Source organism: Caldinitratiruptor microaerophilus (assembly GCF_025999835.1).
Classification (GTDB): domain Bacteria; phylum Bacillota; class Sulfobacillia; order Symbiobacteriales; family ZC4RG38; genus Caldinitratiruptor; species Caldinitratiruptor microaerophilus.
Window position 1 is genome coordinate 2,176,232 of sequence record NZ_AP025628.1, and the last position, 57,671, is coordinate 2,233,902.

The following is a 57,671-nucleotide window of genomic DNA, read 5'->3' on the forward strand; positions in this document are numbered from 1 at the left end:
GCGATGCCCAGGCGCACCCGGGCGGCGGCGCCCTGGCCGGTCACGTCCCGGCCCTCCAGGAGCACCTGCCCGCGGGTCGGGCGCAGGAGCCCCGAGATCAGGTTCAAGGTCGTGGACTTGCCCGAGCCGTTGGGGCCGATGAGGCCGTGGACCTCGCCGGGCCGGACCGCCATGTCGAGGCCGTCGACCGCGACGAGGCCGCCGAACGCCTTCGTGAGCCCGCGGAGGGCGAGGGCCGGGGTGGTCATGCGGGTCGCCCCCTTCGCACCCGCACGCGGGCCGCGGCGCCGGCCAGTCCGCCGGGCAGGAAGACCAGGATCGCCAGGAGGCCCCCGCCGTAGATCGCCATGTACCAGTCCTGCAGGCCGCGCAGCGCCTCGGGCAGGTAGGTGAGCAGCACGGCGCCCGCGATGGCCCCGCCCAGGGAACGGCGCCCGCCCACCATGAGCATGGCGAGCATCTGCATCGTGTGGTCGAGAGTGAAGGCGTCGGGGCTCACGTACCGCTGCAGGTGGGCGTAGAGCGCCCCCGCCAGGCCGCTGAGGAGGGCCGACACGGAGAAGGCCAGCACCTTGAGGCGGGCCGCGGGGATGCCGCTCGACTCGGCCGCCAGTTCGTCGTCCCGCACGGCCTCGAGCCCCCGCCCCAGGCGGGACCGGCGCAGCCGCTCCACGGCCACCGCCACCAGGACGAGCAGGGCGAGACCGAGGTAGTAGTAGAGGCGGTAAGGCGCCAGGCTGAGCCCCCCGAGCGACGGCGCGGGGATGCCCGAGATCCCGGACGGCCCCCGGGTGACCGGTTCCCAGTTCACCAGCACCAGCCGGGTCACCTCGGCGAAGCCGATGGTGGCGATCGTGAGGTAATGGGACCGGAGCCCGAGGGTCGGCAGGGCCAGGGCGGCGCCGGCCAGGCCAGCGGCCGCCGGCGCGGCGACGAAGCCGAGCCACACGGGGAGATGCCCGTCCACGGTGAGGATCGCCGACGTGTAAGCGCCGATCGCCCAGAAGGCCGCCTGGGCCACGGAGAGGATCCCGGTCAGGCCGAAGAGGACGTAGAGTGCCACCGTGTTGATCGCGTTGATGACCGCCATGTTGAGCAGGACCTGGCTGTACGGCGCCCAGGCGAGCGCGGGGACGACGAGCGCCCCGGCGAGGGCGACCAGCCAGAGCGCCTCAGGCCTTGTCGGCGATGCGCTCACCGAAGATCCCCCTGGGCAGCAGGATCAGGAACAGCACGAGGATGAGGAACGCGAAGGCGTCCTTGTACTGCGACGACAGGTACGTCGCGGCGAGCACCTCCACCACGCCGACCACCAGCCCGCCGGCGATGGCCCCCGGCACGCTCCCCCATCCGCCGATGATGCTGGCCACGAAGGCCTTGAGCCCCATGACGAAGCCCATGTCGAGGTTGACGAAGAACACGGGGGCCACCAGGACTCCGGCCAGCGCCCCCAGCGCGGCGGCGAGGGTGAAGGTGAGCGCCCCCAGGCGGGTGACCGGGATCCCGAGGAGCTGGGCCGCCTGCCGGTCCTGGGAGGCGGCGCGCAGCATCTTCCCCGTGCGGGTGTGGAAGAAGAAGACATAGAGGAGCCCCACGAGCAGCGCGGTGACCCCCAGGATGAGCACGTGCTGGGGCAGGATCACCACGCCGCCCACCTTCCAGACCCGATCCCCGAACGGCTCCGTGAACGAGTACGGGACCGGGCCCCAGATCTGCTGGGCCAGGTTGCGGAGGAGCACGGACGCGGCCAGGGTCGCGACCAGGTGGGTGACGAGGTCCTCCCGGCGCAGGGGCCGGTACGCCAGCCGCTCGAACACCAGCCCGATCCCCGCCCCGAGTACCAGGACGGCAGGCAAGGCCGCCCAGAAGGGCAGCCCCGCGCCGGTCGCCACCGAGTAGATCAGGAACGCTCCGAGCATCGCGAACTCGCCCTGGGCGAAGTTCACGATGTTCACCGAGTTCACCAGGAGCACGAACCCCAGGGCGACCAGCCCGTAGATCGAGCCCATGGCCAGCCCGGTGACCAGGAGCTGGAGCAGGTACCCGTCCACGCGCTCACCTCAGATCCGGCCGGCGCCGTCCGTCAGTCCGGCACGTTCACCGTCTTGAGGGGCACCAGCTTGCGGCCCTCCCACCGGGCGAGGACCCCCTGGTGGAGCCCGTTGCCGTCGGCGTCAAAGCTGTACGGGCCGCTCACCCCGGCGTAGCCCTTGACCTCGTGCAGCGCCCGGCGGATGGCCGCCGGGTCGGTACCGGCCTTCTCGATCGCCTGGAGTAGCATGTTGGCGCCGTCGTAGTTCGTGCTGACCACGAAGGAGACGGGGACGTCGGGGAAGTTCTTCTTCACGGCCTCGACGAAGGGCCTGGTCTTCTCGTCGAGGCCGACGGCGGCGTCGAGCAGCACGTGGATGCCGTCCGTCGCCTCCCCGGCGAGTTCGAGGTACTCCTCGGTCCCGAAGCCGGGCCCACCGAGGATCGGGATCCCGAGGTCGAGCTGGCGGGCCTGCTTGGCCACCAGGCCCGAGTCGGCCGGCACGGTCCAGGCGATGAGGAGGTCCGCGCCGGCCCGCTTGATCTTGAGGAGCTGCGCGGAGACGTCCTTGTCGGTCTGCGTGAACGTCTCGGCCGCCACCGGCGGGGCGCCCAGCTCCTCCAGCGTGGTCTTGATCACCTGGTAGCCGCCCTTGCCGTAGTCGTTGTTGGGGTACAGGATCCCGGGCCGCTTGGCCTTGAGCTCCTGCACCGCGTACTGGGCGATGATGCGGCCGGCCTTCTCGTCGTTCGTGCGCAGGCGGAAGAAGAGCTTCTCCGGCTGCTTCGTAATGGGAACCCCCGTCGCCGAGGTGAAGACAGGGAGGCCCGCCTGCTTGATGCCCTCGTACATCGCCATGACGAGCGGGGTGAAGGTGGGGGCGAACATCGCGACCGGCTTCCGGCCGAGGATCTTGTTGAACGCGTTCACCGCGGTGGACGGGTTGCCGGCGTCGTCCTCCACGACGACCTCGACCTGCCGCCCCTTCACACCGCCCTTCTCGTTCCACTCCTTGGCCGCCAGGCGGACGCCCGCAGCCACCTGAACGCCGGTCGCCGCCAGCGGGCCGGTCAGGGACGTGACCACCCCGATGACGATCGGCTCGCCGCCCGATGCGGCCTGCCCTGTGGTCTGGGCGGCGCCCGGTCCCTTCTGGGTGCCCGCGCCGCCTGACTGCGGCCCGCCACCGCACCCGGCCACGAACGAGAGCGCGGCCAGCAGGAGCGCGGCGGTCATCCTTCTTGCGTGCACGCACTTGCCCCCCTGCCACAACACAGGTTGTTTCTTGTGTATACGGCGCGGGCGGCGACATTCCTGTCCGGTGTGGATTGCCTCGCAGCGCGTAGCCGGGGCGCGCGCCAACCACACTAGCGCCGGAAAGCCACCCTTCGAGCACGAGGAGGTCAGTGCGGTGTCCGGCGGCGACTACATCGGCTCGGTGCTGCGGGCGGCGGTGCTGTTCGGCGTCCTGCTCGTGGCCACACGGATCATGGGCAAGAAGCAGCTGCGGGCGGTGACGGTCTTCGACTACATCGTGGGGATCACCATCGGATCGATCGCCGGCGACCTCACCACCAACCTGGAGCAGCCCCTGCTTCCCCGCCTGGCCGCGCTGGGTACCTGGGTGGGGCTGTCGCTCCTCATGCACCTGGTGGGGCTCAAGTCCCGGTGGTTCGCCAAGCTCACCCACGGCGAGCCGCTGATCCTCATCCACAACGGCAAGATCCTCGAGGACAAGCTCGCCCTCACCACCCTCACCACCGACGACCTCATGGGCATGCTGCGGGAGAGGGGGTACTTCGACCTGAACGAGATCGAGTTCGCGCTCCTCGAGACGAACGGGCAGCTGAGCGTGCTGCCGCGCTCGCAGGCCCGGCCCGTGACCCGGCAGGACCTCGGCCTGTCCACCCAGTACGAAGGGGTGGCAACGGAGGTGGTGTACGACGGGCGGATCCTGGCCTCGAACCTCAAGCGCTTCGGCCTGGACGAGCAGTGGCTCCTGGACAAGCTCAAGCAGAACGGCGTCGAGGACCCGAAGGAGGTCTTCTACGCCGCCCTGGACACGCGCGGGAACCTGTACATCGACCGGTACAGGGACCACATCAAGGTGGTGACCGACGTCAGCGACTACCCCGGCCCGAACTAGAAGGCCCGGCCGGGCAGGCCGGGCTCAGAGGGTCTGGCGGCTCACCCGCTCGCCCTCGCACGTGAGCACGACGGTCCGGCCGCTGACCACGGTCTCCAGGTGCACGGGGCGCTGCCAGATGTGGTACACGTGCTGCAGGGTCTTCTCCGCGTACGGGACGTCGAGTTCGCGCCCGTCGAAGTGGTGCCGCAGGTACAGCTCCCGCCGCCCCCGGTAGTCGCCGTCGTCGACGGTGATGAGCGGGCGGCCGAAGTTGGTGAACGAGTCGACGATGGCGTCCCGTACCCGCTCCCACGTCTTGTCGGTGACCTTCCACTCGTCCCCTTCCAGCTTGAACAGGAAGAGATCGAGGTCCTTCACGAGCTCTTCGGTGAGGTACAGGCGCAGGAACGAGGCGTCGTTCTCCAGTTCCCGCACCTCGAACAGGCGGTCCCGGCCGAACCGCTTCTCGATGTCCTCCCAGATTCGCAGGCCCACGTGATAGGGATTGATGCGGGTTCCCCCCGGGGTGCAGACGGCCGCGTGCATCCGGGCGAAGTCCGTGAACTCCTCGTTCGTGAGCCCGATCTCCCGCAGGATCCGGCTGTGCCAGTAGCTGGCCCAGCCCTCGTTCATGATCTTGGTCATCATCTGGGGGACGAAGTACAGGGTCTCCTCCCGGACGATGGCGAGGATGTCCCGCTGCCACTCCTCCAGGTGGTCGCCGTACTCGAGGAAGAAGCGGAGCAGGTCCTGATCCGGCTCGGGCGGGACCCGCTTCCGGTCGGGCTTCCGGGGCTCGGCCCCGGCCCTGGCCGGGGGGAAGAGGTCGCTCCACGGGTCCCCGGCGGCCGGCGGCTCCTTCTCCTCCTCCGGAGGCTCCCGGCGCGGGAACGGGTCCACGTGCTCGGCCACCGACAGCACCGCGTCCAGGAAGCGCTCGACCTCGACGAAGCCCTCGTCCTGCGAGTACGCCCGGATGCGCCGGGCGTGCTCGGAGACGACGTCCACCATCTCCCGGTTCGTCCCGCGGAACCAGATGTTGTTGCGGAAGAAGTCGCTGTGCCCGAACACGTGCGCCACCACGAACTTGTTCTGCAGGAGGGTGTTCGAGTCGAGCAGGAAGGCGAAGCAGGGGTTCGAGTTGATGACCAGCTCGTAGATCTTCGAGAGGCCGTAGTCATACTGGGTCTTCAGCTGGTAATAGGCCTTCCCGTGCGACCAGTGGCTGAACCGCCCGGGCAGGAGGTAAGCGCCGAACTCGTACATGATCGCCGGGGGGACGATCTCGAAGTGCACGGGGAACGGCTCGAGCCCGAACTCCCTGGCCTTGTCCCAGATCCGCTCGATGGCCGCCTCCAGGAGGGGAATCTCACGCTCTTCCATGCCGCATCCCTCCAGCCGCGGGACAGCGCCACCATCGGGGTGTGACTTCAGTGCCATGATATGCCGCGACGGGAGCGCGGCTTGCGGCCACGGCCCGTCCCTGCCCGGTCACGCGTGGGGCAGCGGCAGGGCCACCGTGAAGCGGCTGCCGCCCTCGGGCCGGTTCTCGGCCCAGATCCGCCCGCCGTGCAGCTGCACCAGCGACCGGGCGATGGCCAGGCCCAGCCCCGTGCCGCCGCCGGCGCTCCGGGTCCGGGCCGGGTCGGCGCGGTAAAACCGCTCGAACACGTGGGGCAGGTCGGCGGGGTCGATGCCGGGGCCGGTGTCGGCCACCTCGATGCGCACCTCGCTCCCCTGCTGCCAGGCGCGCAGGGTCACGCGCCCCCCTTCGGGCGTGTAGCGGAGCGCGTTGCTGAGAAGGTTCACGAGCACCTGGCGGATCCGATCCGGGTCGACCTCCAGGACCGGCAACCCGGGCGCGATGTCCCGCTCCAGGGCGATCCGGCGCCCTGCGGCCACGGGCTCCAGGTTCGCCAGGAGGGGATCGACGACCTCCTCCAGGCGGACCGGCCGGAGCCGGAGGGACAGCGCGCCGGCATCGGCCAGGCTCAGGTCGCGCAGGTCGCCGATGAGCCGGCTCATCCGGACGACCTCGTCCTGCAGGGTGACGAGGGCTTCGGGGGTGGGCGCCTGGATGCCGTCCTGCATGAGCTCGAGCCGCCCGCGCAGCACGGAGAGCGGGTGCCCGAGCTCGTGGGCCACGTCGGCCAGGAGCTGCCGCCGGGCCCGGTCCTCGGCCTCGAGGCGCTCCGCCATCCGGTTGAAGGCGGCCGCCAGCTCAGCGACCTCGGTGTCGCCCTCCACCGGCACCCGGAGCGACAGGTCCCGCAGGCCGAGCTGCCGGGCCGCGTCGCGCAGCCGCCCCAGGGGACGGGTGATCCGCTCGGCCGCCCACACCCCGGCGCCGGCGGCGAGCACGAGCCCCGCCGCCCCGGACCACAGGCTCCAGCGGATGAGGCCCCCGGCCATGTCGACGGCGCCGGAGGCCTCCGGTGCGGGCACGACGCTGGCGCCCCATCCCATCCCCATGCCGTGGCCCATGCCCCACATGTGGCCCATGCCCATGCGGCGCATGGTGACCGCCATCCCGACGTTCACACCGGTCAGGGTCAGCACCATCACGGCCAGGGCCATGCCGGCGAAGGCCCAGGCGAGGCGGACGCGCATGGACACCGGCCTCACCTCCCCGGCGGCACCAGCTTGTAGCCGACGCCCTGGACCGTCTGGATGAGGCTGGTCCCGCGGCCGTCCGGGTCGAGCTTGCGGCGCAGGTGGCTGATGTGGCTGTCGATGGTCCGGTCGTAGCCCTCGTAGTAGTCGCCGAGGGCCGCTTCCATGAGCTGGAGTCGCGAGAAGACGCGGCCGGGCGACCGGGCGAGAACCGAGAGCAGCTTGAACTCGGTCGGGGTGAGGGCGACCTCGCGGCCCCCGACGCTCACCACGTGCCCGCTGAAGTCGATCACCACGTCGCCGAACTCGGCCACGTCCGGCTCCTCGCCGCGGCGCCCCCGCCGCAGGACGGCCCGGATGCGGGCCGCGACCTCCCGGAGGCTGAAAGGCTTGGTGACGTAGTCGTCGGCGCCCAGCTCGAGGCCGAGCAGCTTGTCCGGCTCCTCGCCCCGGGCCGTGAGCATGACGATGAACACGCCCCGGTCCGTCTGCCGGATCTCCCGGCACACGTCCAGGCCGCTCGTGCCGGGGAGCATCCAGTCGAGCAGGATGAGGTCCGGACGGGCCTCCCGCCAGGTCTTGAGCGCCTGCGGGCCGTCGTGGGCGGCGAGGACCCTGTAGCCCTCGCTGCGCAGGTAGTCCGTCAGAACCTGCACCAGCTCGCGGTCGTCGTCGACGATGAGAACCGTTTCTCCGGCCACCCGCGTTTCCTCCCCGGTCATTACCATACCACGGGCGTGTGGTGACGCGGTGACGGGCGTGTGGAGAAGCGGTGGAGTCTCGCCCGCGCGCCGGCCGGCCCGGCAGCACCGGGCCGGCCGTGAGGTCGCCACCGCCGGGCGTGCGCCGGCGGCCGGCTCATACCTTCCCGAACTGCTCCCCGCGGCTGAACCACTTCTGCAGGGCCGGGTACACGTCCTTCTTGTCGGTGATGACCACGGCGACGAAGCGAGGGTCGTCGATCTGCCGGAACGCCTGCATGAGCGACGACGACGGGCCGGGCTCCCGCACCTCGCCGTAGCCGAAGAGGTTGGCGACCTGCAGGATCTGCTTCACGAGGTCGACCGATAGCCGGTTGTCCGCGTCCGACCAGTTGTCCCCGTCGGAGAAGTGGAACGGGTAGATGTTCCACCGGGCCGGGTCGTACCGCTCCTGGATGATCTGCCAGCAGAGGCTGTAGGCGGAGGAGACCCGGGTCCCGCCGGACTCGCCCAGCCGGAAGAACGTCTCCTCGTCCACCTCCCTCGCCTCGGCGTGGTGGACGATGAAGGCGATCTCCACGTCCTGGTACTTCGTGCGCAGGAACCGGACCATCCAGAAGAACAGGCTCCGGGTGAGGTACTTCTTGAACTCGCCCATGCTGCCCGAGGCATCGCGCATGGCGATGACCACGGCCGCCGACTGCCGGCGCATCTCCTGCTCCCACACCCGGAAGCGCAGGTCGTCCTGGTTCAGGCCGCGGAACTGCGCCTCGCCCTCCTCGCGGGCAACCCGCTTCATGCTCTCCAGGATGCTCCGCCGCTTGTCCAGGCTGGCGAAAGGCCCCTTGCGGCGGATGTCCGTGAAACGGTGCGCCTCGTCGGGGATCTCCTGCTCTGCCTTCGGGCGGAGGTTGGGCAGGCCGAGGTCCTCGAAGATGAGCTCCGCCAGCTCGTCGATGGTGATCTCCGCCTCGTAGTAGTCGATCCCGGGCCGGTCCCCGGCCTGACGCCCCTGGCCCGGGCCTTGCCCCTGCCCCGGCCGGCGGGCGATCACGTCGCCCACCTTCGTGTCGCCCGGACCCTGACCGACCTTCTCCCCCTGGTAGGGGTCGAAGCGGAAACGGTATTCTTCGAGACTCCGGATCGGCACCTTGACGAGGCGCTTCCCGTCGGAGGTGATGATGTTCTCCTCTGCGATGATCTCGGGGAGGTTCTTCTTGATGGCCTCCCGGATCTTCTCCATGTGGCGGGCCTGGTCGGCGGGACCCTTGCGGTGGAGCGACCAGTCGCCCCGGTACGGGGTGAACATGCGGGTCCCCCCTCGGGACACGTTCCCTACTCTAACGATATGCACGCCCGGGGGAGACTCGCCGGGCCGTTCACCTCAGGGCCGGTGGGAATGGGCGATCCGCGACGCGGCGGCCGCGGCGATGGCGGCGATCAGGTCGTCGAGGAAGGTGTGGCACTGGCCGTTCTTGCGAGAGTTCAGCTCGCCGATGATGAGCGGCTTGGTCTTGTCCAGGTAGCCGAAGTTCGTGAGCCCGATGCTGCCGTAGACGTTGGTGATGGCCAGCGCCAGGATCTCGTCCACGCCGTACAGGAAATCGTCGCGGGAGACGATCGACTGCAGGGGCTCGGGCAACTGCTTGCGCTCCGCGAGAACGTCCAGCGTGATGCCGGTGATCACCGCGTGCTGGACCTCGCGCTTCTGCAGCACCGCCTCCACGGCCCCCAGGCACTCCTCCAGGGTGAGGTCGGAGAAGTACCCCTTCTGGATCTCGAGCACCACCCGGGCGATCTCGATCGGGGGAACCCCCCGCTCGTTCAAGAGCGACACGGCTGCTTCAAGCACTCGCGATTCCCTCCCGGTGATCTCACGCGTGGGGCTCCCGCCAGCGTATGGGCCGGAGCTACCGGTTGCGCACGGCCACCCCGTCCGGCCCCAGGACCTCCCGCAGCGCCGCCACGAGTTCCGGGGTGGTGCGGACCCGGTAGCGCGGCGCGAGCTCGAGCCAGCGCCCGCTCAGATCCAGTTTCACCCGAACGCGATCGGGACCCGGATGCCGGCCCAGCAGGGCCAGCACCGGTGCCAGCGCCGGGTCCTGCGGGTCGCGGGCGGCCACCCGGAGGTAGAGCACCTGCGCCGCTCCCGGACCGGCAGCCCGACCCGGGGCCGGCTCGCTGAGGACGAAGCCCAGCGCCTCCCGCTCCATCTCGCGCAGGGCAGCGGGATCGTCCCGGGCCGGCGCCGCCGGCGCCTGCCGGAGGCCCGGCGGGACGGCCACCGGTCCGGCCGGGTCTCCGGCCAGGTCGAAGAGGGTGGGCTGGCCCATGGGGGTTCGCCGCGGGTTCGACCCCGCGCTGCCGAGGGCGTCGTCCAGGCGCTGCAGGAGCGCGGACCGGGGCTCGCCGAGGGAGTCCAGCGCGCCCGCCTTGATCAGGAACTCGACCGACCGCCGGCCTGCCTCCCGGGCGCCCACTCGGGCCAGGAAGTCCTCGAACGAGCGGAAGGGGCCTCCGGCCGCCCGGGCGTCGACGACCCGGCCGGCCAGGCCCCGGCCGACGTTCTTGATGGCCGCCAGGCCGAACCGGATGGCCGGCGACCGTTCCGGCCCCGGCGCCACGGCGAAGTCGGCGAGGCTCGTCTGCACGTCCGGGGGCAGGACGTGCACCCCGAGGCGCCGGGCCTCGCTCACGTAGAGTCGAACCTTCTCCTCGTCCCCGCTCACGCTGGAAAGGAGCGCCGCCAGAAACTCCGCCGGGTAGTGTCGCTTCAGGTACGCGGTCTGGTAGGCGATCACCGCGTAGGCGGCGGCGTGGGCGGCGTTGAAGCCGTAGCCGGCGAACCGGAGGATGTCCTCCCAGAGCTCTTCGGCCAGCTCCTGGCTGTAACCCCGCTCCCGCGCCCCGGCCAGGAAGCGGTCCCGATAGCGCTGCATGGCCTCCGGCTGCTTCTTCGACACCGCCCGGCGGAGGAGGTCGGCCTCGCCCAGGGAGAACCCCGCCACCGTGGCCGCGACCTGCATGATCTGCTCCTGGTAGATCATCACCCCGTAGGTGTCCCGCAGGATCGGCTCCAGGTCCGGGTGGCGGTAGTGCGGGGTGCCGTGGCGCGCCGCCAGGAAGTCGGGGATGTGCTCCATCGGCCCCGGCCGGCACAGCGAGATGCTCGCCACGATGTCGCCGAACCGCTCTGGCCGCAGCCGGCGCAGCACGTCGGCCACCCAGCCGGCCTCGAGCTGGAAGACGCCGGCCGTCTCGCCGGCGGCCAGAAGCGCGAAGGTGGCGGGATCGTCGGCAGGGATGGCGTGGAGATCGAAATCGGGCTCGCGCCGGCGGACGGCCTCGACCGTCTTGTGGATCACGGTCAGGGTGCGGAGCCCGAGGAAGTCCATCTTGAGCAGGCCCAGCTCCTTCAGCTGGTCCATGTCGAACTGGGTCACGGTCACGCCCTCGGCGGTGCGGTACAGGGGCACGTAGTCGGTGAGGGGTCCGGGGGCGATCACGACCCCCGCCGCGTGGACCGAGGGGTGCCGGGGCAGCCCCTCCACCGCCCGGGCCAGGCCCAGCAACTCGGCCAGCCGGGGCGAGCGCTCCCGGATCCGGGCGACCTCGGGCAGGCGGGTGGCCTCCTCCAGGCTGGTGCCGTGGGGGATGGCCCGGGCGAGGCGGTCGACCTCCGGAAGCGGCAGCCCCAGCGCCCGGCCCACGTCCCGCACGGCGGCCCGGGCCCCGAGCGTACCGAACGTGATGATCTGGGCCACCCGGTCCGCGCCGTACCGCTGCACCACGTAGTCGATGACCTCGCCCCGGCGCTCGTAGCAGAAGTCGATGTCGAGATCGGGCATGTCCACCCGCTCGGGGTTGAGGAAGCGCTCGAAGAGGAGGCCGTGCCGCAGGGGGTCGACCCCGGTGATCCCCAGGACGTAGGCCACCAGGCTGCCGGCCCCGCTGCCCCGGCCGGGCCCGACGGGGATCCCGCGGCGGCGCGCGTGCTCGATGAAGTCCCAGACGATGAGGAAGTAGCTGGCGTAGCCCATCCGCGCGATGACACCCAGCTCGTGTTCGAGCCGGGCACGAACCGTCCCGTCGGGCGAGGGGTACCGGAGGGGCAGCCGCTCCTCGCAGAGCCGGCGGAGGTAGGCGTCCGCGTCCGGTTCCCCCGGCGGCAGCGGGAATCGGGGCAGCAGGCTCTGCCCCGTCGGGAGGGCCGCCGAACAGCGCTCCGCGATCTCGGCGGTGGTGCGGACCGCTTCGGGCAGTTCGCGGAAGCGGGCCTCCATCTCGGCCCCGGGGCGCAGGTGGTACTGGTGGTTGGGGAGCCGGGGCAGTGCCGGGTCGTCCACCGTCCGGCCCTCCCGGATGGCCACCAGCAGGTCGTGCAGGCGGGCCTCGCCGGGGTGCAGGTAGTGCACGTCGTTGGTCGCCACCAGGGATATCCCCAGCCGGCGAGCGAGGGCCACGAGCTGCCGGTTGGCCTGCGCCTCCGCCGCCAAGCCGTGGTCTTGCAGCTCCAGGAAGAAACTCTCCGGCCCGTAGATGTCCCGAAGCTCGCCCGCCACACGCTCGGCCTCGGCCGGCTGCTGCCGCAGGAGTGCGGCGGCCACGGGACCGCCGGGTCCGCCGCTGAGGCACAGGAGGCCTCTGGCGTGGGCGGCGAGGACCTCGGGGGTGGCAGCGGGCTCCGGCCCGCCCGCCCCGAGGTGGAGGGCCGAGAGGAGCCGGGAAAGGCTGCGGTATCCGTCCGCATCCGCGGCAAGGAGGATGACGGAATTCGGCGCCTGCGACCCGGAAGCGGCACCGCCCGCCCGGGCGGCAGGGCGGGAGTCCGTCACCGGCACCTCCGCGCCGAGGATTGGACGGATGCCCTCGGCCTCGCAAGCGCGCACGAAGGGAACCGCGCCGAAGAGAACGGCCCGGTCGGTCATCGCCAGGGAGCGGAATCCAGCCGCCCGCGCGGCCCGGGCGAGGTCCTCCACGCGGCAGGTGCTGTCGAGGAGGCTGTACTCCGTGTGTACGTGCAGGTGGACGAACTCGGGCAACAGCCGTCCCCCCTCCTGCCTCAGTTCTTTCTGCAACCCGCTTCACAGGCCCTCCCGCCCTGCCCGGGCCGGCGCGCAGGGAATGCTGCGCCCGGGGACGAATACATTGCCGCACGAGCCGGAAGGGGATGAGTCCCGTGGACCAGCGACTCTATGAGGGCATGTCCCTCCGGGAGGTCACGGAGTTCCTCTTTCTGGAGGACACGCCGCAACCGGCTGACCTCATCCTCGTATTTGGCGGCAAACACAATGAGCGCGCCGAGAAGGCCGCGGAACTGTACCACCAGGGGCTGGCCCCCCGCGTCCTCATCGTGGGGGGTGACGCGCGGGCGACGCAGGTGCCGGAGGCGGAGGCGCTCCGGCAACACTGCGTCGCGCTCGGAGTGCCCGACGAAGCCATCTGGACCGAGACGCGATCGGTTCGCACCCTGGAGCACGTCCTGGCAGCCACCCGGATCATCGCGGAACGCCTCGGCTGGGACCGGGTCCGGCGGATCCTGTGCGTCTCCGCACCTGCCCACATGCGGCGGGTCAAGCAGGTCCTGACCCGCCACATCCCCGAAGGGGTTGAGGTCCTGTGCTGCCCGGACCGGCGTGAGGACGTGAACCGGGACAACTGGTGGACCACCGAGAAGGGGCGACGGGAAGTCTTGCGGGAGCTGGAGAAGGTTCGCACGTACGCACTCCAGGGAGAGCTCTAGGTCGGGCCGCCACGGCCGGGGCCACGTGGCCTCCGGAGGCACGCGAAGGGCGGAGGAAAAGCCCCCGCCCTGTTCCCGTTCCGGGCTTACTCGGCCCCGGTCCGCCTCACGGCCGTTCCGGCCGGCGCCCCCGGCGACGCAGGGGGAGTCCAGCGCTGTGCCGTGGTCCGGTGACCAAACCACCGCGCCCAGGCGAGGCGCGCCGGGCGAAGCACGTACCAGCGCAAGAGTGCCAGCCACCGGGTGGACCAGCGCCGGCCCTTGCGGGCACGTGGCGCGGGAGCCCGGGGCAAGGCGGCGGTGGAAAACCCCCGCAGCGTCATCGGCCTCGTACTCCGCCTCCGCCCCGCCGCGCCGCCGGGCCAGGGCGGCATGTTCCCGTTGCCAGACGTCCGCCGCCCACCCATCGACCTCACCCCCGCGACCCGCTATCGCACGGCAAGTGTCTCCACGGGGGGCTGCACCCATGCGCCCCGCAGGGGAGAACCAACTCCCGCGCGTAGTATTCGTCCGTTGTCCCGCCGCTTCCTGGCATGACTTGTGCAGGGAACGGGTGGACTCGCCCCCATGCCCGGTTCCCGAACCGGAAGGAGGGGCAACCCCTGCGATTCTCGACCATGGCCGCCACGGCGCTGGCAGCGGCGTCCCTCCTTCTTGCGTTCGCAGGCTGCTCGGGCCGGAAGGCCTCATCCCCTCCCCCTGTCGGGGAACCGCCGCCCCCGTCCGGCACCGCCCCGACGTCGCCTCCGCCAGCCCCCCGGTCCGCTGCGCCGTCTCCGCCGGCACCGGCCGCCCAGGCGCTCCCGGGGGCGCTGTGGGTGATCGTCGAGAACGGCCCCGGCTCCCGCCCCCAGGCAGGGATCGAACGCGCCCGGGTGGTGTACGAGCTGGAGGCGGAGGGCGGCATCACGCGGTTTCTGGCGGCGTTCACCGAGGGCCCGGTCGAACGGATCGGCCCGGTCCGGAGCGTCCGGTACTACTTTCTCCACATCGTCAAGCCGTACGGGGGTCCCATCGCGCACGCCGGCGGCAGCACCGACGCGCTCGAGTGGCTCGCCCGCGATCCCTCGTATCAGGACATGGACGAGATCTACAACAGCGGCGCCTACTTCTGGCGGAGCAAGGAACGGAAGATGCCGCACAACCTGTACACGAGCACGGACCTGCTCCTGAAGGGCGCCCGGGCCCGGAAGTTCGCCCTGCGCCCGCTGCCGGACTGGCCCCGCGGCGAGATGCCCGGGGGTGAACCGTACACGCAGGTCCGCCTCCGCTTCCCTCTGGACTTCACCCGGGTCGAGTACCGGTGGGAGCAGGACCGCTGGCTCCGCTACCAGGACGGCGACCCACACCGCGTCGAGGGCGGCACCCAGCTCGGAGCAGACAACCTGCTCGTCCTCTTCCCGACCGAGTACCGCGTCCAGGTCGCCGGCAAGCAGGAGAGCCGGCGGATCGGTATCATCGGCGAGGGGGACGGCATGCTCTTCGCGCGCGGGAAGGGCTGGGCCATCCGGTGGGAGAAGCCCAGCCCCGACAAACCCTTTGCATTCACGGCCGCCGGCAAGCCTGCGTTGCTGGCCCCGGGGAACACCTGGGTCGTGGTGGTACCCGGGCCCCGGTGGCTCACTGCTTCCAGCACCGGTGCCGCACCGGCGGGCTCGTAGGGGCCGACCGCACGTTCCTGGATGAACGGCGCTAGGCTCCGATGAACGGCGTCAGGCCCGGACCGAGGCGGCTCGCCCGGCGGGTCCCCTTGCGGTGGTAGAGGAAGCGGTCCGCCTGGCCGACGAGCTCCCGCGGGGTCCCGCCGTCCTCCGGAAAGACGGCGAGGCCCACCGAGGCGTGTGGCAGCCGGACGTTACGCTTGCCGACACGAAAAGTCCGCCTGGCTGCCCGGTCGATGCGCTCCATGAGGTCGGCTGCCTCCTCCCGGCCCATGCCCGGGAGGATGAGGGCGAACTCGTCCCCGCCGTACCGGGCGACTTGTCCCCCCGGGGGCACGTGGGTCCGCAGGAGCTCGGCCCACTGCCGAAGGGCCTCGTCGCCCGCCAGGTGGCCCTGGGCGTCGTTCACCGCCTTGAGCCCGTCCACGTCCAGGAGGACGACGGCGACCGGCTCGCCGGTGCGGCGCGCGCTCTCCAGGGTCGTACCCAGCCGGTCGTAGAAGGCAGAATGGTTGAGAAGGCCGGTCAACCCGTCGTGAGAGGCAGCATGCGCCAGCTGCTCCTGGTGGCGGCCGAGCCACACCGCGATCCCCAGCACGTGCCGGACGGAATCCAGGAGGTACATCTCGTCCGCCCCGATGCCGCCCAAAAGCGGCGACTCGACGGCCAGCACCCCTGATGTTGACCCTCCGTACCGGATGGGGATCGCGCAGGCAGCGTGAGAGGTCGGCAGGACCGGTGCCGGCCCCGGGGGACTCTCCTGTCCGGACACCACGAGGGGCTGGTCGGTGCGGGCCACGTGTTCCGGCACCGTCACGCCGTACTCCAGGCGTTCGGGCACGACTGCCTGCCCGCCGGGGCCGTCGGCCGCAGCGAGCCGCAGGGCACCCGTCCCGTCGTCCCACAGATAGACCATGTAGGTGTACTCGCCGATGATCTCCGCGCAGATCCTGAGGATGCCGTGCAACACCTGAGGGAACGGGGTTCGCACGTCGGTTTCGTGGATGATCCGGTAGAGGAGCGCGACCTCCTTGTGGTGCACGGGCTGGATCACGCCGGGGGCCAGTGCGGGGGCGACCTGCGGCACCGGTACCGCTTCCTCGGACGGCGGCGCCGGAACCGGCGGCGCGACCCGCGCCGCGGCTTCGATCTCGCCCACTTCGAAGGCGCGGGCGAACGCCTCCACCACAATCGGGTCGAACTGGACCCCCTGGCCCTCCTGTAGCTGCGCGAGCGCCTGCGCCGGACTCAGCGCCGGGCGGTAAGGCCGGTCGGACGTCATGGCGTCGAACGCGTCCGCCACCCCGATGATGCGGGCGTCCAGCGGGATCGCCTCGCCCGCCAGCCCATCCGGGTAGCCGCCGCCGTTGTACCACTCGTGGTGGTGTCGCACACCCGCCATGACTTCCTCGAAAACGCCAGCCTTCTCCAGCAGCTGGGCACCGATGACCGGGTGCTCCATCATCGCCGCCCGCTCCGCGGCGTTCAGCGGGCCGCGCTTGCGCAGTACCCGGTCATCGACGCCCAGCTTGCCGATGTCGTGCAGGAGCGCCGCGTACCGCAGACGCTCGATGTCCTGCGGGGAGAGGCCCATCTGGCGTGCAATCGCCACCGTGTACTCGGCGACCCGGTTGGAGTGGCCGTGCGTGTACGGGTCTCTCGCGTCGATCGCGGCGGTCAGCGTGTGCAGCACCGCCCGGTGAGCCCTGCGGAGCTCCTCCTCGGCCTCCTTGAGGAGTGTGGCGTCCGTCAAAACGTACACCGTCGCGCCCGACGGCGCCTCGGGATAGCGGAATGCACCCCGGTAGAATTCTACGTACCGTACGCGGTTGTGGCCAAACGGCACAACGCTGCGCGCTGTGCCGCTTCTGGGAACGTGGGTGTCCGACTCCACCAAGGCCAGCAGCTTGTCTCCACCAGGGTACCCTACTAAGTCCTTTAGGTGTTTTCCCAGATGCTGGTTAACAGCCTCACCGATCTCAACGAATCGAGAAACCTCCTTGTTCATGTGCAAGATCCGTCCGTGATCATCCGTGACGATCAGAGCGCTTCCGACGGAATTGAGCACAGCCTCCAGTTCTTGGCCTCGCAGTTCACTATTCTCGTAGAGAACCATGTATTCCTTATATGACCAGCGAAGTAGCAACAGCATCATAACCACAACTAATAGCCAGGCCAGTGAGCCCTTAATTATCGTAAACGCACCGAGCAGGGCCACCAGTTGGCCAACGATAAACGTTGTACCAGAGTTTTTGCCAACTACGTCTCTGATCACGTCAAGAACTGGCTTACGTCTGAGCAACGAGAACAGGTAAGAGACAAGCAGAGTGCTGACTCCAAAGTAAGTAAGCGCCGCAACCAACCCGGGCAGTGGGGAATCGAGTTGCCTCAGATGCGACCAACCTGTGAGTCGTAGGGCAAGATACGCCGAAAACGTGGCCAGAACCGAATGAGCCGTGTTGTACGATACCTGCATATACGACAACGCTCGAAGGAGACTGGCAGCCGATGTACCTATCGCAACAGCCCATACCGCGGACGGAAACCCACTGACGAGAACAGCTATGAGATTGACCGCAGCCTTGAGGCTCATCGAGCGATCGCGGCCAATACGGATGGTTAGTTTCTCAAATACCACCGCCAACACGGAAAAGACCAGTACATTTTTCCAGTCTTCGTGCTTAACAAACTGGCCGTATCGAAGCAAAATGAGGGCAGCCAAAGCGGAAAGGAGCGTTACGTACGCTGCGATCGGCCTGCGCAGGTGGATCTCCCCCTGTGGCTGCGCGCAGACTTCGAAAGGAATTGGATAAACGGTCGACGAGAAAATGGGATGGGGCGGGGAGGTAACAAAAACGTCACAACAATACTCTAAAGTCGCTTCATCTTCAGATGACTCACACGTCAGTTCAGTTCCTTAACCCCAGCTGTAATCCCCCAAACTTGCAAGCGCTAGGGTCAGAACGAAGAGAAGCGTCCACACCCACGGCCGCATGAGCCTTCCCTCCTTCCCCTCTAAGGCGGGATGGCCAGTCTAGTGGGACACAAAAGCGAGCCTACCCCCCAGGCCCCAAATCGATCTCGAGGCGTCTGCCCATGAGATCCTGAATCAGCAGAAACAGCCCCAGCGAAATCGCGATGTCACCGACGCTGATGACCCTGCGGACCAGTGGCACCGGAATCACGTCCCCGAGGAAAGAGAGGCGCGTTTCCGGGCCGGCCACGACGTGTTTGGCCTCCGCACCCGCAAGAACAGACTCGATGTTGACCCCGGACGCTTGCGCGGCTCTTGGATCCACCGGCATGCGGCCGCCGTTGGCGGCGATGACCAGCATGTTCAGGATGACCCCGAGAAGCACCAGCCGAAGGCTCTGAAGATGGCTGTTCCGGACAAGTCCGTACACGAGCAGGGAATAGGAGGTGAGGATGAGGACGGCATTTAGCAGCGTGCCGGGGGCCACAAAAGAAAACAGTTGCAGCGCGAGGGCGGCAGGAGCCACCCACATCGCGCGCAACCCCACATCCTCGATCCGGAGCTTTCCCCCGCGCAGAAGCGCCACGACTATGCCAGTCCCCACGACAAGCCAGAGCACTGGCTCGCTCCTCCTCCCCCGCGACCCAGAGCGAGCACGTTTGCACGGCGTCTCTGCGTATGACGCCTCTGCAACCGTGCAACACCGCGAAATTACGGTGGGTTGAGCGTAGCTCCTCCGCGCCGATCGGAAAAAACTTCCCGTGATCCGGCGTTTTCCAGGAGAATACACCTCGCGTTGTCGTTCGGTAGTGAACACCACCCCGCCGGCGACTGTGGACACCGCCCTGTCCCCTACTGACCGCGTACGCGGCACGGCACTGGTCGCACCGGCCGGCGATCAGCGGTCATGAACCCGGAAGCCCGCCGGAGTTCCCGGCGGGCTCCCGATCGTCTTCCCTCACAACATCCGTGCGGGAACGGGGTTCGGAGCGCCGATGGCGGCGAGGAAGCGGGCAACGGCGGAATGCAGTCGCTCCGGCTCCTCGAGCAGCGCCACGTGCCCGGCCCCGGGGACGACCTCGAGAATGCTGTTCCCGAGCCCGCGACAGAGGTTACGGGCTCCCTCGGGCGGGGTGATCCGATCCTCCGTTCCCGACAGCACCAGGGCGGGGGCCCGTACCCGCCGCGGCAGGCCGCTGGCGCGGAAGTTTGCGCAGGCCAACATGTCGGCGTAGCGGACCTCGGGCCGGGTCTGCAACCAGCAGATCTGGTTGAGGCGTACCACCTCTTCCCTGGCGTGGGGACCCAGCTGGCCCTGCCAGAACGCCTCGGACCAGAGACCGGCCCGGGCCATCGCCAGGGCGTCTTCGTCGACCGCGAAACGGTCCGCGATGCCGCTCAGCACGAGACCGGCCACGCGGTCAGGCCAGCGTGCGGCGAACTCGAGCGCAACGGCGGCTCCCAGGCACATGCCCGCCAGCACCACGGGCTGACGCACGCCAAGGGCATCCAGGAACCGATCCAGAAACACCGCGTACTCCCGGGCGTCCGCGTAGCCCTCGCCCTCCGACCGGCCATGCCCCGGCAGGTCCACCGCCACGGTGTAGGCGAGCCGGCCTACCGCCGCGATCTGCTCCCGCCAGCATGCGGACGAGGATGCCATCCCGTGCAGGAAGACCACGGTGTGGTGCTCGACTTCGCAGGAACCGGTGGTCTGGTAGTACGTGCTGCTGCCATCGACCTGTACGGTACCGGCGAGAAGGAACTCCCCTGGCAGCGACCTGTACTCTCGCCAGCGTGAGGATCGGACCACAGTGCGGGATGCCATCCGCTCCAAGTCCTCCCGCTCCGGATTTCCTGCGGTCCCGGCCAGCAGGCACCGGCACCCTTTACGGTCACCCGCCGCCCCCCGTGCCGGACCCGGCTTCACTTACCCTCGTAGTCGTAGAACCCCTTGCCGGTCTTCCGCCCGAGCCGGCCCGCTCGGACGAGCGTCCGCAGCAGCTGGGGTGGCGCGTACTGCGGCTGGTTGAACTCCTGCCAGAAGTACTGCATGACGTTGTGGCACACGTCGATCCCCGTGAAGTCGATGAGCTCCAGCGGCCCCATCGGGTGGTTGAGGCCGAGCTTCACGGCCTTGTCGACGTCCTCCGGGCTGGCGATCCCCTCCTCCACCACCCGGACGGCCTCGATGAGAAGCGGCATCAGGATCCGGTTGACGATGAAGCCCGGGCTGTCCTTCTTCACCTCCACGACCGTCTTCCCCATCGCCTCGGCCACGGCCCGGGCCGTCGCCACCGTCTCGCTGCTGGTGCTGTACCCACGGATCACCTCCACCAGCTTCATGACCGGTACCGGATTGAAGAAGTGCATGCCGCAGACCCGAGACGGCCGCGAAGTGGCGGCCCCGAGATCCGTGATGGAGATTGACGAGGTGTTGGACGCCAGGATGACTTCCGGGCGGCAGATCCGGTCGAGCTCCCTGAAGATCGCCCGCTTGGCCTCGGGGTCCTCGAAGATCGCCTCGATGACGAAGTCGACACCCGCGAACCCGTCCAGGTCCGTCGTGGTCTCGACCCGGGCGAGGGTGGCGCGGCGGTCCTCGTCCGTCAGGCGGCCCTTGGCCACCGACCGTTGAAGTATCTGGTCCATGTTTCGCAGCGAGCTGTCCAGCCGCCCTTGTTCGATGTCCCGCAGGAGCACGTCGTAACCGCTCTGTGCGGCCACCAGCGCGATGCCGGTTCCCATCGCCCCGGCCCCGACCACGCCGATCTTGCGGATCTCGCTCACCGCGGTCGCCCGCTCCCTTCGTGTTCTCTGCAATTTAGAAAAGAGCCAATATTAAGTGGAACGGAGGCTAGACGTCCTTCCGGCGCGACACCGTGCGGGTCCCCCAGCAGCCCCGGGGCGGGGGTGTCCAGTACGTATACTAACGCCGCTCTGCTGCCCCGTTCCAGTCCCGAACAGTGTTCGGATCGGGTCCGAAAGTCGTAAGACCCCGGTCCCGGGACCGGGGTCTGCGGGATCACGGACGCCGCGACAGGCACCCGGGCACCTCACGTGCCGGGAATCTGACCCTCCACGCGCGCGATGGCCTCCCGGATGACGGGTGGGATGGGTCGGGACCGGCGGGTGCGGGCGTCATAGTTCACGTACGTCAACTGTGCCTCCAGGATGACGGTGCCTTCGGGCTCGTCGTCCCGCCAGATGCAGTACCGCACGTCGAACGAGCTGTTCCCGAGGCGGGTCGCCTGAACCCCCACGTAAAGCACGTCGTCCAGGAGGGCCGGCGCCCGGAAGTCGAGCACCGCCCGTACCACCGCCACGTCGAACTCGTACTTCTCCATCTCCCGCCAGGGGAACCCGAGGTACCGGAAGTACTCGGTGAAGCCGTAATCGATGTAGGCCATGTAGTTGGCGTTGAAGACCTGACCCTGCTGGTCGATGTCCCGGTAGGGCACCCGGAAGGCGTGGCAGAACCGGTACCCGCGCTCGGCGAGGCCCCGGGGGAGCGGCGCATCCGGTCGGATCCCCACCATGGCTACCGGCCCACCCACCGCGGCGCCCGCTTCTCCAGGAACGCCTGCACGCCCTCCCGGGCGTCCGCCGTGGCGAAGACCTCCGCGAAGAGGCGCGCCTCCAGCGCGGTCCCCTCCGCCAGGGTCGTGGCCAGCCCCCCGTACACGGCCCGCTTGATGAGCCGGGCCGCTACCGGCGCCTTGCCGGCGAGCTTGGCGGCCAGCTCTCTGGCGCGGGGTAGAAGCTCGGCGTCCGGGACGACCAGGTCCACCAGACCGATCCGAAGCGCCTCCGCCGCGCTCACCGGATCGCCGGTCAGACACATGAGCAGGGCCCGGGACGGGCCGACGAGGCGCGGCAACCGCTGCGTGCCGCCGTAGCCGGGGAGGATGCCGAGGTTGATCTCCGGCTGGCCCAGCCGGGCGGACTCGGCGGCGATGCGGATGTCGCACGCCATGGCCAGCTCGCACCCGCCCCCCAGGGCGTAGCCGTGGACGGCAGCGATCACGGGCTTGGGCAGGGCCGAAAGGCGGTCGAAGATCGCCTGCCCGCGGCGGGAGAGCGATTCCGCCTGGTCCGGAGACAGGCGCGGAAACTCGGTGATGTCCGCTCCGGCCGCGAACGCCTTCTCGCCGGCTCCGTGGATGATGACGGCACGGACGGACTCATCCCCCTCGAGCTCTGCCACGACCGCTTCCAGCTCGGTCAGAAGCGGCGCGTTCAGCGCGTTCACCGGCGGGTGGTCCAGGGTGACGACCGCGTACCCGTCCTCGCGCGCCAGCTTCACAAGCTGTCCCACGCACCCCACTCCCTTGACGGCACCGGATGGATCTTCGCTCACAGGCCGAGGAGGCTGCGGGCGATGACCAGCCGCTGGATCTGGTTGGTACCCTCGTAGATCTGCGTGATCTTCGCGTCGCGCATCATCCGCTCGACCGGGTAGTCGCGGATGTAGCCATACCCGCCGAGCACCTGCACCGCGTCGGTGGTGACAGCCATGGCGCTGTCCGAGCAGAAGGCCTTGGCCATGGCCGAGAACCGGTTGATCTCGGCCGGGAGCCGCTCCCGGCCCCGCTCCTCGATGCCGAGCTCGTCGATCATCGAGGCCGCCCGGTACAGGAGGTAGCGCCCGGCCTCCACCTTCATGGCCATGTCGGCGAGCATGAACTGGATCCCCTGGAACTCGGCGATGGGACGGCCGAACTGGCGGCGCTCCCTGGCGTACTGCACCGCGAAGTCCAGCGCACCCTGGGCGATGCCGAGCGCCTGAGCCGCGATGGTCGTCCGGCTCTGGTCGAGGGTCATCATCGCGTATTTGAAGCCCTCGCCTTCCTTCCCCACGAGGTTCTCCGCCGGCACCCGGCAGTCCTCGAAGAGCAGTTCGGCGGTGGGCGAGCCCCGGATGCCCATCTTCTCCTCGTGGCGGCCGATGGAGAAACCGGGCGTGCCCTTCTCCACCAGGAAGCACGAGATCCCCCTCGCGCCTTTCTCCGGGTCGGTGACCGCGAAGACCGTATACCAGTCGGAGACCCCGGCGCCGGTGATGAACCGCTTGGTCCCGTTCAGGACGTAGTGGTCGCCCTCGCGGCGCGCCGTGGTCTTGATGCTCGCCGCGTCCGAACCGGCCTCGGGTTCGGTGAGCCCGAAGGAGATCAGCTTCTCTCCCCGGGCGATGGGCGGGAGCCACTTCTGCTTCTGCTCTTCGGTGCCGCCGACGAGGATCGGCAGAAGGCCGAGCTCCTGCACCGCGAGGATGAGCGACGAGCTGGCGCAGACCCGGGCCACTTCCTCGACCGCCAGGCACAGGGAGAGCACGCCGGCTCCGGCGCCGCCGTACTTCTCCGGAACCCCGAGGCCCAGCAGCTCCTGCTCGCGGAAGACCTGCAGGACGTCCCACGGGAACTCGCCCGTACGGTCGATCTCCGCCGCACGGGGGGCGACGGCCTTCTCCGCCACTTCCCGGACCATCTGGCGCAGCGCCTCTTGCTCCGCCGTCAGCGCGAACGGCATGTGGAAATCCCTCCGGCAGGAGTTTTCGCCGACGACACCGAACCAGTCCTCGTGTTACCGAACGTTTGGTAGAATGTTCGCCACCGCCGGCCGGCGTCCTGCTTCCCGGCCCGCGATCCGCCCTGCGCCGGCAAAGGAATTCCGGCGGTCCCGCTCGAACCAGTCCTGCAGCAGAGACCCCTGCCTGGTCTCCCGGGTGCGGCCCCGGGGTCTGCGCGCAAGTGAAAATGGTGTCAAGATAGGGGGAGAGCGCCCTGAAGATCGTCGTCTGCCTGAAGCAGGTCCTGGACCCGGAGATCCCGCCGAAGGACTTCCGGATCGACCCGGCCACCCGCAGGCCGGTCCAGGGCAGCGCCAAGATGGTCATGGACTCCTACGCGGAGTACGCCCTGGAGGTCGCCATCCAGCTCAAGGAGAAGCACCCCGGCACCGAGGTGACCGCCCTCTGCGTGGGCGACAAGCCCGCCGACGAGGTGCTGCGCCGCGCCCTGGCCCTCACCGCCGACCAGGCGGTGCGGGTGTGGGACGCGGGCTGGGCCGACCTGGACGCCCCGGCCGTCGCCCACGTGCTCGCCGCGGCGATCCGCAAGCTCGGCGGCGCCGACCTGGTGCTCGTCGGGCGGCAGGGCAGCGACGTCGAGCGGGGCCTGGTGGGCCCCATGCTCGCCGAGGAACTGGGGGCCGCCTGCACCACCCTGGTGGCCCGGGTGGAGGTGCAGGGGGACCGCCTGCGGCTGCGCCGGGAAGCCGACGGCGGCTTCGCCGTGGTGGAGAGCCGCCTGCCGGCCGTCCTGAGCATCACGAACGACGAGACGAACGTGCCGCGCCTGCCCAAGGTCAAGGACCTCATGATGGCCACCCGCAAGCCCATCCAGGTCCTGGGCCCCGCCGACCTCGACCTGGACCCGGCCCGCCTGGCGCCCGGCGTCGAGCTGCGGGACCTCTACATCCCGACCCAGGAGGGCGCCTGCGAGATCATCGAGGGCGACGACGGCCCCAGCCGGGCGGCGGCCCTGGCCCAGCGGCTGCGCGAGCTGAAGGTCCTCTGACCGACGAGCAGGAGGGAACGGACGTTGCGCGAGATCCTCGTCTACGCCGCCAGCCAGGGCGGCGAACTCACCAAGCCCGCGCTGGAAGCCCTCGGCACCGGCCGCCGCCTGGCCGGCGAGGCCGGGGTGCCCCTTTCCGCCGTCGTGCTGGGGGCGGACACCGACGGTCCCGCCCGGGCGGCCATCGCCTGCGGGGCCGGGAAGGTCTACGCCGCCCGGAACCCGATCCTCGCCAACTTCCAGCCGGACCTCTACCTGCGGGGGCTCGAGGCCGCCGCGGCCGCCTCGGGCGCCGACGTGCTCCTCTTCCCCGGCGACGGGCCCGGCCGCGAGCTGGCCGGCCGCCTGGCACACCGGCTCGGGGCGGGCGCCGTCACCGAGGTCGTGGGCTACCGGTTGGACGGCGGCGTGCCCCTCTGGGTGCGGCCGGTGTACGGCGGCAAGGCGATGGCGGTCTACGCCCCGGCCCGGGAGCGGGTGGTGGTGGCGCTGCGGCCCAAGACCCAGGACCCGGCGGTGCCCGACCCGTCCCGGCAGGGCGAGGTCGTGCCCCTCGCCTTCGAGGTGAGCGAGGCGGAGGCCGTCACCCGGGTGGTGGAGAAGATCCAGGAAGCCCTGAGCGGGGTGCGGCTCGAAGACGCCCGGGTGGTCGTGGCCGGCGGCCGGGGCCTGGGCGGGCCGGAGCCGTTCAAGGACCTGGAGGAGCTGGCCCGGATCCTGGGCGGGGCGGTGGGGGCATCCCGGGCGGCGTGCGACGCCGGCTGGGTGCCGCCGACCCTGCAGGTCGGCCAGACGGGCGCGATCGTGGCGCCGGACCTGTACATCGCCATCGGCATCTCGGGGGCCAGCCAGCACCTGGCGGGGATCAGCGGCGCCAAGACGGTGATCGCCATCAACAAGGACCCGGAGGCGCCGATCTTCAAGCGGGCGAACCTGGGCATCGTGGCGGACTACAAGACCGTCCTGCCCGCCCTCACCGCCGAGCTGAAGAAGCTGGTGGGCGCGTGATCCAGGGGCCGCTGCACCCCGTGACAGCCGGGGGACGGCGGCCCTCGTGTCTCATCTCCTGGAGGTGACGGGGCGTGCCCGAAGCGACGCGGCCCATCTACTGGCACATCACCGGCGTCTGGGTCATGTACGCCCTGCTGGTGCCCACCCTCGCCGTCTTCGCGTACGGGCTTAAGCGCCGGTACCGGCTGTGGCGGCTGGGCGGGGCGGAGGCGCGCCTGGACCGCATCCCGGAGCGGCTCCGGCTCGTCTGGACGTATGTCCTGGGGCACCGCCGGCTCCTCCGGGAGGCCGTCGCCGGCTGGATGCACGCCGCCCTGTTCTGGTCGATGGTCCTGCTCTTCCTGGGCACCGTGGTGGTCATGATCCACCAGGACCTGCGGCTGCCCATCATGAACGGCTGGTTCTACCTCGTCTTCCAGAGCCTCGTGCTCGACGTCGTCGGTGCCTTCGGCGTGGCCGCCTTCGCCGTCGCCCTCATCCGGCGCTACGTGGTGCGGGTGCGCCGGCTGCAGCACAACCGGGAAGGCGTTCCGCCCGACCGGAGCGACGGGATCAGCCTGGTCGCGCTCCTCCTCATCTTCCTGCAGGGCTTCGCCCTGGAGGGCATCCGGATCGCCGCCAACCCGCAGCCCTGGGATGGGTGGTCGCCGGTGGGGTACGCCCTGGGGCTGGCGCTCCGTGGCCTGGGTGAGCCGGCGCTCATCGGCGCCTACCAGTTCACCTGGTGGTTCCACCTGGTGACCGTCTTCGCCTGGATCGCCTACCTGCCGTACTCGAAGATGCTCCACGTCTTCACCGGGGCGCTGAACGTCTTCTTCTCCGACCTGGGACCCCGGGCGGCGCTCCTTCAGCCGATCGACTTCGAGAAGGCGGAGCGGCTCGGCGCCAGCGCCATCACCGACTTCTCCTGGAAGGACCTCCTGGACCTCGACGCCTGCACGAACTGCGGCCGCTGCCAGGAGGCCTGCCCGGCGTACAATAGCGGGCAGCCGCTCTCGCCCAAGAACCTCATCCTCGACCTGCGGGACTACCTGCACCGGTACGGCCCGGCCCTCGTGCTGGCCGGGGCCGGCGGCGGCCGGCTGCCGGACCCGGAGACGCTGGCCGCCCGGGGGCTGGAGCTGCCGGCCCTGGTGGGCGAGACCATCCGGGACGAGACCCTCTGGGCCTGCACCACCTGCCGGGCGTGCATGGAGGAGTGCCCGGTGCACATCGAGCACGTGCCGAAGATCCTGGAGATGCGCCGGCACCTGACCATGGAGGAGGCCCGGGTGCCGGAGACGCTCCAGGACGCGCTCCGCAGCCTCGAGGACCGCTTCCACCCCTACAAGGGCACCAGCGCCTCCCGCACCGACTGGTGCGAGGGGCTGGACGTGCCGGTCGCCGCCGAGGCCGGCGAGTTCGACGTGCTCTACTGGGTGGGCTGCGCGGCGGCCTTCGACCCACGGGGGCAGAAGATCGCCCGGGCCTTCGCCCGGCTCCTGCAGATCGCCGGGGTGAAGTTCGCCATCCTCGGCAACGAGGAGAGCTGCAGCGGCGACCCGGCCCGGCGGATGGGGAACGAGTTCCTGTTCGAGCAGATCGCCCGGGCGAACATCGAGGTGCTGAACCGGTACCGGCCCAAGGTGATCGTGACGACCTGCCCGCACTGCCTGAACACGATCGGCACGGAGTACCGGCAGTTCGGCGGCGAGTTCACGGTCAAGCACCACACGCAATTCCTGCAGGAACTGGTCGACTCCGGCCGGCTACGGGTGAAGCCGGGCCGGCTCCGCACGGAACGGGGCGGGGCGCCCCTCGTCACCTACCACGACCCCTGCTACCTGGGCCGCTACGCCGGCGAGTACGAAGCGCCGCGCGCGCTCATCCACGGGACCGGGGTGGGCCTGGCCGAGATGGCGCGCTCCCGCTCGAAGAGCTTCTGCTGCGGCGCCGGCGGCGCCCACGCCTGGATGGAGGAGAGCGGCCCCGGACCGCGGGTGAACCAGATCCGGGCCCGGGAGGCCGTGGAGACGGGGGCGAACGTGATCGCCACCGCCTGCCCGTTCTGCATGCAGATGATGGAAGACGGCGTGAAGACCACCGCCGGCGAGGACGGGCCGGCGGTCCGGGACGTCGCCGAACTGCTCCTGGAGGCGGTCGAGAGCACGGCGCCGTCGCCGCGCTGACGCCGGGGGCCGTGGCCCTACACGGCGCGGCCCGCTCGCCCGTTCCAGGCGCCGGTGAGGCCGCGCAGGTACCGCCCCTCCAGAACCACCGGGAATTCGGGGCCGGCAGCCTTGGGCTGCACCTTCAGGACCAGCCACGGCCCGGCGCCGACCCAGTCGAGGATCCAGCCCTCGACCTCGGGGTCGACCGGCCGGGCCTCCGGGTCGCCGGGGCGGAAGCGGTAGAGGCGGTTGTCCGCGCCCTGACCCACCACCCACGGGCCGATGCGCATGAAGGGGACGGGGAAGTCCCGGCCCCGCAGGGCTTCGGGCACCGCCTCCGGCACCGCACCCGCCGCCGCCTTCAGGAGGAGGGGCGCACGGGGACTGGCGTCGGCCCCTGAACCCTGGTCGTACAGGACGAGCCAGTCGGGGCCCAGCCAGTTCACCGTCACCACCCGGCGGCCGGGGTTCTCCCACAGCACGCCGACCTTCCCTTCGGGGGTTCCCAGGTAGATCGGCCCGCCGGCCAGCTCCCAGTCGCGCTCGTCCCGGGAGGGTCCGCGGTACGCGGCCCCCACGAGGACGAGCCGCTTGCCGTCGGGCGACCAGGCGACTTCGCGGAGCAGCCCGCCGTCGGGCGGCGCCAGCCGGGCCAGGCGGGTGCCCCGCTCGTCCAGGATGTAGACCGCGTTGGACAGCACGAAGTCGCCGTCCTCGCCCTCGATGCGGACGTAGGGGCGGTCGGGCTCCGCCGCGAGGTAGGCGAACCGCCGGCCGTCCGGAGCCGCCACGGGGGCGTGGAAGATCGGGAGCACCACGCCCTCGGGCGTGAGGACGGCTACCCCGCCGGTCTTGAGATCCAGGAGGCGCACCGGACCGGAGGCCTGCTGGCCGAAGAGGAGCCGCCAGCCGTCGCCGACCGGCTCGACCTCCGGCACCCCGCTGAACTTCCCCGGGGGCAGGCTGACGCGGGGACGGTGCACCGTCCCGGTTTGCAGGTCGACCCGGACCAGGCCGGTCCCCTGCACGAGGAAGAGGGCCTGCCGGTCGCGGGTGAGCCATACACGGCCCAGCACGTCGCCGAAGGAGTCCAGCGGCACCCAGGCGATCTGCCGGTCGGCGCTCCGGACGACGTCCACCTCGACCACGGCAAGCCCCGGCGCCTCGTAGAAGCTGCCGCCGGCGGCGGGCGCCGGGGCGGTGGCCGCCAGGAGGCCCGGGCGCGCGCGGCCGGCCGAGGCGATGACCGTGTGCGGCGGCCACGGGTAGACGGGCTGCTGGTCGCCGGGCCCCGCTCCGGGCTGGGGGGTCGCGTCGGGCTCGCCCTCGCCGGGCGCAGGGGCACGGGTCGCGGCGCCCCCGACGGGAGCCAGGACCACCAGCCGGTCCTCGTCCAGCCACCCGGCCGGGGTCAGCGTCAGGGCGGGAGCCGCCTCGCCGGGCGCGGTCGGGCCGTAGCCGTACGCGACGGCGGCCAGGAGGGGCCGCAGCGGGCCCGGCGCGGGGCCCGCCTCGCCCAGGTCGAGGACGGCGAGTCCCACGGCCCGGACGTCCGCCCCACCCGGTACCGCGACGGGCGCCTCGTAGGTCACGGCCAGACGCGTCCCGCCCGGCGAGGGCCACCAGCCCAGCACGCTGTCGGCGGGCCCCAGCCGCCAGGCCGCCGCATCCGCGCGCTCGACCGCGGGCGCCGCCAGGGCGAGGGCCTCCAGCAGGGCCGCGTCCCGGTACTCCGGCGGGGGCTGCGCCGGGCCTTCTCCGGGCTGGGACGGACCGGCGGGCCCGGGCGGTGGGGTGGACCCGCCCGCCGCGCTGGGCGTGCCGGGACCCGGGGCGGGCAGCGGTGGGGAGCTGTCCGACGTTCCGCCGGCGGCGCCATCTTGGGGTGGCGCCGGGGGCGGCTTCGCGGCAGTTCCGGGCGGCGGGGTGGAAGGCGCAACGCTACCTGCCCCGCCGGCTGCGGGAGGCGGGCTCAGTTCGGACGACGGCTGCGGGCCCCCGGCCGTCTCGGGGCCGGGCCGGGCGGGCTCGCTCTCGGAAGGCGCGGCCGGGGCCGGCGGCGCCGGCCGGCCTTTGCCGGGCTCCCGGGCGCAGCCCGCGGACATCGCCAGGGCGGCGGTGAGGCTCACCGAGGCGATGCGCCGCAGGGACAGGAGCGTTCTGTGACGGAGCACGCTCTCCCTCCTCGGGCCGTCCGATCAAAAGAAAGACGGCCCGGGAGGCGGCGGGGTTCCGTCGTTGCCGCCGCCAGCGATCGCTGCAAGAAGTTCTGCCCGGGTCTCGCAGGCCCGGCACAGCGCGCCCTCCCCGGGCCACAGCGGTCGCCCGCAGCGCCGGCAAGCCGCCGCAGCTCCCCGCGCCAGTTCGCGCCGCGCCGGCGTCCTCCCGGCGGCAGGCGGGCGGAGGTCGCAGGCGACGGCCATCACCCCCTCCGGGCAGCGCATCGCGCAGAGGCCGCACCCGGTGCAGGCGCCCTCGTCGACCTCCAGCCTGATCGCCTGACCGGTCCGCACGACCAGGGCCCCGGTGGGGCAGGCCGCGGCGCACACCCCGCAGAACGTGCACCGGTCGGGTGGTGCGAGGAGGGGAAGCCCGGAGTCCGCCACGTGCGGGACGACCGGCCGGCCGGCCGCCTCCAGGGCGGCGAGGAGGGCACGACGCCAGGGCGGAGGTTGCCGGGCGCTGCGGACCGCCGGGGCGGAGGCCGGCGAACCGCCCGAAGCCACACCTGCCTGCGGGGGAAGAAGCGCCGCGGCGGCCTGCGCCGCACCCCGCGCCCACCGGGCGAGGAGGTCGCGCCGTGAGAGGGGCGCGGGCCGGCGCGGGGAAGAGGCCGCAGGAAGGTCCAGGCGGCTCAGGCGGGCCCGGACCTCCTCCACCACCTCCCGGGCCCGCGCCCCGGCCCCGACCGGACACGTCCCGCAGTCACCGGCGTGGAGCGCCAGGGTACCGGGTCCGTCCGGGTGGACGGCCACCGCCACGGCCGTCTCCGGGTGGAGCGCGGCGAGGCAGGGGAGGCGCACGGCTCCCGGCGGAACCGCATCGGCAGGCGCCGCCGCACAGGCGATCGACTCCGTCCCGGCCGCCTGCAGGCTCCCGAGGAGCTCGCCCGGCCCGGCTCCGGGCAGGGAGATGGCGCCGGCGGGGCAGGCGGGGACGCACGCGCCGCAGCCGCGGCAGCGATCGGGGTCGACCCGGGGCGGGGCGCCGGGGCCGGCCTCCGCCGCCACCGCAATCGCCCCGGCCGGGCACGCGCCCGAGCACGCGTCGCACCCCTCGCCGGCCGGCCCGGCGCGCAGGCAGCGCTCCGGGTCTGCGGCCGCCGCCGGCGCCAGGAACCGGGCCACGAGCCCCACCATGCCGGGCACCTCCCCCGCTCAGACGATCCGCTCGACCTCGACCCGCGTGTCCAGCTGCGAGGCCCCGCCGCCGATCGGGTCGGTGAGGCCGCCGCCGCCCGTGACGACATCGTCCCGGAGGAGGCTGTTCACCAGGAATCCGGTCCCCCGACCCCCGGCCAGGCCGGCCTCTTCGTGGAGCGGCGGGGCGAGGTCGTAGGGCGTGTGGCCGTAGCCGCGCACGGGCTCGTGGCGCTTCCCGTCGATCTCCACCGCCTCTGCGCCGTAGCCGACGTGCCCGTAGCTGAAGTCGGCCCCCACCACCCCGGGGCGGATGCCCTCCGTCACCCACACCCGAGCCTCGACGGCCGCCGAGGCCGACCGCACCCGCACGCGGTCGCCCGTCCGGATGCCCCGGGCGGCGGCGTCGGCGGGGTTCATCCACAGGTGGTTCTCCGGCCGGACCTCCCGCAGCCACGCGGCGGCGACGGTCCGGTGGGTGCCGTGCTGGCGGGCCTTCCAGTTGATGAGGACGAGGGGCAGGGCGTCGTCCACGGGGCGGCCGTCGGCGAAGCGGACGGGCTCCACCCGGGGCAGGCCGTCCCAGAACTCGCCGGTGATCGAGTCCCGGACAGCCGCCGCGCCCTCGTCGTACAAGGAGCACTGGGCGCCGAAGCGGTAGCGGATCCACTCGCCCTCGTACTCCCGTCCGGGCCCTTCGAAGCGGCCCCCGCGGTTCAGCACGTAGACGACCTTCCGCCACTCCTCCGGCTTGACCGCCCGCCGCCAGGCCGCCTCGTCCCAGGAAGGCCCGAGGGCGCGCCGGCGGGCCTCGGCGAAGAGGCGCAGCTCCTCGTCGCTCGCGTCGGGGACCGGTGTTCCGTCGTAGGCGATGTTGGCCGCCACCTTGAGGTAGAAGTCCTCCGGGGTGTCCAGCGGGCTGCCGTCCGGGAAGGCTCCCGGCCCCACGCCGGGGAGGCCCATCGCCTTGAGCAGGTCGATCCAGAACTGCTCCGCCGGGCGGGGCCCGTCGAAGGCCCGGGTGACCGGCTGGCCCAGGAGGGAGACCTTGTACGGCTGGTTCGGGTAGATCGACTCCAGCCCCCACCGCTCGAGGTAGGTGACGTCGGGGAGGATGTAGTCGGCGAAGCGGGACGTGTCCCCGATCTCGACGTCGAAGGCCACGACGAGGCCCACCGCGTTCGGGTCCTTCAGGATCTCCGCCTGCCGGATGCCGCCCGGGCTGGAGTCGACGGGGGAGTGCCGCTGGATGAACAGCGCCTTCAGCGCGTACGGGTAGGCCGCCTTCGCGCTGGGCAGCACCTCGTGCACGAGGTTGGCCGGGAAGGGGTACCAGCGACGCTTCGCCGGGTAGCCGTCCCGCTGGAAGAGCGTGCTCTTCTCGTAGACCGACTTCTCCCGGGTGATCGGGATCCCCCACGGCTTCAGGCCGCCCGGAACCGTGGTGAGGTCGTACCGGCCCTTCAGCTCGGCGTACCGGGCCCCGGCGCTGATCTCCCCGCCCTTCCAGTCGTGGTTGCCGATCAGGAAGTTCAGGACGTTGATGGCACGGACGTTGTAGTATCCGTTCGTGTGCATGGCGGGGCCGCGGTAGCTCATGACGACGGCCCGCTTGCCGTACGACGTGAACTCCCGCGCCAGGGTGGCGATGAGGTCCTCGCTGACCCCGGCGAGTTCGGCGTACTCCGCCAGCGTCTTCTCCTGCACCCGCTCCCGCAAGAGGGTGAAGACGGACTTCACCCGGATGGGCCCCTTGGGACCGGCCAGTTCGGTGTCGACCTCCAGGTCCGCCGGGCCGGCGGTGTCGTGCGGGGCCGGGCGGCCGTCCACCAGGACGACGAACTGGTCGCCCTCCAGGCCCAGGTCCTTCATCCGCAGCTTGGGCCGCTTCGGGTCGCTCAGGTTGACGAGGTGGGTGGCGTCCGACCACGTGGGCTCGCCCGCCGCCTTCGCCGCCGCCGGGCCGGGACAGCGGAGGTACTTCTCGTCGTAGCGGCGGTTCTCGATGATCCACCGGGCCATGCCCAGCGCCAGCGCGGCGTCCCCACCCGGAAGGATCGGCACCCAGCGGTGGGCCTTCTCCGCGGTCTTGGAGAGGCGCGGGTCCACGACGACGAGCTTCATCCCGCGCTGCAGGGCGTTCGTGAGGCGGGGGGCCAGCCAGGTCGGGCCCTTGTTGGCCGTGAGGGGCTCCGTGCCCCAGACGATGAGGTACTCGCAGTGGTCGAGGTCGGCGTACATGCGGGGGTGCTGCTTGCCCGCGTGCGAGCGGTTGTTCGCCACCACGCCCTGGATGCCGCACACGCCGCCGTGGTTGAACGTGTTGACGGTGCCCAGCCCCTGGCGGGCGAAGCGGTCGACGACGAGGTTCCCGCGGTCGCCGGCCATGACGGCGAGCAGGTTCGCGCGCGGCCCCAGGTCGGGATGGCGGGGGTCGATCAGCTTGTCCCCCCACCGCGCCTCGAACTCGGCCTGGGTCATCTCGCCCTTGCGGACCTTCTCCCAGTCGGCCATGACCGGCTCCTGGGGCGCGTACGCCCACCAGGAGCGGATGCCCGGGGTGCCCAGGTCGGGGGCCCCGTCCAGGATCTCCTTCAGGGCCTGCTCCCAGGAGATGGTCTGCCAGCGGCCGCTGCCGCGGGGCCCCACGCGCTTGAGAGGCTGGGTGACACGACGGGCGTCGTGGACGATCTGGATGCCCGCCTGGCCCTTCAGACACGTCCGCCCGCCCCGGCGGGAACGGCCGTCCCGGGTGAGGCTGCCGAGGCCCTGCACGGCCAGGGCCGGCGGGGTGTCGTAAGGGATGGGGCCTTCCGGCTGGGTCGTGAGCGGGCTGTAGGGGTTGCCGGCGATCTTGCGCACCAGCGCCGTGGCACCGGTCCCCTCGCCCGGCCGCAGCACGACCTTGATGGTGCAGAACGTCTGACACTGCTGGCACACGGTGTAGATGACGTCCTGCGGCCCGTAGGCGTCCGTGGCCGTCCCCACGCCGTGGGGCTCGTCGTGGAACACCCGGGAGACGGCGCGCTCCAGCGGCTCCCGGGAGGCGGGGACGGCTGCGGCGGCCGCGGTGAAGGCCGCGGCGCCGGCCAGGAAGCCCCGCCGGGTCACCTGCGGAGCGCCCTGCGCGTTCTTGGTCTCGTTCATGCGGGCACCTCCTCGCCCTGGTACTCGCGCGCTTCGTCATGGATGGGGAGGACCTCCGCCGCCACCGAGTAGCCCAGAAGGCCGGCGGCGATGAGACCGGCGCTCAGGAGCCACTCGTTGGCGCTGGGAAGGTAGTGGCCCTCCGGCAGCCCGGCCATGACCGGCGGGATGAGGGGCGGGACCACGATGTGGAAGCGCACGGCCGCGATCCCGACCACCACGAGCCCGGAGGCGATCGCCACCCAGGCGGGGGACCCCCGGAGGGCGGGGGTCAGGAGGATCGCCGCCGGCACCAGCGACCCGGGCACGACCTGGACCCACCAGAACGCCCAGGCCATCGGGCCCGTGGCCATGAGGCGGATGATCTCGGTGTCGTGGGGGGCGAAGCCCAGGAGGGGCACGAGGAACTCGTAGAACTCGAGGCCCAGGTCCACCAGCAGGAACCCCGCCAGGAGGCCGCCGAGCCCGCGCATCAGGCCCTCGTCGGGCTGCCGGCCGCTGACCCGCGCGTGCACGTAGTCGATGAGGGTCAGGAGGGCAGTCCCGGACACCAGCGCCGACGCCACGAAGATCACGGGGAATAGCCCGCCGAACCACATGCCCCGGGCCTTGACCACCGCAAAGATCGTGCCGGTCCCGCCGTGCACGCCGAAGATGGCGATCGGGATGCCGAGCGTCCCCAGCACCCGCAGCCACCGGCGCAGGTGGGGAGGCGCATCCGGGCCCGCCCGGTGGAGCCGGATGGCCAGCGCCAGTTCAGCGCTCAGGAGCAGGATGTAGAGGACGTAGAAGCGCACCTCCCAGGCCAGGGGGCTCGTCCAGTTGAAGAAGACGAGCGGGTAGAAGGCCCGGTCGAGCCGGCCCAGGTCGATGGCAACAAAGCCCAGAGCCACCCCCATGCTCACGATCGCCATGAGGAGGGCAGCGCGGCCGATCCGCTCGTACCGCTCCAGGCCGAACACGTACACGAGCGACGAGAGCAGGAACGCCCCCGCGCTCAGCCCGACGAAGTAGATGTAGAACGCCACCCACGCCCCCCAGGGCGTGACGCTGGTCAGGTGGGTGACCCGCAGCCCGCCCGCGAGGCGCTGGGCAAAGGCCCACACGCCTGCCAGGATCACGATACCCAGCACCGTGTACCATCCCGTCCGGAGGGCGGGCGACACGCCGGGAGCCGCCGAGGGGCGGCCTGCCACCCGCCGCGCCGGGCTCCCGGACGAAACCGTCGTTGCCACGGGGATCCCTCCCTGGCTCGTCAGCTTCTCTGACACGAGGCCGCACTTCAGCGCAGGTAGATGACCCGGGGATGCGTCCCCAGTTCCTCCTTGAGGCGGAAGGCCCGGGGGCTGGCCGCCAGCCGGGCGACGACGCTGTGGGGGTCGCTCAGGTCGCCGAAGAAGCGGGCGTCGCCGGTGCACGTCTCCACGCACGCCGGCTCCTCGCCGCGCTGGAGGCGGTGCAGGCAGAAGGTGCACTTGCGCACCGTGCCGACGGGTGCCTTCCCGGGGCGGCGCGGCCCCCGGTCGACGCCGAACTCGGGCGCCTGTACCTCGTCGGCCCCCTGCATCTCGTCGGCATAGCTCTCGCCGAAGTCGAAGTAGCGGGCCCCGTACGGGCAGGCGGCGATGCAGTACCGGCACCCGATGCAGCGGTCATGGTCGATGACGACGATCCCGTCCTCCCGCTTGTACGTCGCCTTCACCGGGCAGACGGCCACGCAGGGCGGGTTGTCGCACTGCATGCAGGGCCGGGGCACGTTCACGTGGCCGACGTTCGGGTACTCGCCCAGCTCCATCTCCAGGACGACGTTGTAGGTGACCCCGGGCGGGGTCCGGTTCTCCGCCTTGCAGCTGACCGTACAGGTGTCACAGCCGATGCACTTCTGCAGGTCGATGACCATCGCCCACTGCGGGCCGCGCCGGGCGGCGGTCTCGTTCACCGGCGATCCCTCCTCCTTGAGCGCGGGCCTGCGCCCCACGCGGTGGCTGGCTGCGCCCGACCGGTCTAGCAAGGCGCGTGCCAGGTGGCGCGGCCCGCCGCCACCCGCCCCCGGGCGCTCTCCGGTCCCACCGCGCGGAACGCGGCGGGCGAAGAGCGCCCGCCGCGCCGGGTGACATTCTGGCATGCCTGCCAAAGTGTCACCCTCGTGCAACCGTGAGCCCTGGGGCGTCATGCCCCGGGGCTCAGCCGGTACTCGTCGATCTTGCGGTACAGGTTGCGGACGCTGACCCCCAAGAGTCGGGCGGCCTGGGCCCGGTTCCAGCCGGTTCGCTCCAGCGCCCGGCGGATGTGCTCCCGCTCCACCTCCTCGAGGGTCGGAAACCGGTCCCCGGCGGTCGGGCCGGGGACCGGCGCCCCCCCGGCCGGACGCTCCGCCAGCCGGACCGCCCCCGGCAGGAGCAGGTCCCCCTCCTGGATGACCTCGCCCGAGGCCAGGATCGCCCCCCGCTCGACGATGTTGAAGAGCTCCCGGACGTTTCCCGGGTAGTGGTACCGCATGAGGGCGTCCAGGGCGGCTGGAGAGAGGCTCCGCGGCCCCCGGGCGCGCCGGCGCAGGAAGTGGTCGACCAGGAGCGGGATGTCCTCGCGCCGCTCCCTGAGGGGCGGGACCTCGATGCGCACCACGCAGAGGCGGTAGTAGAGGTCCTCACGGAAGCGGCCGGCCGCCACCTCGTCCGCCAGCCGGCGATTGGTCGCCGACACGATCCGCACGCTCACCCGGCGGAGCCGGGTCTCGCCCACCCGGCGGAACTCACCGGTCTCGGCGAAGCGCAGGAGCTTGGGCTGGAGTTCGGCGGGCATCTCGCCGACCTCGTCGAGGAAGAGGGTGCCACGGTGGCCAAGCTCGACGAGACCGGGCTTGTCGGCCGCCGCGCCGGTGAAGGCACCCCGGGCGTGGCCGAACAGCTCGCTCTCCAGCAGGTGGGCGGGCAGCGCGGCGGCGTTCACCGCGAGGAAGGGTCCCCGGGCGCGCCCGGACCAGCGGTGCAGCGCCCGGGCGACGAGCTCCTTGCCGGTTCCGCTCTCCCCTTCGATGAGCACGTTCGAGTCGGCAGCCGCCACCCGCCGCGTGAGCTCCAGGAGTTGCCGGATGGCCGGGCTCTCCCCCACGATCTCCACCTGCTCCTGGCGCCACAGGGCCGCCCGCAGGCCGGTGTTCTCGTCGGCAAGGCGCCGCCGCTCCAGCGCCTTCTGCAGGACGAGGTCCAGCTCGGACAGGTTGCAGGGCTTGGTGAGGAAGTCGTAGGCACCCTCTTTCATCGCCTGGATCGCCGTCTCGATGGTCCCGTGCCCGGTGAGGATCACGACCTCCAGGGCAGGCTGCATCTCCCGGGCCCGGCGCAGCACCTCGAGCCCGTCCGGGCCGGGCATGCGGATGTCGACCACCGCCAGGTCGAACTCCTGCTCCGCCAGCGCCGCCAGGGCTTCGTGCCCGTCGGCCGCGCCCACCGGGCGCCAGCCCCGGCGCTGCATCCGCTGCACCAGCAGCTCCCGGAAGGCGTCCTCGTCGTCGGCGATCAGGACGCGGGGTTCGTCGGCCAAGTTCCCCCACCTCCCTCCGATTCCGCAGGCTGCGGCCCCGCCGCTGGCGGCAGCCGCACGGTCACCCGGGTGCCCCGGCCCAGCTCGCTCTCCACCCGGATCTCCCCGCCCATCGCCCGGACGATGTCCTGGCACACGGCCAGCCCGAGGCCGGTGCCCTTCCCCGGCGGCTTGGTGGTGAAGAACGGCTCGAAGAGCCGGGGGAGGTGCTCGGGCGGGATGCCCGGGCCGGTGTCCTCCACCTCGATCACCACCCATCCGTCCTCCGTCCGGGCGCCCAGCCGGAGCCCGGGGCGGCTCTCCGCGCCCGCCGCCGCTGCATCCTCCAGGGCGTCCGCCGCGTTCGCCAGGAGGTTCAGCACGACCTGCTCGAGGAGCCCCGGCTCGCCGCGGACCGGTGGGAGCTCGGGCGCCAGGTCGAGGGTCACCCGCGCCCCGAGCCGGCGGAAACGGTAGTGGATGAGCGCCAGGGTGTCCCGCAGGGCGTCCTCCACCCGGATGAGGCGCGAGGGGCCCGACTCCCGGCGCGTGAAGCGCAACATCGAGTCCACGAACCCCTTGCAGCGCAGCGCCTGCTGGCGGATCGTCCCCAGGTACTGGTCCAGCTCGCCGCTCTCCTGCAGGCGGGCTGCCGGTTCCTCCCGCAGGCGATCCTGCAGGTCCTCCGTGTAAGCGCTGATGGAGGCCAGCGGGTTGTTGATCTCGTGCGCCAGCCCGGCCGCCATGAGTCCCACCGCCGAGAGCTTGTCCGCCTGTACCACGGCCTGTTCGAGCTCGCGGCGCCTGCGCAGCTCGGCCGTCATGCGGCCGATGGCCGCCCCCAGCCGGCCGATCTCGTCGCCCGTGTGAATCTCCGGCGGCGGGGTGAGGTCACCGGCGGCGATCCGGAGCACGGCGTCGACCAGGGCTTCGAGCGGCCGGGTGAACCGGACCGCGAAGTACACGGACAGACCCACGACCGCGGCCATCACCACCACCACGGCGGCGGCGAACCGCCAGGCGAGGGCCCGCACGGGGGAAAGCGCCTCGCGCACCGGCTCCTCGACCACGACCCCCCAGCCGAGGCTGGGCACCCGGGCGAAGGCACCCAGCACCTCCACCCCCTGATAGGACCGGTAGGGCCCGGACGCCGTGGCGTCGGCGGGGTCCGCGCCCGCGAGGAGGAGCTTCACGCTGCGGCTCGCCCGCACGTCCCGGCCCTCCAGCACCTGGCTGAAGTCGCCGTGGCCGATGAGCCGGCCCTCGCCATCCACGACGAAGACGTGCCCCCGCTGCCTCCCGGCCACCGCCGGCAGGTCGTCGAGCACGCCCCGCAGGGTGACCCGGACAACCAGCCCGCCGGGCAGTGGGAGGCCCCGGCGGTCCAGGAGCAGCACGGGCAGGTCCACCAGGGGACGCCCGTCGCTGCCGGCGAACACCCGCACGGGTGGGAGCCGCCCGGTGCCCGCGCCGGCGCCCCCGGCCCCGGCTGCCGGCGCCGGCCGCCCGGCGGCGGCCTCCAGGGCCTGCCACTGCGGCGTACCCGCCCAGGAGCGCCGGCTCCCCGGGGTGACCACCTCGCGCCGGGAGGCCCGGGCCACCTCCATCCCGTCGGGGCCGAGGAGCACCACCTCTTCCAGATACGGCGTGTCCCGCAGGAGCCCGTACAGCACCCGTTCCTGCTCGGGCCCGGGTCCGGCGGCCAGCTGCTCGCCGTAGGCGGTGGCCACGAGCCGGACCCGGTCGGCGATGCCTGCCACCGCCTGGTCGAGGTTGCGGGCCACCACCGCGGCCGTCGCCCGGGCATCCGCTGCCGACGCGGCGAGGAGGTCCTGGCGGGCCGCCCGGGCGTTCAGGTACCCCACGAGCAGGAGGGGCACGACCGACATCGTCACCCCGAAGGCCAGAAGGCGAGTCCGGATCCGCTCCCGCCGGGGGGGCAGGGGCAGATCGCGAGTCTGGCTCACCGCGCACCACCCCCACCAGCCTCCGTCCGGTCGAACGGCCCGACGGGAAGGCCCTCCACCGGTACGGCGAACGCCAGGCCGGTAGGGGACAGCTCCAGACCCAGCGCGCGGGCGACGTCGCGGTTCACCACGAAGAGCGGCCGGTCCGGGGTCTCGACGGGGATGGACCCGGGGTCCTCCCCGAGCAGCACCTTGGCCACGAGGCGGGCCGCCTGCCGGCCCTGCTCCTCGAAGGGGACGCCGTACGAGGCGAGGAGACCCGCCTGCGCCTCCTCGGGGTACAGGCCCATCGCCGGCACGCCGCTTGCCAGGCTCGCCGCGGCCAGCGCGGGTGCCGCCTCCTCGAGCACGAACCCCGGCAGGACGACGATCCCGTCAAAGGCCGCCCGCGAGATCCCTCCCAGGGCACGCTCGAGGTCGCCCGCCCCGGCCACGGGCCGGGCCACCAGCTCCAGGCCGAGGCGGGGCGCGACCTCCTGGGCCAGACGCAGTCCCTCGCGGCTCGGTTCCACCCTGGGGTCGTACAGGAGGAGCACCCGCCGCAGCCCGGGGAGTAGCTTCTGGAACAGCTCGAGGCGCTTCGGGGTCAGCTCGGCGTGGAAGTTGTCAACCCCGGTCAGGTTGCCGCCCGGCCGGCGCTCGTCTGCCACCACTCCTGCCGCACGCGGGGTCGCCGTGCCGGCCACGACGATGGGGATGGTGCGGGTGACCGCCACCAGGGCCTTCGCCTCGATGTTGCCCCCCGCCACGAGCACGTCCGGACCCGCAAGCACGAGCTCGCGCGCGGCCACGGGCAGGCGGGACCGGTCCCCGCCCACCTCGCGCACGTCCATCCGCACCTGGAGCCCGAGGGCCGCCAGCCCCGCCGAGAGGCCCTCCACCTTCGCGCGGCGGCCCGGGCTGGCGAGCAGCACCCCGACCCGGGGTGGCGGGGCGGAGTCCGTCCGGCCCGTCGGCCCGCAGCCGGCCGCCACGACGCCGAGCAGCATCGCCGTCAGGGCCGCGCCCGCGGCCCTCCGGGACCGCCGGGAAAGTCCACCTGGCACCGGCCTCACCCCGGGTCCTACACTTCGCGCCCCCTCCCGGGCGGTTCCTGCGAACACCGAGTGCCACTGACGGAAACCGCCTCCGAAAGAACAACGTGCACAGTGACCGGCCCCTCCCGGGGCCGGTCACTGCCTGTAGCCCGTCTCGACCTGCCGGACGGCGGTTCTAGGCGCTCAGGGCCTGCTCCACGGTACGCCGCACGGCCTCGTAGCCGTCGGCCAGCCGTACGGCGCGGCCCCGCACGACCACCACGACCTCCCCGGCGCGCAGGCCGTGGCGGAGCGAGAGCCACAATCCCCGCAGGGACGGCAGCCCCACGCTCACCGGGAGGACGCGCCCGCCGAAGTCGAACAGGAGCCGCTCGTACAGTTCCTGGATCTGCCGCCCCTGCTCGCGCACTTCCGGCGGATAGTCGGCCAGCTGTTCCTGGTCCTCCGTCATCCCGCACAACCCCACGCTGCGGTGGCACAGGCGGTAATTCTCGGGGAACATCCCCACCAGCTCGACGAGAAGCGGGCGCCCCACCGGAGTTCCCCCCTCAGTGGCACCTCAGCCCCGCTGCCAGGGTGTCCAGCCACGGGCGCAGGTCGGCCTCGCCCTCCAGGAGGAGCTCCACGTGGCGGCCGGTGTGGTTGCACACGTAGGACAGGGCCAGCGCCGGCACGAGCCGGCGCGGGAAGCCCCGGCGCACCACGCCGAGGGCCCAGCGGGCCGTGTGGCCGGCCACCTCCACGTCGCCCGACAGGTCCACCCGGGCCATGGGCCCCGGGGCGGTCGCGCCGGCAGGGGCCGGTTCCGCTCCCGCAGCTCCGGCCGCTCCGCCCTCCCGCACGGGTCGGAACCGCAGGCTCGCCTCCACGACGCCACCCCGCTCCGGGCCGACGAGGCGGTAGGAGCCGCGCCCCTCGGTGGCCCAGCTCACGTCGCCCCGGAGCCGCCAGGTGTCCACCTCCGGCGGCGCGATGCCGTCGGCCAGCCGCCACCCTTCCGGGACGGGCAGGACGACCAGGTTGCACGTCCCGAACACCACGCTGCGGGCGGCCAGGACGTGGGGCCTCATACCAGCGCCAGCGCCCACTCCTGGTCCGGGTCGAACATGTCCCGGGCCGCCTGGCGCAGGGCGTCCAGACCGTGGATCTCCGACTTGTACAGCGGCACGTAGCACCGCACCAGGTCGCCCAGCTGCTCCTGGATGATCCGCAGGTAGTTGGCCTGCTCCCTGAACTTGTTCTGCAGGTACTCGTCGTCCCGCGCCCGGTCGGCCTCCTCCCGGCTGATGACGCCGTTCACCACGACGCCGCCCACCGGGATGTCGTATGCCGTGACCTGCTTGATGAAGCGGGTGACCACCGAGATCGGGAGCATGAGCGGCAGCGTGACGAAGAAGAAGGCCGTTTTCTCCGGGTCGATGAGGACCTTCTTCACCCGCTCGAACCGCTCGTTCATCCCGATGAGGTCGGCCAGCATCGGGTCCTTCTTCACTTCCTCCATGATCTTCTCCTTGCGGAAGCTGAGCTGGACCCGCAGGCTGAGCGCCTCCTTCCGGCTCTCGATCATCCGCTGCAGCCACAGGCCGTAGATCTTGCTCAGGCCGATCAGCCGGATCGCGTTCGCCACCGCCGCCGTGTCGAAGACGAGCTTGTCGTACTGCTGGCCCTCCTGGAGCATGATGTCGACCATCTTGTCGAACATGGCCGACTCCTCGAAGGCCGGGTTGGTGACCGCGATGTCGACGAACGGCTTGGAGTCGACGGGGATGTCAGCGTACTTCAGGAACTCCCGCACGCGGACGGCGATGTTCTCGCGGTAGCGCGCCACCACGTCCGAGGCGTCGACCTCCACGGCGTAGAGGTTCGGGACGCCCTGGACCTGCTTGATCTGGCCACCGGAGAGGTCCTGGCCGAACACCGACGTGAGCGAGTGCACCGGGTTCAAGGAGGCCAGGAGCGTACGCTTGCCCTCCTGGGCGAACTGGTACGCCAGGGCGGCAGCGCCGATCGTCTTGCCCACGCCGCCCTTGCCACCGGTGAAGATGTAGCGCAGGTCCGGGTGGGCACGAAGGAAATCGGTGATGTGCTGCAACTCACCGCACCTACCTTAGCGCTCAGTACTCGATCGCAATCTGCGGGGTCATGAGGTGTTCGGAGGCGGTCGAGATCATCTCCGCTCCCTTGGGCTCCCGGGTGAACATGGGCACGATGGACTTGACCCGGTCGCCGAACTTCCGGGCGATCTCCCGCAGGTGCTCCTGCTGCATCTCCACCCGGTTGCGCAGGTACTCCGACGTGCCCGGCTTGTCCAGGAGGTCGGCGGGGTACACCTGGTTCACCACCAGGCCCGACATCTCCATCCCCAGCGAGCCGAACATCTGCAGTGCCCGCTCGGTGTCGAGGATCGCCATCTTCTCCGGGATCAGGACCATGAAGAAGGCGGTCCGCTTCTTGTCGGTGATCAGGTCGGTGAAGGACTTGATCTTGTTGCGGATGTCGATGAGCTCGTTCATGACTGCGTCCTCGTGGCCCTTCTCACCCTTGAGGGTCGCGGCGATGGCGTCGTACTCGGCGACCTTGCTGCGCGCTTCGGTGATCTTCTCGACCCACTTCGACAGGATGTCGGCCATCGCGACCATCCGCACGCCGTGGCCGAACGGCGGCATGTCGAAGATGTAGATGTCGTACTTGTGCGCGGCCACCAGCTCCGCCATGGCGTCGTACGTCGCCGACTCGTACATCGCCGGCTCTGCCGACGTGGAGTCGATGTACTCCTCGATCTCCTTCGGGACTGCGTCCAGCCCGTACATTTCCTTGATCTTCTTCTTGACGCTTGCCTGGTAGTCCGCCACCCGGCGGTCGGCGTCGATCTCCACCACGAAGAGGTTGGGGAGGATCTCCACCTCGCCCTTGCCGTAGAAGTCCTGCTCCCAGATGTCGGACAGGGACGCCTGGGGGTCGGTGCTGAACAGGAGGGTCTTCCGCTTCTTGACCTGGCTCATGTACCAGGCAAGGGACGAGCTCGAGGTGGTCTTGCCCAGCCCGCCCTTGCCCGCGAAGATCACGATCTCCGCCTCGGGGTGCTGATCGAAGTACTGCTTGAGGCCCTTGGGCTCCAGCCGCACCGCTGTCACTCCTCGTGCAGATCAGTAGATGGCGTCGGTGAAGTCCCGCTCGCGGAACACCCGCTGCTTCCACGACTCGATGTTGGGGACGGCGTAGGGCAGGATCCGCAGGCTGTAGTAGGGCGGCAGCACCGGGATGCCCAGCATGTCCCCGAGCGTGATGAACATGAACAGGTGTTCGAGATGCATCCGGGTGCGCAGGGCTGCCGTGACGTTTCCGTGCGACGCCATCCCGTACAGGACGCCCTTCAGGATGGTGCCGAGTCCGGCCTTCTTCTCGCCTTCGCCGCCGTTCTTCTTCTTGCTGAACAAGGGGACCACCTCGATCTCTTGCGAAGATGGCTTGGCGGAACTCCGGCCGGCCTGGCGGGAGGCCAGGCCGGCCGGAGACCCGCAGGATCGCTTGGATCCGATCGGGATCAGTCGTCCCCGCTGACCGTGGTGGGCTGGGGCATGGCGCCGCTGACCGCCCGGCCATACGCCTGGTAGGTGAGGACTGCCATGCGAATCCCCAGGACGAACAGTGCCAGGCCGATGAGCACCGACACCCAGTCGAGCGCGTTCGCCACCGCCGGGGCCGCGCTCTTGAGCGGCTCCATCACCTTGGTCGCCTTGGGGCCGGCCATGGCCGCCTGCAGGAACACCCACGTCTGGAACAGCAGCGCGGACAGCGTGGTGACGATCATGAACGTGGCCGGGATGAGCGTGTAGATGCTCGGGGACTTCACCCGGGCCAGGTGGATGGTGATGAGCATGAGCGCCAGGCCGGCCAGGAGCTGGTTGGAGCCGCCGAAGTACAGCCAGATGTTGTTCCACGTGCCGCTCACGGCCAGGACCCACGGGATCAGCAGGCCGATGAACGTCGACACGTGCTTCTGCGCCAGCGGCGACTGGCCGAACACCTCGGCGGATACCAGCCGCCAGAACCGGGTGACCAGGGCCTGCACCGTGATGGCGTAAATCACCAGCACGGTGCCGTAGAACACCCGCAGTGCCGCATCACTGAACGGCAGCCACTTCGTGAGCAGCGTGGCCCCGAAGACCCAGGCGCCGACGCTCGAATTCTTGAGGTCGGCGATCTGCTGGGGGCTCAGTACCATGTAGGCCGCCAGGGAGGCCAGCGCCAGCAGGCCCTCCGATAGCATGGCGCCGGCGCCCACCGGGTGCGCGTCCGTCTCGATGTCCAGCTGCTTGGAGGTCGAGGACGAGCCCACCAGGCTGTGCCAGCCCGAGATGGAGCCGCAGGCGATGGCCACGAACATCATCGGCCACATGGGACCGGCCGGGCTGGTGAAGCCCTTCCACGCCGGCTGGGCGAGCGTGACGCCCGTCGCCGGGCTCAGGAGCGCCCCCAGGAGGATGAAGATGACCGCCAGGAACGCCGGGAAGAAGGAGACGTAGTTGAACGGCTGGATGAAGGTCGGCAGCGGCAGCACCGAGGCAACCCAGAGGATGGCCGCTACGATCAGGGCCCAGGTCGCGTGGTTCCACGCACCGAAGGGCAGCTTCCACTGGAAGGCCGGTATGGTGCCGAGCCAGAAGCTGATGATCATCAGCACGAAGGCGATGAGCGTCGTGGCCCCGACGCCCATCTTCACCTTGTACATCAGCTGGCCCACGACGACGCCCGTGACGATGATGCCCAGGGTGGCGAAGAAGGAGCCGGGGAAGATGTTCCAGAACGTGGCGATCAGCTGGATGAACGTGGCCGAGATGATCACCAGGTAGAACAGGATGAACCCCAGAAGAGTGCTGCGCCCGCCCGCACCGGTGAACTCGTAGGTGATCGGGCCGAAGGAGCGCCCCTGGTTGCGGATGGACACCATGATGGCCCCGTAGTCCTGGAGCCAGCCGATGAAGAAGTTGCCCAGGATGATCCAGGCCAGAGCCGGCGCCCAACCGTAGTTCAACGCGATGAAAGGCCCGAGGATGGGCCCGAGGGCGGCCACGCTCTTGTACTGGTAGCCCCAGAGCACGTACTTGCTGACGGGGAAGTACTCGACGCCGTCGGTGTACATGTGGGCCGGCGTCGTGCGGTTCGGATCCGGCTTCCACACGGTCCGGTCGTACCACTTGCCGTAACCCCAGAAGGCGATGCCGTACGCGATGAGAGCCAGGAGGACGAACCAGAAGGGCGTGCTCACACCCCTACCCCCTTTCCGCTTGTTGGCACGACACAGCGCCCGCCGCGGCCTGCGCGCCCGTTTCGATCGGCTCCCCCCTTTCGCGGGCTCACAGGGGCGACTCGCCTTGACCATTGTATTTTGGGTTGATGCCTGAAATCCTCCAATGTGATCAAACGCACAACCTACCGGCCAGTAGCAACACGCAAGACGCCGCCCCCAATACCTGGGACGGCGTCTTCGCGTCTTCGATCCGAGCGAGGCGGCGTGGCAGGGGCGGTGCTCAGGCCCCGCCCTCCGCCCGGCGCAGGATGGCCACCTCGGCCCCGTCCTCCAGCGGGCGGTCCGGGGGGACATAGCGGCCGTTCACGAGCAGGGCCAGGTCGGGTTCCTTGAGCCCGAGGCGCTCCAGCAGGCCGGCGGGGGTGGTGCCGTCGGGCACGTCCTCCTCCCCTCGCCAGATCCGCTCCCCGCGGAAGGGCAGGTACACCTCCAGGCGAATGCGCACCTAGTAGCCCTCCCAGATGCGGTCGAGCTCTTCCTCCGGCACGTCGAACACCGCGCCGTGCGGCGGCAGCGGCTCCGTGCGCAGCCACTCCGGCAGCCGGTCCGTCTCCGGACCGAGCCCCGCCCGGCGGTTGAACTCGATCTCTTCCTTTATCACGTCTACGGCGTAGCGCCGGATCTCTTCGGGGGTGAAGTTCGTCCCCATCCGGGCGTTGAACAGGTCAGCGAAGGTCTGCGGGGTCGCACTCATGACGCCCCGGGCGAAGTTGCAGAAGCCCAGCACGTCGAGCGCCGTGGCGACGATCTGCATCTCCCGGGACACGGCCACCTTGTCGGAGGGGTCGAGGTGGTCGATGGGAAGGGCGATGGTGTTCCCGCACGTGTGGTCGGCCCCCATGGGGCTCGTCGCGTAGGTCACGCCGTTGCCCTTCACGGCCCGGGGGTCGTACGCGGAGATCGTCTGGTTCTTCACGACCGGCACCCGCTGCACGCCCAGGACCTTGCCGGCGATGCCGGCACCCGCTCCCAGCACCCGGCCGAGCACGGTGCCCGCCCGGATCTCCCCCATCAGGCGCATGACGCCCTCCGCGTCGCCCCACCGGATGACACCCGCTTCCATCGCCACGCCCATGGCGCCTCCGGTCTCGATGGTGTCCACCCCGAGGTCGTTGCACTCGCGGGTGAAGCGGGCGATCCAGTCGACGTCGAAGATCTCCAGGTTGGAGCCCAGGAGGCCGTGGGTCTCGAACTCCATCGAGGAGGCGACCTCCTGGCCCTCCTTGTCGACGAACACGTTCGAGCACTGGATGATGCAGCCGGTCATGCACGAGTGCGTGGTCTGGCCGCCCCGCTCCAGGATGATCTCCCGCACCCGGATCCCGCCGATCTCCAGCGCCCGCTCGTCCTGCCCCCAGCGGAAGTTGTGGACCGGCAGCCCGCCGACCTTGTTCACCAGCTCCAGCACGCCCAGGGTGCCGAGCTTGGGGTACCGCTCGGCCGTGGCGGGCTGCGTGCGCAGTTCCTGGACGTACGCCTTGCTGGCCGCCTTCCAGACGGCCTCGTCCAGGCTCCTCGGCGGGTTCCACCCCACGTCCTCGTAGACGATCGCCTTGAGCCCCTTCGACCCCATCACGGCACCGAGGCCGCCCCGCGCGCACATCCGGCCGGGCCGGCCCTCCGGGTCGGTGTTGCCGATCCCGGCGATGTTCATCTTCATCTCGCCCGCCGGCCCGATGACCGAGAGCCCCACCTTGCGGCCGAACCGCTCGAAGAGCCGCCGCGCCGTCTCGTACTGCCCGAGCCCGGCCAGGTCGTCCGCGCGCTCGAACCGGACCGACTCCGGCCCGATCACCAGGAGCCACCAGCCCGGCTCGCGCGGTTGACCCTCGATGATCACCGCGCGGTAGCCGAGCTGGGCCAGCTTCAGCCCGCTCTGGCCACCGCCGTTCGACTCCTTGATCCCCCCGGTGAGCGGACTCTTGGCCCCCGCGGAGATGCGGCTGGAACTGCTGAGGGTGGTCCCGGACAGGAGGCCGGGCGCCAGCACCAGCTTGTTGTTCGGGCCGAGGGGGTCGCAGAGCGGGTCCACTTCCGTCGCGACGATGCGGCTCGTGATCGCACGGCCGCCCAGGAGGCGCCACGCCTCCGGCAGCGGCTCGATGCGGTAGCTCCGGTCCGTCATGTTCACGCGCAGGATTCGCTCCACAGCCTGCAGGCCTCCTCTCCCTTTCTTGTGGAACGATTCGAGGTAGAGGCGCCGTCCCCTTCTCCGACCGGCGCGCCCGGATGTGGTACAATCGCCTCGGTATCGCATTGGAAGGGAGGGCGGACCGCTGGCGAAGGAGGCCCTGAGCGAGATGCCACAGGAGCTCGTCGGGTTCCTGCAGGAGCCCCGCATCACGGTGCTCACCACGCTCGACGGCGAGGGCTCCCCGTTCGTCAACGTGATCTCCTGGGTGCTGGCGAAGGACGCCCGGACCCTGCGGCTGATGGGCGACGGCCGGACCCAGTTCCTCAAGAATATCCGCAACGACCCGCGGGTCGCCGTGACCGTCCTGGGCGCCGGCACGGCGTGGACGATCTACGGGCGGGCGACCGTCCTGGCCGACAAGACTCCCGGCGTCCCCCTGAACCTCTGCCTGGTGGAGGTCACCGATCTGCGGGTGTACGAGGCGTTGTTCTGGGGGGCCAGGCTCACCCGGCCCCCCGAGTGGGACGTGACCTATTCCCCGGAACAGGCGCACAGGCTGGACGTGCAGGTCTTCGAGGCGATGCGGTCGTTCCGTTGAGGGGCCGCGCCCCTCACGCCCGCCGCCCGCCGGCCGCCCGGACGCGCAGCGGCTGGACGGAACCCGGCCGGTGTAGCTCTTCGTCCCGGTGGACCGGCCGTGTACGCCTGTTCGGCGGCGCCCTGCAGGGCAGCGGTTTCACTCCAGTTGCACGAGGCCCGTCTTGATGGCGAACTTGGTGAGCTCGACGGCGTCGTGGAGGTCCAGCTTCTCCATGATGTTCGCCCGGTGCGCCTGCACCGTCTTGATCGAGATGAACAGGCGCTGGGCGATCTCCTGGTTCGTGAGCCCCTGCGCGATGAGGGTCAACACCTCGCGTTCCCGCTCGGTCAGGGGCGCCAGGGCCGGATGCCCGGGCGCCCGACCGGCCCCCGCCGCCCCGCCGGGGGCACCGGCCCCCGCCCGCCCGGCGGCGCCAGCGCCTCCACCGGTGCTGCCGATGCTCTCCATCACCCGCTTGGCGACGTCCGGGTGGAGGATCGTGTGGCCCTGGACCGCCGCGCGCAGGGCCGAGACGAGCTCCTGGGCGGCGGCCCGCTTGAGGACGTAGCCCGAGGCGCCCGCCTTGAGGATCGGCAGGATGTACTCCTCGCTGTCGTGCATCGACAGGATGAGCACGGGCAGGTCGGGGTGTGCGGCCTTGATGGCGCGGGTCGCCTCGATGCCGTTCATCCGGGGCATCGCCACGTCCATCAGCACCACGTCCGGGGCGAGCTGCTCGACCTTCTCGATGGCCTGCTGGCCGTCCTCGGCCTCGCCCACCACCTCGATGTCCGGGGCGCTGCTGAGGAGGGAACGGATGCCTTCACGGAGGATCGCATGGTCGTCCACGAGCAGCACCTTGATCCTGTCAGCCACCGATGGGCACCTCCACTTCCACCACCGATCCCCGCCCGGGCTCCGATTCCACCCGCAGGTTCGCCCCCCGGACCAGAGCCGCCCGCTCCCGCATCCCGAGGAGGCCGAGCCCCCGGCCACGGGCGTCGGCATGGAACGCCTCCTCTGTGCTGAAGCCGATGCCGTTGTCCGCCACCCGGGCGTGCAGCCGCCCCGGCGTCAGCCAGATCCGCACCGTGACCTCCGTGGCCCGGCTGTGCTTGCGCACGTTGGTCAGCGCCTCCTGGACGATGCGGAAGAGCGTGATCTCCGTCTCCTCGGGCAGCCGGACCTCCTCGGCCTCCGGGGCCACGTCGAGCGTGATGCGCAGCCCGTCCGCGGCCAGGCGGTTCTTCAGGTACCAGCGGATGGCCGGGACCAGGCCCAGGTCGTCGAGGATGGAAGGCCGCAGGTCGAAGGTGAGCCGGCGGATCTCCTCGAGCGTCCGCAGGGTGTACTCCCGGGCAAACCGCACCCGCTCACGGAGCGGATCCCCCTCCGGCAGCCCCTGTTCCACCATCTCCTGGGCGATGATGATGCTGGTGAGCGCCTGGCTCGTCTCGTCGTGCAGCTCCCGGGCGATGCGCTTGCGCTCGTCCTCGAGCGCCCGCAGGATCTGGGAGGAGACCGACTGACGGTACTCGTTCAGGCGGTCGAGCATGAGGTTGAACGCCTCGGTGAGGCGGGATACGTCCGGGTCACCGGGGATCTGGGGGCTGCGGGCGGTGAACTCGCCCGAGCGCACGGCCTCGATGACGGAGTGGAGCCGGAACAGGGGGTCGAAGGCCACCCGCAACAGGGCGAAGTTGACGACGAGCGTGAAGATGAGGCCGGCGGCGATGAAGAGCAGGACGTCGTTCCCGGTGAGGCCGAACCTCGCGATCGCGTACCCGCCCAGGGCACCGGTGACGATGAAGAACCCGTTCGCCCCGAGCACCTTCACGAAGAGCGGGGTCCGGTTGTGAAGTTCGACGAGCCACTTCAGGCCGCGCATGCGCCACCCCCGCCGGGGGAGAATCGTACCACACTATTTTAGCATGGCTTGACGAAAAAGCGCCCCGCTTCGGGGGCGCTTTGTGAGCATGGTAACAAGTGTGCGGCCTGGCAGGCGATCCGGTCACCGGCCGCCGTAGCGAGGGTTGCCGTACCCCGAGGCGATGTCGTAGCCCGGCCCGGCACCGCCGCCGCTGGCCCGGGTGATGTCGTACTGCTTGGCCCGATTCCGGAGCCATTCGCGCACCCGGCGGGCGTCGCCGTCCAGTTCGTCCCAGACGAGGGCGGCCAGGCCGGTCACGTGGGGCGTCGCCATGGACGTGCCGGAGAGGACGACGTAGCCGCCGTCCTTCCACGTCGACTCGACTTCGTACCCGGGCGCCGCCACTTCCACCTCGCCCTCGGAGATGGTCCGGTCGTCGCCGTCGTCGACGCCCCGGGCCGACCAGCTGTTCACCGAAAGGTTGTCCGCGCGCACGTCGTGCGGCTCCACCTGGTAGAGAGAGGCGACCGCGACGACCTCCGGGAAGGCCGCCGGGTAGAGGACGGTACCGGGGTCGGGACCCGTGTTGCCGGCCGCCGCGACGATGAGGACGCCCCGCGCCGCCGCCTCGCGGATGGCCTCCTGCTCCAGCGCGTCGGGTTCTTCGCCGCCGAGCGACATCGAGATGATGTTCGCGCCGCTGCGGACCGCTTCCCGGATGGCGGCGGCCACGTCGTCGCCGAAGCACAGGGAGTTGCAGACCTTGTACGAGTAGTACCGGATGCCCGGCGCGACCCCGAAGATCCCCGTCCCGGACTCCCCGCCGGTGGCGGCGATGGTCCCGGTCACGTGGGTACCGTGGCCGTCCCTGTCGGCGCAGCGGCCATCCACGTAGGGCGCCCTGCCCGTGAAGTCCCGGCACTGGGCGGGCGGTTCGAGATCCGGGTGGGGGGCCACCCCGGTGTCGAGGATCGCCACGACCGCGCGGCCGCCATAACGGGGGACGGCCTCCAGCGCGGGATCATCGTAGACGACCTCGACCCCCCAGGGAGTCCGGTCCTGCGGCCGCGGAGTGGAGGCGGGCTTCCCGGCCTTGCCCGCGCCCGGCCCCAGGGGCTCCCGCACGGCCACCGGCCTCACGGTCACGCCCTGGCGCCTGGCGAGCTCGTCCGCCACGTGACGGGGTACGTCGGCGCTGAAGCCCCTGGGAAAGCGGTGCCGGACCCCGATCTCCTTCTCGAGCGCCTCGGCGATGGAACCGGCAGCCTCGACGTAGACCCGCACGGTCTGTCCGGCCGCACCGTCTCCGGAGGTACCCGGGGGCACCGCGCCCTGGGCCGGCACCGCCGCGGCGCTCAAGAGCAGGGTCACGAGAAGGGCCAGGAATCCCTTCGACGTCCTGCACATGCCCGGTCAGCCTGCCTCCTCTCTCCTCGTGAGCCATCCGCCGGAGGTGCGGTACGTGGGTCCGGAAGAAACGGACAGGGCCCCCGACCCGGCTGGAGGCCCCCCGTCGCCACGCCTTCTCTCTCGTCTTGTCCGCTGACTCGCCGGTGGCGGCCGGACGGCGGCCACCGCAGGTTCCCGATATCACACTACCCCGTCCCCCAGTCCATTCACAATAGGACCCGAGTCCCGATCGCATCGCACGGGTCCCGGTCGCAATCCCGCTTTGCACGCCGTTTCCGGCACACCCCCCTGCAGGAGGTCCCATGGGACCCCCATGGGACCTCCCCGGTGGAACCCCTTCCGATTCCCGTCCGTCCTCGAAATGGAGGTGCTCGCAGAAGATGTCATACATTGCCAGGACGGCCCGGCCCGGTACCCTGGCACGGGTCCTCGCACGGGTTCTGGCTGCCGCCCTGATCAGCGCTGCTACTCTGCGGGGGGTGGCCAGGGCAGAGGAGGGGTCTCCCTCACCCCCGCCGCCCCCACCGCCCCCGGAACTGCGGGTGGTCCACCTCACGGACACCCACTGGGTGGCGGGCGGAGCGAACGAAGGTACCCGTGCGGTCCTGGCCGAGGTCGCCGCGCTCGCTCCCACGCCCGACCTCGTGATCCACGGCGGCGACGTCACCGAAATGGGGCGCCCGCAGGAGTACCGGGAGTTCCTCACGGCAGTCGCGCCCCTGGGCATCCCGCTCGAGGCGGTTCCCGGCAATCACGACGCGCGCTGGCTGGACGCCGGCAAGCGCGGCTTCCGTGAGGCGTTCGGACAGCCTTACCGCTCCTTCGACCGGGGCGGCGTCCATTTCGTCCTGCTCGACTCCACCGTGGAGGCCGAGACCCATGGCCACTTCGATCCGTCCCTCCTGGAGTGGCTGGAAGAGGACCTCCGGCGGGTCGGGCCCGACCGGCCGGTGGTCGTCTTCTTCCACCACCCCGTGGCCTACACGCCCCTCTCGTTCACGGACTCCGACGACGAGCTCCTGTCCGTTCTCGCCCGCTACAACGTCCGCGCCGTCCTGACCGGACACGGGCACCTGCACATGGCGTGGGAGCGCAACGGCATCCCCTTCTTCATGACCCGGGCGGCGGACGAGCGGGGCTACAAGGTTCTCGACTTCGCCGGGGGAATCCTGCGGGTGTACGACGGCGAGGCCGGCGCCCCCCTGCGTCTGGCGGCGCACATTCCGCTCAGACGCCCGCAGGAGGCCGGCCGCCTCCGGCTGGGCCGGCTGGACCTCGTCGGGGGCCGGCTGCGTTTCTCCGTCGAGGCGCGAGGGCTCGCTCCGGACGCGCAGATCGGGTACCGGGTCGACCTCCAGCCCTGGCAACCGCTCACCGGGCAAGCGGGCCGGCTGGCGGCGGAGGTCGACCTGACCGGCCTCCTGCCGGGCCTGCACCGCCTCCGCGTCTGGGCCGCGCCCGCAGGGGCCGCGCTGCCCGGGGCGGCCGCCACGGCGGCGCAGTGGGAGGCGCGGGACCTGGGCCCGTCGTGGAGCGACTTTGCGGACTTCGAGACCGCCGCGCCCCAGAAACCGGAGGGACCCGAGCAGCCCGGGGTACTGTGGCGCCAGGTCACCCCGGCCGGGATCCAGGCCGCCCCGGCGGTCGACACCGGAGCCGTGTACGTGGCCGACCGGTCGGGCCGGGTCGCCGCGGTGGACCCGGCCACCGGTCGGGTGCGCTGGCAGTTCCAGGCCCGTGGCGGAGTGGTGGGCTCCCCGCTGCTCGACACCGGCCGCGTTCTCGTCGGCGACCTGGCCGGGAATCTCTACGCGCTCGACGCGGCGACGGGCCGCACGGTGTGGCGGCGCGAACTCGGCGCGCCGGTGCTCGCCGAACCGCTCGCCGCCGCCGGCCTTCTCTTCGTCGGCGATGCGGACGGCGTGCTGCACGCGCTCGACCCGGCGACGGGCCGTGAGCGCTGGCAGTACCGGGCCGGCGGCCTCATCCGGGCCCGGGCGACCTACGCGGCCGGGCGCGTGTACGTCGGCGCCTGGGATCGCACCGTGCACGCGGTCGACGCCTTCACCGGGGAGCCCGTCTGGACGCGGGAACTGCCGGGGAGCACGTACTACTCTCCGGCGAACACGCCCTTCCTGTACTACCGGGGCCGGCTGTTCGTGACCCGCAGCATGCCCCCGGGGGAAGCCGGCCTCTACGCGCTGGACGCGCGGGACGGCCGGGTGCTGTGGTCGGCCCCAGGGGGGTACGGTTACAGCACGCCCGTGCTTCACGGCGGGCTCGTGGCAGCGGCGACCGGCGACGGAACGGTCCGGGCGTTCGACCCGATGACCGGCGCCGTCCGCTGGGAAACCCGCACGGGCCTCACGACCTTCGACGGCGCCCTCACCTCCTTCGGCGGCAGCCTCGTCCTGGCGGGGCTCTCCGGCCAGGTGGCGGCCGTCGTCCCGCCACCCCCGACCGTTCCCGGCGCGGACGCCCCCACAGCCCCCGGGCAGGAGGCGCCGGCCCGTCCCCCTGCCGGGGTCCCGCCGCAGGGCACGGTGGCCTGGCGCTTCGCCGCCGGCCCCGGCTACCTGTTCGCCCGCCCGGCCGCCGGCGGCGATCGGGTCTACCTCGCCTCCCTGAGCGGCCTGCTCGTCGCAGTGCGGGCGCCCGCCGCAGCCTCCCTTCCGCTCACGACGGGCTCGCCCGGCCTGCAGGCGCGCGTCGCCCCCGCTCCCGGGTTCCCCGACGTGGTGACACACTGGGCGCGGGATAGCGTGGCCCTCGCCCGGGCGATGGGCCTGGCCACGGGACGGCCGGACGGGGGCTTCCATCCCGACGGCCCCCTCACCCGCGCCGAGATGGCCGCACTGGTGGTCCGGTACCTGGGCCTCGCGCCGGCGACCTCGCCGCCGGGCCCGGGCACGGGTCCGGCGCCGCAACCCTCGCCGGAAGCGCCGCCCCATCTCGCGGATATCGAGGGCCACTGGGGCGCTCCCTACATCCGCGCCCTAGAGGCCGAGGGGCTGGTCGGCGGGATACCGGGGCCGGACGGCAAGCGCCTCTTCCAGCCGGACCGCCCCGTCACCCGCGCGGAGATGGCCACCCTGCTGGCGCGCGTCGTAGCGCGCACCGCTCCGTCCCGCGGGTTCGACAGCCGTCTCCGCGACCTCGGGGGCCACTGGGCGGCGGAGCCCGTGCGTTCCCTGGAGGAACTGCGGATCGTGAGCGGCACCCGGCGGCCCGACGGGACCTTCGCCTTCGAGCCCGATCGCCCGGTCACACGGGCGGAGGCGGCTGTCCTCCTGGTGCGGCTGGCACTGCCCTGAGACGGCGCCGGGCGGGTCCCCGTCAGGAGGGCCCGCCCGACTCGGTCTTCAGCTGGAGGTTCACCCAGGCGGCCATGCCGCCGCGGAGGTTGTACACCTGCTGGTACCCTGCCCGCCGGAGGGCCCGGGTCGCCAGGCCGCTGCGCTCCCCCACGGCGCAGACCAGGATGGCCGGGCGATCCGGGTCGATCTCCCGCCAGCGGTCGTTGAGGTCCGGCAGCGGGATGAGCCGGGCCCCGGGGATGTGCTGGAGCTCGTACTCGTACGGCTGGCGGACGTCGATCCACTGCACCTCGGGGCTTCCCAGGTAGCGCGCCGCCTCCTCCGGCTCGATCTCCCACTCCCCGGCCGGTGGGCGCTCCCAGGCCGCGCGCGGCGCCGCCGGAGCCGGCGGAGTCGCCGCCGCGCCCACCGCCGCCTCCACGTTGCTCCGGGGGGCCGGCACGCCGCAGAACTGCTCGTAATCGACCAGTTCGGTGATGGTCGGGTGGTCGCCGCACACCGGGCACTCGGGGTTGCGCTGGCGCCGGAGCACCCGGTAGTCGCCGTACAGGGCGTCGAAGAGGAGGAGCCGGCTATCCATCGTCTCGCCCAGGCCCAGCAGGATCTTGATCGCCTCGAGGGCCTGGAGCGTCCCGACATGGCCGACCATGGCGCCCATCACCCCGGCGTCGCCGCACGACGGAACCGCCCCCGGCGGCGGCGGGGTGGGGTACAGGCAGCGGTAACAGCCCTTCCCGGGCATGAAGACGGCCATCTGCGCCTCCCACATGAGGACGGAGGCGTCGACCAGCGGCCTCTTCAGGAGCACGCAGGCGTCGTTGACCAGGTACCGGGTGGGGAAGTTGTCGCTGCCGTTCACCACCACGTCATACTCCCGGATGATGTCCAGGGCGTTCTGGCTGGAGAGCACGGTGGGGTAGGTGCGCACCTGCACGTCCGGGTTGAGGGCGGCGATGGTGCGCGCGGCGGACTCGACCTTCGGGCTGCCGACCCGGTCGGTCGTGTGGATCACCTGCCGCTGGAGGTTGTTCAGCTCCACGCGGTCGCCGTCCACGACCCCGATGGTTCCAACCCCGGCCGCCGCAAGGTACAGAAGGGCCGGCGAGCCGAGGCCCCCCGCCCCCACCACGAGGACGCGGCTGTCCAGGAGCCGGCGCTGTCCCTGCACCCCCACCTCCCGGAGCAGGATGTGCCGGCTGTACCGCTCCATCTGCTCGTCGGTCAAGAGCGGGCGGGCCGCGGTGGCGGCACCCGCCGGAGCACCCGTCACGGAGGACCACCTCGCGCACCCATTCTAGCACAAGGGCTTCTCGGGGCCACTCAGAGCGGCGGCCGGTTCTTCCCCTTGAGCCCGTGGCCGGCCTCCTCCGCCTCGTGACGGCTCTTGCCGGAGCACATGGGGCAGATCCACACTGCCCTGGCCGGACTGCCGGTGACCTTGGCCCGCTCCGCCGCCTCCCGCTCCCGCGCGGCCGCCACCGGATCGTCCCCGGCGGGTCGTCCGCACAGCATGCACCGAAGCACCACTACACCACTCCCGCCCGGGCGCGGCCCGACCCGTGACAGGGCCGGGGCGCTCAGAACAGCCCGCTCTGCCCCAGGGCACCCGGGCGCAGGTAGCGCGCGCTCGGCGCCACCCTGCGGACCAGGAAGCGCGCCACGTCCTCGTCGCTCAGGAGGTCCACCGGTGTCCGGTAGAACGCCTCGAGCTCCCGGGCCTGGCTCAGGCGAGCCTCCTCGACCTCGGTCAGCGGGACCTCGAATTCCCACCCCACGGGAACCGTCCGCCCGGGGCGGGCGGCCGTCTTTCCGGACCCTCGTTTCGCCAACCCATACCGCCTCCGTGTTCGCCGGGCCGTCCCGGCCCCGGTCTGGCGATATGGTACCAGATCATAAGAGCAGCAGCAAGTTCCGGTCGATTCCTGTTGGCAATCGCGACGATTACCGCCGCCTCACGGAGAACGGCTCTCGTCGTCGGACGGGCCCGTTTCCTGCACCAGCCCCTCCCGGAAGGCGAACCGGATCGCCTCGGAGCGGTTGCGCAGGTGCAGCTTCTCCATGATGTGACGCATGTGGTTCTTGACCGTGCTCTCGGCGACGTACAGCCGGGCGGCGATCTCCTTGTACGTGAGCCCCTGGCTGGCCAGCTGCAGCACCTCGACCTCGCGGGGGCTCAGGTTGTGCGAGTCCTCCGGCGCGCCCCCGGCCGCCTTGCCCTGGCGGAACTCCTTCAGCACCTTGGCCGCCATGAGCGGGGAGACCGGCGCCTCTCCGGCGCCGGCGGCGCGAACCGCCGCGACGAGCTCCTCCGGCCCCAGGTTCTTGAGCAGATAGCCGTCGGCTCCGGCCTTGATGGCCTCGAACAGGTCGCGGTCGATGTCCGACACGGTCAGGATCACGATCCGGGTCTCCGGCACCTGCTGCTT

48 protein-coding genes (2 of these 48 running past the window's edge) are annotated in these 57,671 nt (G+C 71.2%); 8 read left to right on the top strand and 40 right to left on the bottom strand.

Going from position 1 to position 57,671, the window contains the following annotated elements:
- The 4 genes in view from caldi_RS10525 to caldi_RS10540 are tightly spaced (at most 32 nt apart) and all read right to left on the bottom strand, a layout consistent with a single transcriptional unit that may run on beyond the window.
- Positions 1 to 248 carry the 5' portion of an ABC transporter ATP-binding protein gene (locus caldi_RS10525; protein WP_264841723.1) on the bottom strand. It extends 559 nt beyond the left edge of the window, so 248 of the gene's 807 nt are visible here — the first part of the coding sequence; its start codon is at positions 246 to 248; its stop codon lies off the left edge, out of view.
- On the bottom strand, positions 245 to 1,198 hold the full coding sequence (locus caldi_RS10530; protein WP_264841724.1) for a branched-chain amino acid ABC transporter permease: 954 nt from the start codon (positions 1,196 to 1,198) through the stop codon (positions 245 to 247). The genes caldi_RS10525 and caldi_RS10530 overlap by 4 nt, the downstream gene beginning before the upstream one ends.
- Complete coding sequence (locus tag caldi_RS10535; RefSeq protein ID WP_264841725.1) at positions 1,173 to 2,051, bottom strand: branched-chain amino acid ABC transporter permease; 879 nt, start codon at positions 2,049 to 2,051, stop codon at positions 1,173 to 1,175. The genes caldi_RS10530 and caldi_RS10535 overlap by 26 nt, the downstream gene beginning before the upstream one ends.
- A gap of 32 nt (positions 2,052 to 2,083) precedes the next feature.
- Complete coding sequence (locus tag caldi_RS10540) at positions 2,084 to 3,283, bottom strand: ABC transporter substrate-binding protein (RefSeq protein ID WP_264841726.1); 1,200 nt, start codon at positions 3,281 to 3,283, stop codon at positions 2,084 to 2,086.
- Between the two features lie 160 nt (positions 3,284 to 3,443).
- On the opposite strand from caldi_RS10540, the gene caldi_RS10545 reads away from it, so the two are divergent.
- On the top strand, positions 3,444 to 4,178 hold the full coding sequence (locus tag caldi_RS10545) for a YetF domain-containing protein (RefSeq protein ID WP_264841727.1): 735 nt from the start codon (positions 3,444 to 3,446) through the stop codon (positions 4,176 to 4,178).
- 24 nt (positions 4,179 to 4,202) lie between these two features.
- Here caldi_RS10545 and caldi_RS10550 read toward each other — a convergent pair whose 3' ends face one another.
- From caldi_RS10550 to dnaE, 6 genes are all read right to left on the bottom strand, one after another.
- Entirely contained in the window at positions 4,203 to 5,543 is a 1,341-nt protein-coding gene (locus caldi_RS10550; RefSeq protein WP_264841728.1) for a SpoVR family protein, read from the bottom strand.
- A 108-nt stretch (positions 5,544 to 5,651) separates the two neighbouring features.
- On the bottom strand, positions 5,652 to 6,770 hold the full coding sequence (locus caldi_RS10555; RefSeq protein WP_264844783.1) for a sensor histidine kinase: 1,119 nt from the start codon (positions 6,768 to 6,770) through the stop codon (positions 5,652 to 5,654).
- Positions 6,771 to 6,781: 11 nt separating this feature from the next.
- Entirely contained in the window at positions 6,782 to 7,474 is a 693-nt protein-coding gene (locus caldi_RS10560) for a response regulator transcription factor (protein ID WP_264841729.1), read from the bottom strand.
- 157 nt (positions 7,475 to 7,631) lie between these two features.
- On the bottom strand, positions 7,632 to 8,783 hold the full coding sequence (gene yhbH, locus caldi_RS10565) for a sporulation protein YhbH (RefSeq protein ID WP_264841730.1): 1,152 nt from the start codon (positions 8,781 to 8,783) through the stop codon (positions 7,632 to 7,634).
- A gap of 75 nt (positions 8,784 to 8,858) precedes the next feature.
- Entirely contained in the window at positions 8,859 to 9,326 is a 468-nt protein-coding gene (locus caldi_RS10570) for a phosphatidylglycerophosphatase A family protein (protein WP_264841731.1), read from the bottom strand.
- 58 nt (positions 9,327 to 9,384) lie between these two features.
- Positions 9,385 to 12,516: a DNA polymerase III subunit alpha gene (dnaE, locus tag caldi_RS10575; RefSeq protein ID WP_264841732.1), complete on the bottom strand. Its 3,132-nt coding sequence runs from the start codon at positions 12,514 to 12,516 to the stop codon at positions 9,385 to 9,387.
- A 137-nt stretch (positions 12,517 to 12,653) separates the two neighbouring features.
- Between dnaE and caldi_RS10580 the strand changes: the two genes are divergently transcribed.
- The gene (locus tag caldi_RS10580) at positions 12,654 to 13,217 is read left to right on the top strand and encodes a YdcF family protein (RefSeq protein ID WP_264841733.1); all 564 of its coding nucleotides are present in this window, start codon (positions 12,654 to 12,656) and stop codon (positions 13,215 to 13,217) included.
- A gap of 818 nt (positions 13,218 to 14,035) precedes the next feature.
- Positions 14,036 to 14,878: a DUF3048 domain-containing protein gene (locus tag caldi_RS10585; protein ID WP_264841734.1), complete on the top strand. Its 843-nt coding sequence runs from the start codon at positions 14,036 to 14,038 to the stop codon at positions 14,876 to 14,878.
- Between the two features lie 31 nt (positions 14,879 to 14,909).
- Here caldi_RS10585 and caldi_RS10590 read toward each other — a convergent pair whose 3' ends face one another.
- The 7 genes from caldi_RS10590 to caldi_RS10620 all read right to left on the bottom strand — a co-directional run bounded on the left by caldi_RS10590 (position 14,910) and on the right by caldi_RS10620 (position 23,381).
- On the bottom strand, positions 14,910 to 16,631 hold the full coding sequence (locus caldi_RS10590) for a sensor domain-containing diguanylate cyclase/phosphohydrolase (protein WP_264841735.1): 1,722 nt from the start codon (positions 16,629 to 16,631) through the stop codon (positions 14,910 to 14,912).
- A 1,303-nt stretch (positions 16,632 to 17,934) separates the two neighbouring features.
- Positions 17,935 to 18,471 carry a DUF5317 domain-containing protein gene (locus caldi_RS10595; RefSeq protein ID WP_264841736.1) on the bottom strand — a complete coding sequence of 179 codons (537 nt, stop codon included), beginning with the start codon at positions 18,469 to 18,471 and terminating at the stop codon, positions 17,935 to 17,937.
- Positions 18,472 to 18,810: 339 nt separating this feature from the next.
- Positions 18,811 to 19,680, bottom strand: a complete 870-nt coding sequence (locus caldi_RS10600; RefSeq protein ID WP_264841737.1) for an alpha/beta fold hydrolase — start codon at positions 19,678 to 19,680, stop codon at positions 18,811 to 18,813.
- A 98-nt stretch (positions 19,681 to 19,778) separates the two neighbouring features.
- Entirely contained in the window at positions 19,779 to 20,642 is an 864-nt protein-coding gene (locus caldi_RS10605; RefSeq protein WP_264841738.1) for a 3-hydroxyacyl-CoA dehydrogenase family protein, read from the bottom strand.
- A gap of 266 nt (positions 20,643 to 20,908) precedes the next feature.
- Entirely contained in the window at positions 20,909 to 21,391 is a 483-nt protein-coding gene (locus tag caldi_RS10610) for an acyl-CoA thioesterase (RefSeq protein WP_264841739.1), read from the bottom strand.
- A 2-nt stretch (positions 21,392 to 21,393) separates the two neighbouring features.
- Positions 21,394 to 22,170 carry an enoyl-CoA hydratase-related protein gene (locus tag caldi_RS10615; protein ID WP_264841740.1) on the bottom strand — a complete coding sequence of 259 codons (777 nt, stop codon included), beginning with the start codon at positions 22,168 to 22,170 and terminating at the stop codon, positions 21,394 to 21,396.
- A 38-nt stretch (positions 22,171 to 22,208) separates the two neighbouring features.
- The gene (locus caldi_RS10620) at positions 22,209 to 23,381 is read right to left on the bottom strand and encodes an acyl-CoA dehydrogenase (protein WP_264841741.1); all 1,173 of its coding nucleotides are present in this window, start codon (positions 23,379 to 23,381) and stop codon (positions 22,209 to 22,211) included.
- 359 nt (positions 23,382 to 23,740) lie between these two features.
- Here caldi_RS10620 and caldi_RS10625 point away from each other — a divergent pair, with 359 nt between their 5' ends.
- The 3 genes from caldi_RS10625 to caldi_RS10635 all read left to right on the top strand — a co-directional run bounded on the left by caldi_RS10625 (position 23,741) and on the right by caldi_RS10635 (position 27,609).
- Positions 23,741 to 24,430, top strand: coding sequence for an electron transfer flavoprotein subunit beta/FixA family protein (locus caldi_RS10625; RefSeq protein ID WP_264841742.1), 690 nt, complete (start codon positions 23,741 to 23,743; stop codon positions 24,428 to 24,430).
- Between the two features lie 24 nt (positions 24,431 to 24,454).
- On the top strand, positions 24,455 to 25,438 hold the full coding sequence (locus caldi_RS10630; RefSeq protein WP_264841743.1) for an electron transfer flavoprotein subunit alpha/FixB family protein: 984 nt from the start codon (positions 24,455 to 24,457) through the stop codon (positions 25,436 to 25,438).
- A gap of 74 nt (positions 25,439 to 25,512) precedes the next feature.
- Complete coding sequence (locus tag caldi_RS10635; RefSeq protein WP_264841744.1) at positions 25,513 to 27,609, top strand: (Fe-S)-binding protein; 2,097 nt, start codon at positions 25,513 to 25,515, stop codon at positions 27,607 to 27,609.
- A gap of 17 nt (positions 27,610 to 27,626) precedes the next feature.
- On the opposite strand, the gene caldi_RS10640 is transcribed toward caldi_RS10635, so the two are convergent.
- The 16 genes from caldi_RS10640 to caldi_RS10715 form a co-directional block, all read right to left on the bottom strand.
- Complete coding sequence (locus tag caldi_RS10640) at positions 27,627 to 29,765, bottom strand: hypothetical protein (protein WP_264841745.1); 2,139 nt, start codon at positions 29,763 to 29,765, stop codon at positions 27,627 to 27,629.
- Between the two features lie 24 nt (positions 29,766 to 29,789).
- A complete protein-coding gene (locus caldi_RS10645; RefSeq protein ID WP_264841746.1) occupies positions 29,790 to 30,950 on the bottom strand; it encodes an ATP-binding protein in 1,161 nt (386 codons plus the stop codon).
- 18 nt (positions 30,951 to 30,968) lie between these two features.
- Positions 30,969 to 34,097, bottom strand: a complete 3,129-nt coding sequence (locus tag caldi_RS10650; RefSeq protein ID WP_264841747.1) for a molybdopterin-dependent oxidoreductase — start codon at positions 34,095 to 34,097, stop codon at positions 30,969 to 30,971.
- The gene (gene nrfD, locus caldi_RS10655; protein ID WP_264841748.1) at positions 34,094 to 35,332 is read right to left on the bottom strand and encodes an NrfD/PsrC family molybdoenzyme membrane anchor subunit; all 1,239 of its coding nucleotides are present in this window, start codon (positions 35,330 to 35,332) and stop codon (positions 34,094 to 34,096) included. The genes caldi_RS10650 and nrfD overlap by 4 nt, the downstream gene beginning before the upstream one ends.
- A gap of 47 nt (positions 35,333 to 35,379) precedes the next feature.
- Positions 35,380 to 36,270, bottom strand: a complete 891-nt coding sequence (gene dsrO / locus caldi_RS10660; protein ID WP_406568082.1) for a sulfate reduction electron transfer complex DsrMKJOP subunit DsrO — start codon at positions 36,268 to 36,270, stop codon at positions 35,380 to 35,382.
- Positions 36,267 to 37,640 (bottom strand): sigma-54-dependent transcriptional regulator, encoded by a 1,374-nt coding sequence (locus tag caldi_RS10665; RefSeq protein ID WP_264841750.1) that lies wholly within the window; start codon positions 37,638 to 37,640, stop codon positions 36,267 to 36,269. The genes dsrO and caldi_RS10665 overlap by 4 nt, the downstream gene beginning before the upstream one ends.
- Entirely contained in the window at positions 37,616 to 39,586 is a 1,971-nt protein-coding gene (locus caldi_RS10670) for a sensor histidine kinase (RefSeq protein ID WP_264841751.1), read from the bottom strand. Before caldi_RS10670 ends, caldi_RS10665 begins: the two co-directional genes overlap by 25 nt.
- Positions 39,583 to 40,632, bottom strand: coding sequence for an ABC transporter substrate-binding protein (locus caldi_RS10675; RefSeq protein ID WP_264841752.1), 1,050 nt, complete (start codon positions 40,630 to 40,632; stop codon positions 39,583 to 39,585). The genes caldi_RS10670 and caldi_RS10675 overlap by 4 nt, the downstream gene beginning before the upstream one ends.
- A gap of 166 nt (positions 40,633 to 40,798) precedes the next feature.
- On the bottom strand, positions 40,799 to 41,158 hold the full coding sequence (locus caldi_RS10680; RefSeq protein ID WP_264841753.1) for a hypothetical protein: 360 nt from the start codon (positions 41,156 to 41,158) through the stop codon (positions 40,799 to 40,801).
- A 13-nt stretch (positions 41,159 to 41,171) separates the two neighbouring features.
- Positions 41,172 to 41,693 (bottom strand): hypothetical protein, encoded by a 522-nt coding sequence (locus caldi_RS10685; protein WP_264841754.1) that lies wholly within the window; start codon positions 41,691 to 41,693, stop codon positions 41,172 to 41,174.
- A complete protein-coding gene (locus tag caldi_RS10690) occupies positions 41,690 to 42,715 on the bottom strand; it encodes an ArsA family ATPase (RefSeq protein ID WP_264841755.1) in 1,026 nt (341 codons plus the stop codon). The genes caldi_RS10685 and caldi_RS10690 overlap by 4 nt, the downstream gene beginning before the upstream one ends.
- Before the next feature lie 22 nt (positions 42,716 to 42,737).
- The gene (locus caldi_RS10695) at positions 42,738 to 43,748 is read right to left on the bottom strand and encodes an ArsA family ATPase (protein WP_264841756.1); all 1,011 of its coding nucleotides are present in this window, start codon (positions 43,746 to 43,748) and stop codon (positions 42,738 to 42,740) included.
- Positions 43,749 to 43,769: 21 nt separating this feature from the next.
- A complete protein-coding gene (locus caldi_RS10700; RefSeq protein WP_264841757.1) occupies positions 43,770 to 44,060 on the bottom strand; it encodes a hypothetical protein in 291 nt (96 codons plus the stop codon).
- Positions 44,061 to 44,167: 107 nt separating this feature from the next.
- Positions 44,168 to 45,892 carry a carbon starvation CstA family protein gene (locus caldi_RS10705; RefSeq protein WP_264841758.1) on the bottom strand — a complete coding sequence of 575 codons (1,725 nt, stop codon included), beginning with the start codon at positions 45,890 to 45,892 and terminating at the stop codon, positions 44,168 to 44,170.
- 262 nt (positions 45,893 to 46,154) lie between these two features.
- Positions 46,155 to 46,379, bottom strand: coding sequence for a MoaD/ThiS family protein (locus caldi_RS10710; RefSeq protein ID WP_264841759.1), 225 nt, complete (start codon positions 46,377 to 46,379; stop codon positions 46,155 to 46,157).
- Entirely contained in the window at positions 46,380 to 48,083 is a 1,704-nt protein-coding gene (locus caldi_RS10715; RefSeq protein ID WP_264841760.1) for an aldehyde ferredoxin oxidoreductase C-terminal domain-containing protein, read from the bottom strand.
- 82 nt (positions 48,084 to 48,165) lie between these two features.
- Here caldi_RS10715 and caldi_RS10720 point away from each other — a divergent pair, with 82 nt between their 5' ends.
- On the top strand, positions 48,166 to 48,666 hold the full coding sequence (locus tag caldi_RS10720; protein WP_264841761.1) for a pyridoxamine 5'-phosphate oxidase family protein: 501 nt from the start codon (positions 48,166 to 48,168) through the stop codon (positions 48,664 to 48,666).
- A 138-nt stretch (positions 48,667 to 48,804) separates the two neighbouring features.
- Here the strand turns inward: caldi_RS10720 and caldi_RS10725 are convergent, their stop codons facing one another.
- From caldi_RS10725 to caldi_RS10735, 3 genes are all read right to left on the bottom strand, one after another.
- Positions 48,805 to 49,524, bottom strand: coding sequence for a response regulator (locus caldi_RS10725; RefSeq protein WP_264841762.1), 720 nt, complete (start codon positions 49,522 to 49,524; stop codon positions 48,805 to 48,807).
- The gene (locus caldi_RS10730; protein ID WP_264841763.1) at positions 49,517 to 50,536 is read right to left on the bottom strand and encodes a sensor histidine kinase; all 1,020 of its coding nucleotides are present in this window, start codon (positions 50,534 to 50,536) and stop codon (positions 49,517 to 49,519) included. The genes caldi_RS10725 and caldi_RS10730 overlap by 8 nt, the downstream gene beginning before the upstream one ends.
- Positions 50,537 to 50,659: 123 nt before the next feature.
- Entirely contained in the window at positions 50,660 to 51,925 is a 1,266-nt protein-coding gene (locus tag caldi_RS10735) for a S8 family serine peptidase (protein ID WP_264841764.1), read from the bottom strand.
- Positions 51,926 to 52,308: 383 nt separating this feature from the next.
- Here caldi_RS10735 and caldi_RS10740 point away from each other — a divergent pair, with 383 nt between their 5' ends.
- Complete coding sequence (locus tag caldi_RS10740) at positions 52,309 to 55,242, top strand: outer membrane protein assembly factor BamB family protein (protein ID WP_264841765.1); 2,934 nt, start codon at positions 52,309 to 52,311, stop codon at positions 55,240 to 55,242.
- Between the two features lie 22 nt (positions 55,243 to 55,264).
- Here caldi_RS10740 and moeB read toward each other — a convergent pair whose 3' ends face one another.
- From moeB to caldi_RS10765, 4 genes are all read right to left on the bottom strand, one after another.
- Positions 55,265 to 56,515 (bottom strand): molybdopterin-synthase adenylyltransferase MoeB, encoded by a 1,251-nt coding sequence (moeB, locus tag caldi_RS17645; RefSeq protein ID WP_319951748.1) that lies wholly within the window; start codon positions 56,513 to 56,515, stop codon positions 55,265 to 55,267.
- A 50-nt stretch (positions 56,516 to 56,565) separates the two neighbouring features.
- Complete coding sequence (locus caldi_RS10755; protein ID WP_264841766.1) at positions 56,566 to 56,769, bottom strand: hypothetical protein; 204 nt, start codon at positions 56,767 to 56,769, stop codon at positions 56,566 to 56,568.
- A gap of 53 nt (positions 56,770 to 56,822) precedes the next feature.
- Positions 56,823 to 57,074: a hypothetical protein gene (locus caldi_RS10760; protein ID WP_264841767.1), complete on the bottom strand. Its 252-nt coding sequence runs from the start codon at positions 57,072 to 57,074 to the stop codon at positions 56,823 to 56,825.
- A gap of 123 nt (positions 57,075 to 57,197) precedes the next feature.
- A protein-coding gene (locus caldi_RS10765; RefSeq protein ID WP_264841768.1) for a response regulator crosses the window boundary here: on the bottom strand, positions 57,198 to 57,671 show its 3' portion. 204 nt of this gene lie beyond the right edge of the window; only the last 474 of its 678 coding nucleotides appear in the window; its start codon lies off the right edge, out of view; its stop codon occupies positions 57,198 to 57,200.

Bases quoted from the DNA above. Each gene is read 5' to 3' on its own strand.
- caldi_RS10645 (WP_264841746.1), bottom strand. From the start codon at position 30,950: ATGGTGGGGCTCGTGGCCCGGTTCCTGGCGCCGGCGGCGGCCGCAGAC.
- caldi_RS10625 (WP_264841742.1), top strand. From the start codon at position 23,741: ATGGTCATGGACTCCTACGCGGAGTACGCCCTGGAGGTCGCCATCCAG.
- caldi_RS10650 (WP_264841747.1), bottom strand. From the start codon at position 34,097: ATGAACGAGACCAAGAACGCGCAGGGCGCTCCGCAGGTGACCCGGCGG.
- caldi_RS10550 (WP_264841728.1), bottom strand. From the start codon at position 5,543: ATGGAAGAGCGTGAGATTCCCCTCCTGGAGGCGGCCATCGAGCGGATC.
- yhbH (WP_264841730.1), bottom strand. From the start codon at position 8,783: ATGTTCACCCCGTACCGGGGCGACTGGTCGCTCCACCGCAAGGGTCCC.
- caldi_RS10620 (WP_264841741.1), bottom strand. From the start codon at position 23,381: ATGCCGTTCGCGCTGACGGCGGAGCAAGAGGCGCTGCGCCAGATGGTC.
- caldi_RS10555 (WP_264844783.1), bottom strand. From the start codon at position 6,770: ATGCGCGTCCGCCTCGCCTGGGCCTTCGCCGGCATGGCCCTGGCCGTG.
- caldi_RS10740 (WP_264841765.1), top strand. From the start codon at position 52,309: ATGTCATACATTGCCAGGACGGCCCGGCCCGGTACCCTGGCACGGGTC.
- caldi_RS10735 (WP_264841764.1), bottom strand. From the start codon at position 51,925: ATGTGCAGGACGTCGAAGGGATTCCTGGCCCTTCTCGTGACCCTGCTC.
- caldi_RS10610 (WP_264841739.1), bottom strand. From the start codon at position 21,391: ATGGTGGGGATCCGACCGGATGCGCCGCTCCCCCGGGGCCTCGCCGAG.
- caldi_RS10730 (WP_264841763.1), bottom strand. From the start codon at position 50,536: ATGCGCGGCCTGAAGTGGCTCGTCGAACTTCACAACCGGACCCCGCTC.
- caldi_RS10600 (WP_264841737.1), bottom strand. From the start codon at position 19,680: ATGGCATCCCGCACTGTGGTCCGATCCTCACGCTGGCGAGAGTACAGG.
- caldi_RS10685 (WP_264841754.1), bottom strand. From the start codon at position 41,693: ATGAGGCCCCACGTCCTGGCCGCCCGCAGCGTGGTGTTCGGGACGTGC.
- dsrO (WP_406568082.1), bottom strand. From the start codon at position 36,270: ATGACGCCCCAGGGCTCACGGTTGCACGAGGGTGACACTTTGGCAGGC.